Origin of the sequence: Peptoniphilus senegalensis JC140 (assembly GCF_000321025.1) — a bacterium.
Lineage (GTDB): Bacteria > Bacillota > Clostridia > Tissierellales > Peptoniphilaceae > Peptoniphilus_A > Peptoniphilus_A senegalensis.
Genome location: NZ_HE610717.1, coordinates 769,434 through 827,104, shown reverse-complemented (window position 1 = coordinate 827,104; position 57,671 = coordinate 769,434). Strand labels below are relative to the sequence as shown.

The following is a 57,671-nucleotide window of genomic DNA, read 5'->3' as shown; positions in this document are numbered from 1 at the left end:
TCATGACTAAAAGAGTGGGTTGCAATTGAATTTCCATTTTTTAAAATTTTACGAAGTTGACCTGCAGTTTTATCGCCAATGGATTTGCCAACAACAAAGAATGTTGCACGAGCATTTTCTTTTTTTAGAATATCCAAAACTTGCGGAGTTATAGAATTATTAGGACCATCGTCAAAGGTTAAAAACACGATTTTTTTGTCGCCACCATAATTATTTTTAGTGATGTAGTGGCGAATTTCTTTTGTATCATAGGCGTATTTGTCAGCTTTCTTCAAGTGATTTGAACCTTTTACTATAAATTCATCTTCCATGCGAAGTAGTGGATCCAGTGCAACATTTGATATATATTCTGGATCGTAATAATATTTTCTTGGCCTGTCCTTATTTATTTCATTGGCATAGTACCACATAAGGGCAGGGGAAACTTCGTCTTTTGGTTTCTTTATTGCAGAGAAAATCTTTGAAAATATAAAAATGAATATTAGTGCAAAAATTGAAATAGAAATCAATTGTCTTATTCTCTTTCTCCTTCTTGCTTTTTGTCTTCTTAATTTTTTTCTTTTATCATAATTTGCATTATTATTTGTATAATTGTTTGTATCGTAATTTGTTTGGGTCATAAAAAACCTCCCACTGATAATATACATCAGTGAGAGGCAACTTGCAATTACAAAAGAATTACAATTACTTTATTGAGTTATATATAATGTATAAAACTTCTTCAAGACTTGGTTCTTCATCTGGGTTTATTTCCTTATCAATGTAGCCAAAGCCCCTTGCCACTAGATAATAATTTTCATAGTCGCCTAAAGACTTTTGATTTTTAAACAAATCATCTTTAAAAATATTTTTTGCTTTTGTGAATTTTTCCAGCTCATTATTTATAACTAAACTCTTAACTATATCTTTTTCTGTGATATTTTTGTCTTTTAATGCTTTATAGTCAATGTCAAATCTTGATTTATAATAAGAATCTTTTCCATAATCTTCTGCTATTAGAGAATAAAATTCTTTGTAAGTTACTTTGTCAGATAAATTTTTTCCAATTAATCCAATTCCCATTTCCTTTAGAGAATTTAAAGCTTCTTTATTTTTTGCTTGATCAAAGTCTTCGTAATTAATTTGTTCTTTGAAATTAACTATTTCGCCAAAGGAGTCTCTCAAAATTTTATCTTTTCCAATTATAGGTTCAATCCTTTTAATTGTTCCATATAAAAGCCTTGGGCCATTGTCAGTAATTTCATATTTTAAACCAAAATTTTTAGAGTTTAGATAAATTTGGTTTGCTTCTTCCATTGTGAAATCAATATTTTCTGCTTTATCAAAATCATGCTTAGATGAATTCTTATCATAAGTTGTTACGACATTGTTGCCATTTACAAAGATTTTAGCACCTTCATCAATTACAGGTATCTTATTTACATACCTAGGGAAGAAAATATTTGTACCTAGGTCTGATTTTTCAACTGTGATTTTTTCTAGGTTTAATTCACTCTTGTCGCCATATTTTTCAAGGAAACTTTTTGCAGTTTTTATTGCATCTTCTTCTTTAACCTTGTTTTTAGGATCTTTTTTATCAGACCAAATGTCAAAATTAACTAATTTTAAATTTTTGGCATTTAAAACAATGTTTCCATAGTTCTTTTCTTTTTCGAGAGTCATTCTGTAATAATAATTGTCATCGTCAGAGTAAAGAGCAATATTTGCAATCTCAAAATCCTTACCCACAATTTCTGTTGCCATTTTCTTTGCCTCAGATTTTGATTTAATATTTTTAAGCCCATCAATTTTTTTGATTTCAGTTTCTGTTAAAGCACTAGAATCCATTGCCGCTTCAGCTTTTGCATAAGGCATAAAGTTTAAATCTGTCTTTTCTTTAACTACATCGCCAGTCTTTGCGTCAATGTCAACAACTTTTGTGTGATAAACTTTTTCTACACTGTCATCTCTTTCGTTAATTTTATAGGAAAGGATCAGAGGCGATTTTTCTAAGAATATTTTTTTGGCTTCATCTAAATTTATTTTTTTATCATTTTTAAAATCAGAATCCTTTAAAAAAGAATAAGCATAGGAATTTACACCTGTAGAAGAAATATTGCTTATTAAACCATAACGGCTATCAATATTTACATCTATAAAGGCATCAGCTAGTGGAATTCCATTTACAATTCTTTGATAAGTTATGTTTATGTCGCCACTTCCCCTGAAAACTTCATAATTAGAAAGAGTGTATTTTTTGTCAAAATCTTTTATTAAATTTTTCAAGAGATCCTCAGCCATTTTTTGAGCTTCATCTTTAAGAATAACTTTTTTGTCTTGTTCGCCATCATTTGTCCACTTGTTATAGGAAATAAATTCGCCATCGCTGTTATAGATTATGTCTATTCCTCCAAGATTTTCATCGGACCATCTATACCTTTCGATATATTTGCCCTTGACAAGCTTATTCAAATATTTGCTTCCAGTGTCGCTATCTAGTGGCTCCTTTGAAATTGTAAAAGATTTATAATCTCCTGTTATGTTAAATATTTTTTTGATTTTTTCAACTTTTTCCTTTTCCTTTGCAGTAACTTCCACAGAAACTGCTTCATCATTCATGACATTCTTGTTTTTATTTAGTTCACTTGCAAAAGTGGATGAAAGAAGTAATAAAGCTGATGCGGCAACAATAAATTTTTTGTATTTCATAATATCCCCCCACAGTAAAAATATGTAAAAAAAGAAGAGGCATCTGCCTCTTCAAATTAGCTTAAATTAAGCTTCTGCTTCGCTATCTTTGTTAAGTGCAGCTACAAGCATATTAGGATCTATACCATGAACCATGGCAGCTTCTTCAAGAGTTTCCATTTGAGAAGATGGACACATGATACATCCCATTCCGAAGCTCATTAAAGTACCAATTGATTCAGGTTTTTTTGAAAGAATTTCTCCAATTAACATTTCTTTTTTAATTTCCAATGTAAACACCTCCTATTAGATTATACCCAAAATTATTTATATTTAAAAGATGAGTATTTAATAAAATGATCTTCTGTTTTTGCGCCTAAACTTATTTCAAATTCGCCAGTTGAATCAAAGCCCTTTGAAGTTAAAGTTTTTGCAACTTCAAATTTGCCTTCATAAGGAAAGACTTCAGATTTTTCGCCTTGTTCTATCATTATTAAAGGCTTGTAAGTGAATTTTCCATTGAACTTAGTAGAATTTGGTATTACTTCGACAATATTCTCTGACTTAATATAGATGGCATCTGAAGTAATTTGTCCTTCCTTTTCATCAGCAAGGATATTGTTTGTTACATTAGATAAGAAGTTATCAATATCAAGTTTAGGATTTTTAATAATATCTAAAGTTTTTTCATCGTAGCTAGTTTTGTAATCTACTATTTTAAGTTCGATTTGATTGTTTGCAAGAGATAAGCCTTCAATTGCTTTTGAATCTATTACTACGCTGTTATTTTTTTCATCAAATTTTACATCAAAACCAATAGTTTGCCCAAGTTCTCTCAACTTAAAGTAATTGTAGCCATCAATAGTATAGACATTAAAAGAATGTCTTGTCCCATTTACATAAACAATGTGATTAGATTTTTTTATTTCGGACTTGCTATCATTTAGTGGTTTTAAATCTTCTTCAGTTTTTTTGTAGTCAGATTTGCTATTTATCATAACGCTAGATCTGTCTTTGTCATAACTTACGCTAAATTCAGCATCTTTCCCATCAAGTAGTGCGGCAACATCTCTTAGTTTAAAATAATTGTTGTCTTCTATATTGTATCCCTTAACACCAGTGTCCTTTCCATCGAGTACAATATTTTGGCTAGAAACTTTTGCTCCTGCAAAAACATTCATGCTGGAAAAAAGCACAAGTGATGTTGCAAGACTTGCTATAAATTTTTTCATTTTTATTACCTCCCAAGTCTATTGTATTTTAAAATATGGTCCTCGACAAGAGAAATTATTTGCCCTATAATTAAATAGGTGATTAAATGGAAAATTTATTGATGGGAATTAATATTGTATCGCCCGTTTTCTTTGTATTACTCCTTGGGTATTTTGCAAGACAAAGGGGATACATAGACAACAATTTTGTTGACAAGGGTACATGGATAGTCTTTTATCTTGCCCTGCCCTTTAAATTATTTTACGATATAAAAAATGCGAGAATTGCATCTCTTCATCCTAAATATGTGGCATATATACTCTTGGGTGTAATTTTTATAATTGCTATTTCAATAATTATTGCAAAGACACTTAAAATTAAAGACAAGAGAAAGTTATCAGCCTTTGTGCATTGTGCCTATCGTTCAAACTTTGTATATGTTGGCTTTCCAATTTTAGATATTATATATAATGGTGCACCTTCAATGGAACACATGATAGTTATAATTTCCTTTGGACTTACTCTATACAATATCTCTGCAATTATTCTTCTCACATATTATAGTGAATCTCACGATAAAAGGATTTCAATTACTGAAATAATTGTGAAAATATTAAAAAATCCAATGATTGCAGGAGTGGTAATTGGCGCAATTTTTAATTTTTTACACATACCTGTCTATCAAGGAGTGGACAAGGCAATAGAGATGGTGGCAAAAATTTCTACGCCAATGTCTCTTATACTAATTGGAGCAAGCTTAAACTTTGAATCTTCAAAGAATGACTTTAAGCTCATGTTTATTTCAGCCTTTATAAAGACAGTTATTGCACCAGCCTTACTTATTCCTATAGGTGTAAAACTTGGATTTACAAATATGGAACTTGGCATAGCTTATGTATTTTGGGCAACGCCATGTGCAGCCAACTGTTTTATTTTTACTAAGCAAATGAATTCTGACTATGAATTTGCATCTAAAGTAATAACACTTAGTTTTGTAATGAGTATAATAACTTATCCAGTTGGTATTTCTCTTATGAATTATTTTAATCTATTGCATTAAGTAAATGTTGATGTTATAATCACATTACAACTAAAAAAATAATACCTTATTGAGAGTGGTGGAGTGAATGGGCACTTTGAAACCCGGCAACCTAGTTGGTGCTAAATCCCACAGATTTTTATCTGAAAGATGAGGTTTAATGGTCCTCACTTTTTGCGTGGGGATTTTTTTATGGATATATTTTGGTTTTCAAGATAAATTAGACTTTTATATAAAATAAATTCATACATTAAATCAAGGGTATTTAAAATGGAGGAATTAAAAAATGAAAAAATGGCAATTTAGCTCAGAGTCCGTAACTGAAGGACATCCTGACAAAGTTTGCGACCAAATATCTGATGCAATATTGGATAAAATTTTGGCAGAAGATAAAAATGCAAGAGTGGCTTGTGAAACTATGGCATCCACTGGGATGATAGTTATTACTGGAGAAATTTCAACGGAAACTTATGTTGACTTTGAAAAGACAGCTAGAGAAGTTTTGGAAGATATTGGATACAATAGGGCAAAGTATGGCTTTGATGGAAGAACCTGTGCAGTTTTATCTGCAATAAAAGAGCAATCATCAGATATTGCCATGGGAGTTGATAGATTTAAAGAGGCTGGAGTGGATGAACTTGATGCCTTTGGAGCAGGAGACCAAGGTATTATGTTTGGCTTTGCTACAAATGAAACTGAAGAACTTATGCCACTTCCAATTTCCCTTGCACACAAACTTTCAAGAAGACTTACTGAAGTGAGAAAAAATGGAACTCTTGATTATTTAAGACCAGATGGCAAGACTCAAGTTACGGTTGAATATGAAGAAGATAAACCTGTAAGACTTAAAAATGTAGTAGTATCTTCACAACACGCACCTGAAATTCCAATGGAAAAAATTAGAGAAGACATAATAAGAGAAGTTGTGGAAAAAGTTGTTCCAAAAGAATTAATTGATAAGGACACAGAATATTTTATCAATCCAACAGGTAGATTTGTAATTGGGGGACCAATGGCTGATGCAGGTCTTACTGGCAGAAAAATTATTGTTGATACTTACGGTGGTTTTGGAAGACATGGAGGAGGAGCCTTCTCAGGAAAAGACCCAACAAAGGTTGATAGGTCTGGAGCTTATTACGCAAGATATATTGCAAAAAATTTAGTTGCAGCAGGTCTTGCTGATAAGGTTGAAATTGGACTTGCCTATGCAATAGGAATAGCTAGACCAACTTCTGTATATGTAGAAACTTTTGGCACTGGTAAATTATCTCATGAAGAAATCGAAAAAATTATCATGGAAAACTTCGACATGAGACCAGCTGCAATTATTCGCGACCTTGACCTTCTAAGACCAATTTATAGACAAACTGCATCCTATGGTCACTTTGGAAGAAATGATTTAGACCTTCCATGGGAAAAGACTGACAGAGCAGAAGATTTAAAAAAATATTTAAAATAAGTTAATAATGAATTAAAAATAAAAAATCGGGTCAAAATATGTGCTTAGATAAAAACACTAAATTAGTATGGTATAATAATTTTGAAAGTCAAAATTTTAGATTCGAGAAGAGGATGATTATGAAGAAAAGTTTTAAATATTTTAGAGCAAACCCATGTGGAAATATTACTGGATTTGTAGTGGCACCAGTTTATCCTGGATATAGAAAAGCTTACACAAAATGTATAATCGAACAAATAGATAAAGATGTTGAGCAAGTTGGATTTATTTCGCCAGCTTACGAAGGCGCTCCACTAAGAATGGACATGATGGGTGGAGAATTTTGTGCCAATGCAACTAGAGCCTATGGACTTTATTCTGCAGGATTTTATGACACTGATGGACTTGTTGATATTGAGGTTTATGTAAGTGGTCATGAAGGAACTACTGATGTAATTGCTGATGTAAAAAATCAAAAAGCTTATGTAGCAATGGATGCACCAATTGAAACTAAAAATTTTGAAGTAGCTGGAAAAGTTTATAAATTAATAAAACTTCCTGGTATAAGTCATCTTATAGTTGAAGAAAAAGAAGACGAAAAATTTGTCCAAGAAGCACTTGAAATCCTCAAAAAGGATTACAAAGATGATGCCTATGGAATTATTTTCTTGAATAGAGAAAATAATGAAATGGTTCCTTATGTATATGTAGAAGGTTCAGACACCTTAATGAGAGAAAGTTCATGCGGTTCAGGAACAGTTGCTGTTGTAAATTACCTTGCAGGGGATGTTAATTCTCTTGACGAAGATTACAAGATTTCAATAAAAAATCCAGCAGGAGAACTTGAAGTTTTTGTTTATGAGTTTGAAGATGGAAAAAAATTATGTGTTGGCGGAGAAGTTGAACTTTCCGAAGTAGAAAAGAAATCAATTGATATTCCACAAGATGTAGTTGAAAAGGTAATTGCAGAACACGATAAACTTGTTGAGGAACACAAGAAAAAAATGGCTGAAGAAAAAGTTGAGGTTGAAGTTGACGAAAACGACTTGACTGATGAAGAACTTGAAATAATGAGAAAAAAATTCGGGTTTGATTAATTTTTGAGCTTTATTGAAGAAATTTTATAAAAAGATTTAAAGAGAGGGCGACCTCTCTTTTTTTATGATTAAAAGTATGAGATAAATAAAAGATTTTTTCAAGACTAGCTGATATAATGTAAATGGTGATAAAAATGATAAATGTTGTTGGGCTTGGCTCCACTTCTGCCAAAGATTTAACTCTTGAAGCAGTAAAAATTATGAAGAATGGAAATAAAAATTTTCTCAGGACAGAAAGGCATGAGGCGCTTTCTTTTTTTGAAGATAACAATATAAATTTCGAGTCTTTTGACTATCTATACGATGAGATGAAAAGTTTTGATGCAGTTTATTCTAAAATAGTTGATGTTTTAATTGAAAAATCAAAAGAGAAAGATATAAATTATTTTGTGCCAGGAACTCCTCTAGTTGCAGAAAAAACTGTGAAATTATTAATAGAAAAAGGTATTGAAATAAAAATCATTAATGGAATTTCTTTTATTGAACCAGTTCTTGCAGCTGTGGGAAGAGATGCAGTGGATGGACTTTTGTTTTTGGATTCTGATTCTGATAAATTTGATTTTGACACAAGACGTGACACTTTAATCACTCAAGTCTACAACAAGAGAATCGCATCGGATTTGTCTCTTGAACTACAAGAGATTTATGATGAAAAAGATAAAGCTTATGTAATTACAAACGCTGGTATTGATGATGAAATTGTAAGAGAAGTTGAAATTTATGAACTTCCAAGGATTGGAGATTACAATCATCAATCCTGTGTATATGTTCCAAGAACAAAGGGTAAAAACATCAATATTATTTTAAATAAGATTTCAAAACTTATAGAAAATGAAGATTTTTATTTAGATGAAGATCTTTTTAAAAAGATAAAAAATGAAATAAGTAGAAAATCAGAGGAACTTTCCATGGATTATGATGACGAAATTGACTTATTAGCATTGTCATTTTTCTTAATTTTGATAAAAGACAATGATGGTCTAATAGATTTGCGCCAAATTTTCGAAGAAATCTATAAAAAATTGGATAAAATAGCGATTTTTTTAAAATAAATGTAGAAAATAAATCTAACATGAGTTATAATTGTAACAGTCTTAGGTTTGCGTGCCCTTATGAGTGCGCGATGTTTTATGAAACATGGCAATTCTAAGAAAAGATATTAAAATTCTTCAAGGAGGATATAAAATGAACAAATCAGAATTAGTAGCAAATATTGCTGAAAAATCAGGTCTTACTAAAAAAGACGCTGAACAAGCTTTAAACGGATTTATTTCTTCTGTTCAAGAAGCTCTTGCAAAGGAAGAAAAGGTTCAATTAGTTGGCTTTGGTACTTTCGAAGTAAGACAAAGAAAAGCTAGAGAAGGAAGAAACCCTAGAAATCCAGAAGAAGTTATTAAAATTCCTGCATCTAAAGCACCAGTTTTCAGATCAGGTAAAGCTCTTAAAGAAGCTGTTAATAAGTAATAAAAAGAAGGACTTATGTTTCTTTAAACTAGGTAATAAAGTAGCATAAGAACTATTTTTAGCACAGAATAGTGTAAGAAGGTTTTAATTCCTATCTTGCACTATTTTTGTATAATGAAGAATTATAAAGACGATAACTTTTCAGGACTTAAGTATATGTAATTAAAAGTTAATTTATTAAATAGTGGTTGGACATATTTTGGACCAGAAACATTTAGAGTTTCTTGGAAAAAAGGAGCATCCATAGCAGTAATAGCAGGTGCAATAGCGGTAGTGGCAGGCGGACATGTCGGAATGTTTTTTGGAGCAGCTAGAGCGTTAGCAGGTGTATCAATAGGGTGTACAGTTATAAAAAGTGGTAAATATAAAATTGAAGGAACTCATGTTGAAGGATATTATAACTCTGAAATATATGATCCTCAAGGAGGGTATATAACTACAGTACACTGGAGTAGAAAGAAGGTAAATTTTAATGTTTAGATATTTTTTAACAGACAAGTATACAATTTTATACTTTATACTACAAATCATGTATCTTCTAGCTATGTATAAAAGTTTCAAAAAAGGTTATGAAAAGTCAGCGATAGTATTTATGTTAATCTTAATAATATTTAATTATTTTTACTTATCAATAAATTACGTAGTTAAGTGGTAAAATTAAAAGGTTTTAGTAAAGATTAAACACTTACATAGAACTAGATTTTCAAAAGTAATCTAAAAGAAAGGTACTTTTTCGAGCTTTACAATAGCTAATGCTAGAAAAGGTAAATTATGAATATATGGTTTAAAGAGAAATCTTAGACCATATATTTTTATACTCAAATTTCTTCTTAGTATTGAAACTTTCTTGTTTTTTTGATATATTCTTATATGGAGTATAATATGAGATTAGATAAATTTTTAAAAAACTCAAGACTTATTAAAAGAAGAACTATTGCTAAAGAGGCTTGTGAAAAAGGTCTTGTTAAAATTAATGACAAAGTTGCCAAGCCAGCAGACGATGTCAACATAGATGATATTTTGACTTTAAGGCTTGGAGAAAGAGAAATTCGCGTCAAGGTCTTGGATATTTCTGATGTAAATAGTAAGAAGGATGCAGAGACTCTTTACCAAAGAATTGATTGAAAATAGGATTAAATTGGAGAGATTTAATGAAAACTAAGAGAAAAAAATTTCCAGTGGCCCTTGCCGTAATTATTTTATTTTCTGTTTTATATGGGTCTGTGAAGATTGGCAAATCAATTTCCATAAGAAACCAAAAACTTGAAATTATTTCTGGGAATAAAAAAGAAATTTCTAATTTAAAACTTGAAATAGACAACTTAAATTCAGAACTTGAAAATTCTTCTTCAGCTGACTTTGTTGAGAAAGTAGCAAGGGAAGATTTGGGAATGGTTAAGCCTAGAGAGGTTATCTATGTGGATAAGAACAAGGAAAAAGTATCTAAAACCAAATTCTCTGAAGAAGGTAAAGTTTCTAATAATAAAAATTTGAATAAATAAAATTTAGGAGGAAATTATGGAGTTATCGCCAGGCGATATTGTTGAAGGTGTAGTAAGTAAGGTTACTAAATTTGGAGCCTTTGTGGATTTAAAGGAAGGCAAAAGTGGTCTAGTACATATTTCAGAGATTGCAGATACTTTTGTCAAAAACATTGATGATCACATTAAGGAAGGCGACGAAGTTAAGGTAAAGGTTCTTAGTATCGACGAAAAGGGAAAGATTGCTCTTTCAATTAAGGATGCAGTGGAAAAGAAGGAAGAGCCAAAAGATGAGAAAGTGGATTCAAGATTTGAAGATATTTTGAGCAAATTCCTAAAGGAAAGTAATACTAAACTTGATGAAGCAAGAGCAAGATATAATCAAAAGACTAAGAAGAGGAATTCTAGAAATTAGCAAGTGGTTGACTATCTTTTGATAGTTCTACCACTTTTTTTGTTATGGATAAATTATTTTTTGAAAATTTAAAAAAATTAAATATTATAAAAAAAGGCGATAAATTAACTCTTGCAGTATCTGGTGGAGCTGATTCAATGTATCTTTTTTACAATTTTATGGATTTAAGAGATGACTTTGATTTAGACATAATAGTTTGCCATTTAAACCATGGCATTCGTGAGACTGCTAAAAGAGATGAAGACTTTGTAAAAAAAATTTGCAAAGACTACAATATTAATTGTATTACGAAAACTGTAAATATGGATGAATATGCAAGAGAAAATAAATTTTCATCTGAAGAAGCAGGAAGAATTTTGAGGTATAAATTTTTTAGGGAAAATTCTCAGGGCAGGAAAATTTTAACTGCCCACAATGCCAATGACAGGGCGGAGACTATTTTATTTAATATAATTAGGGGAACGGGACTAAAGGGTTTAGTTGGAATTTCTGAAGTCAATGAAGATATTTTTAGGCCTCTAATAGATATAAAGAGAAGTGAGATAGAAGATTATTTACATAAAAATGACTTAAAATATGTAAATGACGAAACAAATTTTAAAGAGATTTACACTAGAAATAAAATCAGATTAAATTTAATTCCAAAGTTAGGGGAATTAAATCCCAATATTGTTGATTCTATCTTGAGACTTTCTGAAAATGCTTCTGATGCAGTTGATTTTATAGAAGGTAATCTTATAGATAATTATAAAAATTGTGTAAAAGATAATTATTTTATTGTTAGTGAGATGAAAAAACTTCACAAATTCCTTGCATATGAAATTATAAAAACTTATTTAGAAAAAAATTTTTACAGTGAAAATATTTTAAATAGAGATAATATTTTAAATATTTATGATTTAATATTGGGCGAGAGCGGAAGACTTATTTATCTTGGCAGTAATATTATTTCAAGAAAGTCTTATGATAAAGTTTTTGTAGAGAAGGACAAAAAAGAGGAAGTTAAAGCTGAGTCTAAATTAAATTTGGGTATTAATAAGACAGATTTTGGCGAAATTTTTATTTCAAAAGATGGCTCGAATTCTAAGGGAGACTTCTTTATAAAAACTATAGACTGTGATAAAATTAAAGGGAAACTTTATATTAGGACTAGAGAGAGGGGCGATAGGTTTAAGCCTCTTGGAATGAAGAATAATAAAAAGTTAAAGGACTATTTTATAGACAGAAAGGTTGATAGATTAAAGAGAGATAAGATAGGTCTTATTTGTGATGAAGAAAAAATCATCTATATTATGGGCATGGATATTTCAGAAGATGTCAAGATAGATGATAATACTTTAAATAAACTCGTTTTGGAGGTTAAAAATGTCAGATATTAAGGAAGTTCTTTTTACAGAAGAAGAAATTCAAAATAAGGTTAGAGAACTTGGGGAGAAAATAACTGAAGATTATAGGAACAAGGATTTATTTTTGCTTGGCATATTAAAGGGTGCAGTTCCTTTTATGGCAGATATTATGAGAAGAATAGATTTAGACCTTGAATATGATTTTATGGATGTTTCTAGCTATCAAGGAACAAGGTCAATGGGAGAAGTTAGAATTTTAAAGGATATTTCTACTTCAATTGTTGGCAAGGATATTTTAATTGTAGAAGATATAATTGATACTGGTGTGACGCTAAGTTATCTCACAAAAGTTTTAAAGTCTAGAGGTGCAAATTCTATAGAAATTGTAACTATGCTGTCTAAACCAAGCAGAAGACAAATTGAATTACCTGTAAAATATAATGGATATGAAATAGAAGATAACTTTGTTATAGGTTATGGAATGGATTATGATGAAAAATATAGGGCTCTTCCTTTTATTGGAATACTTGACGAGTCTGTATATTCAAAATAATGAGGAGTGATATTATTGAATAAAAAATTTGGAGGAGTAGGCTTTTATGTAGCATTAATACTTGTATTAATACTTACAATAAAGTTTTTTAGCCCACCCGCAAATACAGTAGATGAAAAGAGTTTTAGCGAATTTGTGACAGAACTTGAAAAGGGCAATGTTAAAAGTGTAACTTTACAAAATGGCATAGATTCAATTGCTAGCGTAAAGTTAAAAAGTGATGAATCCTTTAAGACAGTTATTCCACAGGAAGCATCTGATACTTTTTATAATGACTACTTAAAAGAAAAATCTGATGCTGGCGAGATAAATGTATTATCAACACCAACTAAGCAAACTTCTTTTCTTGTTGAATGGATTCCAACGCTTTTGATGTTTGGATTACTAATTTTCTTCTGGTATAGAATGATGCAACAAGCTGGCGGTGGCGGAGGAAAAATGAATTCCTTTGGCAAGAGCAAGGCTAAACTCATAAATAAAGAAGATTCAAAAAATCTTGTTAAATTCAAAGATGTTGCAGGACTTGAAGAAGAGAAGGAAGAGCTTGGAGAAATTGTTGATTTCTTAAAAAATCCAAAGAAATTTATAAATATGGGCGCAAGAATACCTAAGGGTGTACTTTTAGTAGGTCCTCCAGGAACTGGTAAAACTTATCTATCAAAGGCAGTTGCAGGGGAAGCAGGAGTACCTTTCTTCATAATGAGTGGTTCTGATTTCGTAGAAATGTTTGTTGGTGTCGGTGCGTCCAGAGTTAGAGATTTATTTGAAAATGCAAAGAAAAATGCCCCTTGTATAATTTTCATTGACGAAATTGACGCTGTTGGAAGAAGAAGAGGGGCAGGTCTTGGTGGCGGCCATGACGAAAGAGAGCAAACTCTTAACCAACTTCTAGTTGAAATGGATGGTTTTGGCACAAATGAAGGCGTAATAGTAATGGCAGCAACTAATAGGGCAGACATACTTGACCCTGCTATATTGAGACCAGGAAGATTTGACAGAACTGTCTATGTAGGCAGACCTGATGTTCGTGCAAGAAAGGCAATACTTGAAATTCATGCAAGAGGCAAAAAGCTTGCTAGTGATGTTGATCTTGAAGTCATTGCAAAGAGAACGCCAGGATTTACACCAGCAGACCTTGAAAACTTGATGAATGAAGCTGCTCTTCTTGCTGCAAGACGTAATGACAGCGAAATTTCTATGGGAGATGTTGATGAAGCATCAATTAAGGTGCAAGCAGGTCCTGCAAAAAAGTCTCGTGTAGTTTCAGAAAAAGAAAGAAAGCTAACTGCAGTTCACGAATCAGGACATGCAATTGTATCAAGACTTTTGCCAGAAGAAGATCCAGTTCACATGATAACAATTATCCCGAGGGGAATGGCTGGCGGATTTACTGCCTATCTTCCAGAAGATGATATTTCTTTTATGACAAAGAAAAAAATGGAAGCATCTATTGTATCTCTACTTGGGGGAAGAGTTGCAGAGTCTCTTGTATTAGATGACATTTCTACTGGAGCATCAAATGATATTGAGAGAGCAACAAAAATTGCTCGTGCCATGGTAACACAATATGGAATGAGCGACAGACTTGGAACGATAAATTACGATTCATCTGAAAATGAAGTATTCATTGGTCGTGATCTTGGAAGGTCAAAGGATTATTCCGAGAGAACGGCTGCTGAAATTGACGAAGAAGTTTCAAGAATAATAAATGAAGGCTACTCAAGATGTAAGGAGCTTCTAAGTGAAAACTTAGACAAATTAATTGCTCTTTCTGATGCACTTTTGGAAAAGGAAACAATTTATTCTAAAGATTTTGAAAAGATATTCAATGGAGAAAAACTTGAAGCAGAATCAATTGATATTGATGACTCAATAAAAGTTACAGACCTTTCAGATGAAGCTCGCGAAATAATTAGCAAAAAGGAAAATGAAAATAAATCATCTGAAGACGAAAGTGATGACAAATAGTCTAAATGAATTTAAAATTTATTATAAAGCCTCTGTAAAATGAGGCTTTATTTTTTTGCTATTTTTTCATTATTTATGATTAAAATTCTAATAAAAGAAGTCCGTGTAAATTTATTAAGTTAAAAAGATTATAAAATTTAAGATGTGTAAACTTGATAAGAAATAAAGAAGAGTATAAAAAAACTGGAGCTTTAACTCCAGTCTAATTTTATTTATTCTTCATCTTCATTGATTAATGATTTTGAAGATTTCTTTTTTATTTTGCCATTGTCATCATTGCTGTTTGATGACTTACTCTTGTTGTTATTATTATTGTTATTATTTTTCTTGCTCTCATTCTTCTTTTCTTCATCTTCAGAATCTCTATACCAATCTAATTTATTTGTATAGTGTGGTTTTGTACCGTCGACTAAGAGCTCGCGCCTTCCATTTACATATTTAGTGTAAATGCCATCAGGTTCTTCAAATTCTTTTTTATCTAAGTCATCATGAACTGACTTCATAATTTGTTTCCAAAGATAAGCAGATTGAGTTGAACCAAAGGCTAGTTTTTGATGTTTGTCATTTCCTATCCAAACTGAGCAAGTGTAATAAGGAGTGTAACCAACAAACCAAACATCTTTTTTGTCAGTAGTTGTACCAGTTTTACCAGCAATATCTTGTCCAGGGAAAGAAGCATTTCTACCAGTACCCCTTCTTACTACATCTCTTAACATATCTGTTAATATATAAGCATTTTGAGGAGATGTAATTTCTTCTTCTTTAGGGTCAACTTGATATATTACTTCTCCAGTGTTTGATTCAATTTTTGTAACTACATAAGGATTTGCATATTTTCCTTCGTTTGCAAGGGCTGTGAATGCGCCAGCCATTTCAAAGGGGCTTATACCATAACTCATACCACCAAGAGTTAGGGGAGCATAATCCATATCATTCCAAGTAGGATTGTCTTCTTTTTCAACAATTGTACTTACTCCAATTGATTTCAAAGTATCAATCATTTTTTTAATTGACTCTTCATCATTATAAGCTTTTGAATAAGTTGAGTTTTTGTTTACTTTTGCATCTTTGTCAGCAGAAATATCTCTTGCAACTTGATAAGCACCAACATTTGATGATTGACGAAGAAGATTTCTTATTGTAGTCCAACCTTGATAATAACTACCAGCGTTTTTAGGAGAGTGTCCAAATAATTTTTCTGGCATCTTTGAATCAAGATATACATCACCAGCAGTAGCTCCATTGTTAAAAGCAGTTAAATAAACTGAAATTGGCTTAATAGAAGAACCAGGTTGCCTTGGAACTAGAGCTCTATTTAAAAGTCTGCCACCACTTACATTTCTACCTCCAACAAGTGCCTTAACTTCGTGAGTGTGTTGGTCAATAATAACTGATGCAACTTGTGGTTGAATTATTCCATTTTTATCAGTGAAATCGCCATAATAATATTTTGGGTTTGATACAACTTGTTCCAGTGTCCTTTGCATATCAATATCCATTGGAGTGTAAATTTTTAACCCACCCTTAAATAATTTGTTTGTAGCTTCTTCTTTAGTATAGCCAGAGTTCATCAAAATTTTAATAGTATTTTTTTGAACTACATCTGTGTAGAAAGATGAAATTCCACTTTCTTTACGAGAACCAATATTTATATCAATTTTTTCATTTAGGGCATTTTCATATTGCTCTTTACTAATAAGATTTTGCTCTGCCATTTTCTTTAGGACTAACTTTTGTCTAACTTGTGAAGTTTCATTGAAAACGGCTTTAACAGGTACTACTAAATCATTTTGTATTTGAATAAGATCAAAATTATCAATTTGTCCAAGTTCGTTTAAGTTTTTTGCAATTTCGATAATTCTATCAGAGTTTGGTTCTGAATTTGAATTTTTGGGAAGTAAAACTACTTCGATATTGCCAAGGTCATCTCCTTCTTCAATCTCTTTGGTGTTGTAAGGAGTGTATTTTTCTGGCAAGTTAGTAACACCGGCTAAAAGTGCACATTCAGCTAAATCAAGTTCGGAAACATTCTTGTTGAAGAAAGTTTTTGCAGCTGCTTGCACGCCAACTGTTCCTTTAGAAAAACCTGCAGAGTTTAAATAAGCTTCAAGTATTTGCTCTTTTGAAAGTTTTTCTTCTATCTGATATGAATAGTAAATATCTGTGATTTTTCTCACTACACTCTTTGAAAAAGATGTGTATAGGTTTTTTGCAAGCTGCATAGTAATAGTTGATGCACCTTGGTCAAAGGACCTAGTCTTAATGTCATGTACTAGAGCACCAACGACTCTTCTATAGTCAACTCCACTGTGTTCAAAAAATCTTTCATCTTCTATTGCCACAATGGCATTTACTAAATCTTTTGGTATGTCCTCGTAGGGAACAAATTCGCTGAACTCATCAGAAACTAATGACTCAATTAGTTTTCCATCATTTGTATAAATTCTAGATGTTTCAGAAAGTTGTGTTCTGTATTCTGATGGTTCAATTACAGGAGCTTTTTTAAAAATACCAAGGACAATAGCTGTAACCATTGAACCTAAAATAATTATTGCAGCAACAACTATTAATATTAGTATTTTTATTAGGCTTGAAAATTTTATCATTCCACGAGCTTTGTTGTTTTTGGAATCTTTCATAATAACCTCCTATCTTGATATTATAACAGAATTTTTATCATATAACTATAAGTAGGTATGAAAAAATCCCGCCCTCAGGCGAGACTTTAACATAAATTATTCTATTAATTATAAACTCTTTAATTTTTAAAAGCTTAATTATTTAAAGCTTTTAAAATTCTTGGTGCGATTATTGCAGCAACAACTGCTTTAACCATGTCAGGTATAATAAAAGGAATCATTCCAATAGAAAACATTTTTGATACATTCATAGAACTCCCCATTACATTATTTAAGATGTAATACATATATGGAAGACCAATTGCATAAAAAATGACTTCTGCTAATATAAGAACAATCATAATCTTTCCAAAGTTTTTTTCTCCATGAGCAAACTTAGATATAAAAGCTGCTCCAATTACAAAGGAAATTAAAAATCCAAAAGTTGGTGAAAAAACAGTTTGGAAACCGCCGCTAAATCCTGCAAAAATTGGAATACCCATTAAGCCAAGTAAAACATATATAAAAACTGTAAGCCCTGCATAAAAAGGTGTAAGTAAAAGTCCAGTCATAAATACAAAAAAGTTCTGTAATGTAAAGGGAACTGGGCCAAGGGGTATGGAAATAAATGCTCCAACGGCAATAAGTGCAACTAAAAGTGCAATTTTTGTTATGTCTTTTGTTTTAATTTTCATTGTTAAGTAACCTCCGATGAATATCATACACAACGTTTACTATAATGTCAATAAGGTTGACAAAAATATTATAAGGAAATAATTTTTCATTGAGTTATTTTAAAATTTGGGTAAATAATTAGTTGAAAGTAAAGTTTTTTAAATATATAATGAAAACAATTTGTAAAACGAGGTGTAATAATGTTATTAGTAATAGATGTAGGAAATACTTCAATAACTTGGGGTGTTTACAAGGGAGGAGAGCTTGTAAATGATTTTAGAACTTCCACTGTTAAGACTAGAACATCAGATGAGTACGGTCTTATTTTTATAAACACATTAACTCATGCCAATATTGACCCACAAGATATTGAAAATGTAATAATTTCATCAGTTGTGCCAAACCTTATGCACACACTTCCTTCTATGGTAAGAAAGTATTTTAATAGAAATCCAATGATAGTAAGTTCAGATTTGGACTTGGGGCTTAATATAAAGTATGACAATCCCAAAGAAGTTGGGGCAGACAGAATTGTAAATGCTGTTGGAGCTTTGGAAATTTATGGTAAAAAATCCATTATAGTTGACATAGGAACAGCAATGACCTTTTGTATAGTTGATGAAGAAAAAAATTATCTTGGTGGTTTAATTATGCCAGGCATTGGAATATCTGCTGAGGCACTTTTTATGATGACTTCAAAACTTCCAAAGATTGAAATTATTGCGCCAGACAAAGTTATTCAATCTAACACAGTTGGAGCAATGCAATCTGGACTCTACTATGGTTACACTGCAATGATTGATGGAATTGTGGAAAAACTTTTAAAAGAGTTAAATTGGAAAGAGGAAGATACAAATATTATTTCCACTGGTGGTTTCTCCACAATGCTTACTAGCGATTCAAAATATAATTTTATAATAAACAAATTCTTAACTCTTGAAGGACTTAAAATTATATTTGAAAAAAATAACAAAATAGATTGAGAGTGATTTTGTGTTAAAAATTTTAGCGCCAATGGCAGGCTACACTGATATAGCCTTTAGAGAAGTTGCAACAGAAAAGGGAGCAGATTTAACTGTAACAGAAATGGTTTCAGCCATGGCACTTGTCTATGAAAATAAAAAAACCTTGGACCTTTTAGAAATTTCTCCTAAGGAGAAAAAAGTTTCTGTGCAAATTTTTGGAAGCGACCCAAAAATTATGGGCGAAGCGGCAAGTATCTTAAATGACTATGACTTTTCCTATGTGGACATAAATATGGGCTGTCCTGCACCAAAAATTGTAAAAAATAATTCTGGATCACACCTTTTAAGCGACCCATCACTTGTCTATGACATTGTAAAAGCTGTTGTAGAAAATTCAAAAAAACCCGTATCTGTAAAAGTGAGAAAGGGAATAAAGGGAATTTCTTCTATGAAAGCCATAAAAAATATTGAGGCTGCAGGAGCAAGCTTTGTAACAGTTCACGGCAGAACGAGAGAAGAATACTACACTGGAAAGGCAGATTGGGATTTTATAAAAGAAGTGAAAGAAAATGTAAAAATTCCCGTAATTGGAAATGGCGACATCGAGAGTCCAGAAGATGCCATAGAAAAAATAAATTATTCAAAGGTTGACGGTTTGGCAATAGGTCGGGGTGCTGTAGGAAACCCCTACATATTTAATCAAATTGAAGAGCTTATAAAAACTGGAGACTATTATAAGCCAAGTGATAGAGAAAAACTTCTACTTATGATAGATGAACTTGAAAGAAAAATATCTTATAGGGGAGAAAAACTTGGCATCTTAGAGATGAGAAAAGTTTACGCAAATTACTTTAAGGGCATGAAGGACTCCAAGGAAGTTAGGAATAAATTAAACACACTAAAGGACAAGGATGAAATAATAAATCTTATTAGATCTTATATTGAAACTTTGGACTAAAATAAATTTTAAAACTCTGTTATGAAAGTTGCAGAGTTTTCTTTTTTGTAAAAATTTATTAAAAAAGCATTGAAATACTTTAAAATCTTGACATTTAGAGAACTATAAACTATAATAGCCTAGATTAAAAGGTTTTTGTTAAAGGGCGGCTGACGCCTTATTTTTTATATATTGAGGAGAGAGAATTTTGGAAAAAGATATATTTTTTACACCGGAAGGTCTAGAAAAAATCGAAAATGAAATCGAATATTTAAAGACAGTTAGAAGAAAGGAAGTTTCTGAAAGAATTAAAGTTGCATTAGGATATGGCGACCTTTCTGAAAACTCTGAATATGACGAAGCTAAAAACGAACAAGCACAAGTTGAAGAGAGAATTGCAAAACTTGAAATGATGGTTCGTAATGCAAGAATTATTGATGAAAAAGATTTGAATACAGATGTAGTTAATATTGGTTCTTCTGTAAAAGTTAGAGAACTTGACACTATGGAAGAAGATGAATATACAATTGTTGGTTCAGCAGAGGCAGATCCTCTTGAGGGAAAAATCTCTAATGAATCACCAGTTGGATCTAAACTTCTTGGCAATCGCGTGGGCGATGTTATAGAAGTTGAAGTACCAGACGGAATTATCAAGTACGAAATTTGTGGAATAACTATTTAGGAGGCAATTTGTGAAAAAGACAGAAGATGCAAATCTAAATGAAATGCTTTTGTTAAAGAGACAAAAGCTTGAAGAGTTGAGAAATGAAGGAAAGGACCCTTTTGTAAATGAATCTTACGATGTAACTGCTCATTCAAAAGACATTAAAGAAGAATTTAAAGAAGATGAAGAAAGAGAAGTTTCAATTGCTGGACGTGTAATGAGCAAGAGACGCCATGGTAAAATTTGTTTCCTAGATATTAGAGACTCTGTAGGAACTATCCAAGTTTTTGCAAGAAAGGATGTCCTTGAAGACAAATACGAAGAAGTAAAGGGACTCGACATTGGAGATATACTTGGAGTAAAAGGTATTGTATTTAAAACAGAAGCTGGCGAAATCACAGTTCGTGCAACTGACTTGACACTACTTTCAAAATCACTTCAAATTCTTCCAGAAAAATTCCACGGACTAAAGGACCCAGACCTTAGATATAGACAAAGATATGTTGATTTAATCGTAAACCCAGAAGTAAAAGATGTATTTATAAAGAGAAATAAAATCATCAAGAAGATTAGAGAATTTTTAGATAACTTAGGATTTTTGGAAGTTGAAACACCAATCCTTGGTACAGTAGCGGGTGGAGCAAATGCAAGACCTTTCTACACTCATCACAACACTCTTGACATTGACATGCAACTTAGAATTGCCAACGAACTTTTCTTAAAGAGATTAATCGTAGGTGGATTTGAAAAAGTTTACGAAATGGGCAAGATGTTTAGAAACGAAGGAATGGACCCAAAACACAATCCTGAATTTACAAATATTGAACTTTACCAAGCTTATGTAGACTACGAAGAAATGATGAGAATAACTGAAAACTTATTTGAATACGTAGCACTTGAAGTTCTTGGAACAGATAAAATAAATTATCAAGGCACAGAAATTTCTTTAAAGGCACCTTGGAAGAGAATCACAATGATTGATGCAGTTAAAAAATACGCTGATGTAGACTTTAACGAAATCGACACAGATGAAAAGGCGAGAGAAATCGCAAGAGAAAAGGGACTTGAAATTTCAGATAAAGACACTTGGGGCAAAATTCTTTCAGAAATGTTTGAAGAATTCTGTGAAGAACATCTTGTTGAACCAACTTTTGTAATTGGTCATCCAGTTGATGTTTCCCCACTTGCAAAGAGAAATCCAAAGGATCCAAGACTTACACAAAGATTTGAAGCCTTCATAAATACTTGGGAATTTGCCAATGCCTTCTCTGAACTTAATGACCCAATCGACCAAAGAGAAAGATTTGAAGCACAAGTTGCTGAAAAGGAAGCAGGAGACGACGAAGCTCACCCAATGGATTCAGACTTCATAAACGCAATTGAAGTAGGTCTTCCACCAACAGGAGGACTTGGAATTGGTGTAGACAGAATGATTGTACTTTTGACAGACCAACCATCCATTAGAGATGTATTATTGTTCCCAACAATGAAGCCAATAGGAAAAGAAGTTGCAGAAATAAATGCAAATAAAGCAGCAGATGAAAAATCAGCTGTAAAACTTGATTTATCAAAGATAAAAGTTGAACCACTATTTGAAGAATTTGTAGACTTTGACACTTTCTCAAAATCTGATTTTAGAGTAGTAAAAGTTAAAAATTGTGAAGAAGTTCCAAAATCTAATAAACTTTTGAGATTCACACTTGACGATGGAACAGATAAGGAAAGAACAATCCTATCTGGAATTAAAAACTTCTACTCATCAGAAGAATTAGTTGGAAAAACTCTTGTGGCAATAACAAATCTTCCACCAAGAAAGATGATGGGAATAGAATCCTGCGGCATGCTCCTATCAGCAGTTTGCGATTATGACGGCGAAGAATTACTAAATCTTTTAATGGTAGATGACAAAATCCCAGCAGGAGCAAAATTATATTAAAAGAACACGCTAATTATGAAACTGGGGTTTGTTATGAATCCCAGTTTAATTTTTATAATTGGATTAGCTAGCATATTTCAAGGAGATAAGTAAATTGTAATTGAAGCACTCATCATAGCATTTTTATTTAGTCCATTTGGATTACCCAAATTAGACGTATATATTATTGGATTATTAGAATTATTAAACTATACAATAAAATCAATTTAAAGAAAAATAAATATTAGACAATCGTAGATGATAGAAATTAAAAATTCTATCGTCTTTTTTATTTCAAAGAAAGGAGGCAGGAATGAATTTTGATTATTTTTATAATAGGCAATCTGAGATGTATAACTTCATTAGCTTACCTATGGTATTAATGGAAGATGAAGTTTTTGAGAGCATTTCTATTGAAGCTAAAGTTTTGTATTAATATATGCTTAATCGAATGGATCTTTCGTATAAAAATAACTGGATAGATGAAGATGAGTAAACTATCACGATATGATCAGAGACGATTATAAATTTTAATGCAGGGGAAGAAGTGGAGCAGTCTATACTCGTGATTCTGCTGTTATGAGAAGACTTGATGCGTTAGTTATCGAGTTCCAAGAGGTCTTTAGGTACATAGACTATAGAGATATTGACAAGACCTATGAAATGCCAAAATCAGCCGTTAGTTATCGTAAGCCAAGAAAGTTATAATAGGAGCAGAGATAGCAAGCTACAAAAGGAATGAAAAAATAAATAGTTCTCAATAAATGCTTTATTGTTACTTATAGTCCGTTGACTCATAAGTAACGAAAAATACATAATAATATGATGGAGGTAATGCTAATGATTACAGAAAAAGTTGGTCAAAGAATTAAAGATTTGCGAACTGAAATAGGTATAAGTCAAGAAAAATTGGCACTTAAAGCTGAAATTGATAGAACCTATTTGGCAGGTGTTGAAAATGGCAAGAGAAACCTCTCGATAAAAAGTCTTGAAAAAATCATAAATGCACTAAATGTTTCATTTCACGACTTTTTTGAAGGTATATAATCGTTGACTATGAGTAACATAAAATGTATTATAAGGGGTAGATGTACATGGCAAATACAAAAAAACGTAGAGATTACGAAATATATGAAGATTATTGGAAGTTCACAGCAGCTTTAACAGATATATATGGTAGTAAATTTAAGAATGCATTAAGTGTTATTGTTAATTTCATTGATAAGAACAAGATTGTGTTGCAAGAGAATGCAGAAGAAGATAATAATTTTAATGCATTGCCATTATATAAAAACTTGCAAGAAATGCTTGCAGAAATGATGAATTTTAAAGGTTCTGATGCGACATTATCAGCAAGAAAACTAATCAATCTTTATGTAAAAATTGGTTTTGTTTATCCGTTTTTAGTAGGATATCATCCATTAGTAAAACAGTTTTTAAGGGCTGATAGTAAAGAAAAGAAGAAGACTATTTTTTCAAAGATTTTTTATGAAAATGCATCGTTGGCATCTGGAACAACTGAGGATAATTCACACTTAAAGCATGTGAGTTTCTTTTTGCAAACATTAGATTATAACAAGACATTATCAAATGATGATTTGACAGCTTTAATGGTCACAGATATTACGCAATACAGAGCAGGATATCTGACAAGAGAGCAATTGGATGAGCAGTTTAGATTTGCCAAAATCAATAGTTTTGAGAATAGGAAGTATAATCAGATTGCCCATTTGATAGCATATTTGAGAAACTTTATTGACTTAAAGTATGATAAAGATAACGGTAAATTTTGGTTTGCAGATGATCCTGATATTGTAGATAAAGAATTTGATGCAACATACCCAAGAAACAATATTAAACATCGTATCTATAAACAAGAGCTTAAAGATGAAGCAAAAATTCGTTATGGTGAAATTGTTTGCTTCTTTGATAAAAAACCCCACAAGGTATTAATAGCATCCCATATTAAGCCTTATAAGCATTGTATGAAAGAGGGTAGGGAAGACCAAGCGTATGACCCAGAAAATGGATTACTTTTAAACCAAGAAGTTGATTCATATTTCGATAAATTTGAGATTTCTTTCTCTGATGATGGAAAAATGATCATTGGTAAAAAAGTGCCAGAAAGTATAAGGGTTGAGTTAAAAAAACATAGCCTTGACCAAGATGTTCTTACATCTGCAAGAAAAAGATATCTTGCATATCACAGAAAGATTTTTAATGAGAGGAATGAATAACAGTAGATGAAGTACTCATATATAGATTTGTTTTGTGGAGCAGGAGGGTTGTCTTTTGGATTTGATAAAGCAGGTTTTGAAAATATTTTTTCTGTTGAAATTAATCCAGAGTTTGCTAAAACATATAAAAAGAATTTTCCTTCACACAAATTGCTTGTAGAAGATATAAGAGACATATCTAATGATACAGTAAAGGAATTGGTTGGAGGTAGAGAAATTGATATCATTATTGGTGGACCTCCATGTCAGGGTTTTTCCATAGCAGGAAATATAGGTAGGACATTCATTGATGATGAGAGAAATAGACTATTTAAAGAGTTTGTAAGATTTGTAAGTGAAGTAAATCCTAAAATGTTTATAATGGAGAATGTGGCTGCCATGGCGACCCATCTGAAAGGTAAAACAATAAAGGCTATTGTTGATGCATTTGAACATGCAGGTATGGGATATAAAGTAAAATGGGAAGTCCTAAATACTGTTAATTATGAAATAGCCCAAGAAAGAAGAAGAATAGTTGTTGTGGGTGTTAGGTCTGATTTGGATACAGAGTTTAGTTACCCAACTCACAGCACCATTATTAAAACTATAAAAGAGGTTATTGGAGACCTTCCACCATTAGCAAGTGGAGAGAAAAGCAATATTCCTAATCATATTGCAATGTCTCATAGTGAGCAGATGCTTGAAAAAATGAGCTATATAAAAGATGGTGGAGATCGTTATGATATCCCTGAAGAGCTTAGACCAAAGTCTGGAGATGTTAGGAAATATATAAGGTATGATAGCACAAGACCTTCTGTTTGCGTAACTGGTGATATGAGAAAGATATTTCACTATGAACAAAACAGAGCATTAACATGTAGAGAGTTGGCAAGAATTCAATCTTTCCCAGATAGTTTCGTGTTTGAAGGTAAATCAATTCAAATACAACAACAAATAGGAAATGCTGTACCACCAAAGTTGGCAAACTTTCTTGCAGAGCAGGCAAAGGAGACACTTGATAATGCATAAATATCCTAAAGTTAATTACATTGGAAACAAAGAAAAGCTTGTTCAATGGATTATATCTGAAATGCCAGTAAAAAAAGGCAAAGTACTTGATATTTTTGCAGGTGGTTGTTCTGTATCATATGCATTGAAAGATGCTGGATATGAAGTGATTGCAAATGATATTTTATATGCAGATTATATAATAGCAATGGCACTGATATCCAATGACACAGTAGCGATTAGCGATGATGTGTTTGAGACTAAAATAGACTCAAGAGAGGTGTCCTCTATTCGAAACAAAATATCTTTTTTAGAGGATAGATTATATTATCCAGATGAAGTAGATGAATTGGCAAGGTTAATTGCCATCTCTGAAAAGCTTGATGATAGTCAAAAGTATTTGTTCTTAGCATTGGTTCGTAGAGCGATGATTCGAAAGCTACCATACTCGAGAATGAATGTTCCTTGGAATCAAATTCAGCAATTGCGTGATGAGGAATATAGCTATCGAAAATATAAGAGAAAAAGAGCATATCATAATCAGACATTTGAAAGTCATATGAGAGAGAATATGAATGAGTACAATAGTGCTATATTTCAAGGAAGATCATGTGAAATATATAATGTTGATGTAATGAGGTTGGCAGAAAATATCTCGAAAGTTGATGTAGTTTATATGGATCCACCATATCCTTCAACTATGAATAATTACGATGCGTTTTATGGATTGTTTGATGAGATGTTTTCTAAAAGAGCAACGCATATGGACTTTACAAATAAGAGTAATTTTTTGAATAATCTTGAAGAACTAATTAAAGTTTTGAAGAATAAAACAAAGTATATTGTATTGAGTCAAAATACAAGAGTTCAGCCAGGAATGGAAGAGATAATGGAAATGTTATCAAAATATGGCAAGGTAGAGCTTAAAGCGAAAAAACATAATTATCAAGTTACTGGAAAAGATAATAAAAATTCAAGTAAAGAATTATTATTCATTTTGAAATTGTAAAACAAGATATTGTGTGCCAAGAGGTAGCAAGTAATCTTAACAGAAAACTTGCTACCTTTTTTTGTGCAACAAAAAAATTATGGCGAGATAAACTTAAAAGTTAAGATTAATTTAAAAGATAATGAATAAAGTTTATATAAAAAAAGTGCATCAACTTAGTTTTAAAAACTAAGCTAATGCACAAAATAATCTTATAAGAAAAATTTCCCTTACATAAGATAAATTATTTTACCTTGTCAATATAGTCGCCGTAGCCTTCTTCTTCCATTTTATCAAGTGGAATAAATCTCAGTGATGCACCATTTATGCAATATCTTGCACCACCTTTATCTATAGGGCCATCGTTAAAGACATGGCCAAGATGGGAATTTCCATTTTTACTTCTAACTTCAACTCTACTCATGTGAAGTGATTCATCACTTTTATAATTTATATTTGAGTCAATTGGTTTTGTAAAGGAAGGCCATCCACAACCTGCATCATATTTATCCTTTGATGAAAATAGGGGCTCACCACTTACTACATCCACATATATTCCATCTTCATAAAAGTTGTCATATTTAGATGAAAATGCTCTTTCAGTTTTATTTTCTTGAGTTACATTATACTGCTCTTCTGTAAGTTCTTTCTTTAATTTGTTTTTATCTCTTTCCATCAATTCACTTTTTGATTCAAGTGGCTTTGATGCCAATGCCAAATTTATATGGCAATATCCTCCTGGATTTTTGTCTAAATAATCTTGATGATAATCTTCTCCAAGGATAAAATTATTCAAAGGTGCAACCTCAACGGCAATTTTTTCATCATAATTTTCTTGTTTTTGTCTTATTATTTCATTGATTACAAGTTTGTCATTTTTATTTGTATAGTATATGCCAGTTCTATATTGTCTCCCTTTGTCATTGCCTTGTTTATTTATAGAAGTTGGATCAATTATTCTAAAGTAATGCTCCAAAATTTCTTGCAAAGAAATAATATCTTTATCATAAATTAATTTTAGAGTCTCTGCATGATCTGTCTTTTTTAAATTACTGTAGTTAGTTGAATTTGTTTTGCCATTTGCATATCCAACAGAAGTATCAATGACTCCAGGGATTTTTTTGAAATAACCTTCAACTCCCCAAAAGCAACCGCCAGCTAAATAGATTTCATTTTTGTTTTTTACATGGCTTATTTCTGCCTTTACTTCTTCTTTCTCAAGCTCATTTGAACTTATTATTGGATCTTTTTTTAAGAACTTAAAACTTATAGTAATTAAAAGAATAAGTAAAAGACCTATAAAAAATACATTTTTATTCATTTTATCACCTCATAATATTTTTTTAAGAAATACCCGACTCAAAATTAATTTAAACTAATTTAAAATTGAAATTATTTAAGAAATGGTTAAAAAAAGATTAAGAATTATACGATTTAATAAAAATCAATTTGGTTTTAGTAATTGAAGCTGAAAAAATACAAAACTGCAATATCATTTTAATATAAAGAAAAGAGCTGAGATGGATTTATCTCAGCTCTATTGCTATATCAGAAATATTTTATTTTTTAAATTGTTTTAGAAGATTTAATATTTTAAGAAGTAAAACAATTTTAATCACATGTAAAAGAGTGTAGGGAATAAGACCTGTTAAGATTGTCATAGTCGCTTCATATTTTTCCATAAAATCACATCTCCTTAAATAGCTCTTTTAATTTATTTAATATTAAAAATAAAAGGATAATCTCAATTATGTTAAAAAGATAATGAGGTTGAATCAGAGTAAGGAATTTTATTATTTGCATTTTCATAATTATGCTCCTCCATTAAAAATCTTAGTAAAAATATTTCCACAAAAATTTTTCGTCTCCATTTTTATATCTATATAAGTTAAAGTACATTTTTACACCTTCTTATGAGCTTTATATTGTAGAAAATTATAGGATTTATTATTTTATTGATTTACCACATTATACCACAAAAAAAGAAAGTAAAGCTTTATAAAAAATTAATGGATAATTTTATTAAATTAAGCAAGAATAAATATTTATAAAGACCTTCTAGTAACTTCAACTCTTTTCTTTTTATGGTATAATTTAAGTGTTAAATTTTAAGTACAAATCGAAAATAAGAGGTGTAATGTGAAAAAAACTATTAGAGATTTTGATTTTAATGATAAAACTGCTCTTGTTAGAGTTGACTTTAATGTCCCTATAAAGGATGGCAAGGTTACTGGCGACGATAGAATTGTAAAGGCTATTCCAACTATTGAATATTTAATTGAAAATGGGGCTAAGGTAGTTCTTATGAGTCATCTTGGTAGACCTAAGGGAGAATACAAGGAAGAGTTTTCTCTTGCTCCTGTTGCTAATAGGGCTGCTGAACTTTTAAAGAAGGATGTAAAATTTATCCCTTCAAAGGAAGTTGTTGACGAAAAAGTTATAGAAGAAGTTAAAAATCTTAAAAAAGGAGAAATTGCTCTTCTTGAAAATTTAAGATTTGTTAAGGGCGAAGAAAAAAATGACCTTGATTTTGCAAAAAAACTTGCTTCACTTGGAGATATTTTTGTAAATGATGCCTTTGGAACTGCACACAGAGCTCACGCTTCAAATGTTGGTGTGACAGAATTTTTGCCTTCTTGTGCAGGACTTTTAGTTGAAAAGGAAATTAAATATTTTGAAGAAGCCCTTAAAAATCCAGAAAAACCTTTTGCTGCAATTCTTGGTGGTTCAAAAGTTTCTGATAAAATTGGCGTAATCGAAAATCTATTAGAAAAAGTTGACACACTTGTAATTGTAGGTGCAATGGCAAATACTTTCTTAAAGTCCAAGGGTCTTGAAGTTGGTAAATCTCTTGTGGAAGATGACAAATTAGACCTTGCCAGAGAAATTATGGCTAAGGCAATTGAAAATCATGTGGAATTAATTCTACCAAAAGATGTAATTGTAGCTCCAGAACTTTCTGAAGATGCAAAGGGAACTTTAAAAGATGTAGAAGATGTAAGTGAAGATGACATGATCCTAGACATTGGTAGTGTTAGTTTAAAAGATATTGAAGGATCTCTTGAAAAAGCAAATACTCTTGTCTTAAATGGACCTTGCGGAGTTTTTGAAATTGAAGAATTTTCTCATGGAACTATTGAACTTGCAAAAATTTTAGCAAATCTTGATGCTACAGTAATTGTCGGCGGTGGAGATTCTGTTGCTGCAGTTGAAAAGGCTGGTGTTGCAGATAAACTTACTCACATTTCCACTGGTGGCGGTGCAAGTCTTGAAATGCTTGAGGGTAAAAAACTTCCTGGCATTGAGGCAGTTGAAGAAGCATGAGAAGAAAATATATTTGTGGAAATTGGAAGATGAACAAGACTTCTTCTGAAGCAAGAAATTTTGCAAAAAAAATCAATGAATTTGATTTTAAAAATGTAGATGTCCTTCTTGCTCCAAGTTTTATTTCTCTTGAAAGTTTTAAAAATAATATAAGCGAAAAGATTGAAGTAGCGGCACAAAATATTTCTCAGTTTGACGATGGTGCTTATACTGGCGAAGTTTCAACTTCTATGTTAAAGGATATTGGCGTTAAAAATGTCATCATTGGTCACTCTGAAAGGCGAGAAAAGTTTTTTGAATCTAATGAAATTGTTAATGCAAAGGTAAAAAGGGCTCTTGTAGATGATTTTCATGTGATTCTTTGCCTTGGCGAATCTCTTGAAGTCAAAGCTCAAAATAAAGAATTTGATTTCGTAAAAGATGAACTTCTAAAATCCCTTGATGGAATAGAAAACATTGAAAATATAACCATTGCTTATGAGCCAATCTGGGCAATTGGCACTGGAAAAACTTGCTCATCAGAAGATGCTGAAAATATGTGCAGAGAAATAAGGGGCATAATAAATAAAAATTACGGAGAAGTTTCTGAAAAAATTAGAATTTTATACGGTGGATCGGTAAAACCATCTAATGCAAGAGAAATTTTATCTGAGGATAATATTGACGGAGTTTTAGTTGGTGGAGCAAGCCTTGATGTAGATAGTTTTGTTGAGATTATTAAAGCTGGTGAAAGCCTATGAAACCAACAATGTTAATAATTTTAGATGGACTTGGCATAAGAGACAGCCAAGTAGGTAACGCAGTTAAGCTTGCTAAGACTCCAACTATTGATGAATTATATAAAAGTTGTCCTCACACAGAAATTTTTGCTAGCGAAGAGTATGTAGGACTTCCCCATGGACAAATGGGGAACTCTGAAGTTGGACACTTAAATATTGGTGCAGGTAGAGTTATCTATCAAAATCTTACAAAGATTACTGAAGCCATAAAATCTGGAGAATTTTTCAAAAATCCTGAATTTAAAAGAGCAATTGACAATGCAAAAAAGAACAATTCAAAAATTCATCTAATAGGGCTTGTCTCAAAGGGTGGAGTGCATTCACACTTTGATCACCTTTTGGCTCTTATCAAGTTAATGGCAGATGAGGGAATAGAAAAAACTTACATCCATGCAATTACAGACGGCCGTGATGTTTCGCCTCACGCTGCTATAGATGACATAAAAGAACTTCAAGATGAAATCAGAAAAATTGGCAATGGAAAAATTGCCACAATTTCTGGAAGATACTATGCTATGGACAGAGACAACAGATGGGAAAGAACTAAAAAATATTATGACAATTTAACAAGCCATGCTGAATTTGTTGATGAAGATATTTTAACTTATATAAAGTCTTCCTATGACAAAGACATCACTGATGAATTTTTACTGCCAGCAAAGTTTGTAAAAAATTCTGAAATAGAAGACGGAGACTCAATTATAATTTTCAACTTTAGACCTGATAGAGTTAGACAAATTACAAGGGCCTTAGTTGATGATGATTTTAAGGGATTTGAGAGAGAAAAAATTAAGACGACTCTTGTTACAATGACAGACTATGATAAAGATATAAAAAATAAATTTGTTGCCTTTAAGGACGAAATTCCAAGGGATACTTTGGGAGAAATCTTAGAAAAAAATAAAATTAAGCAACTAAGAATTGCCGAGACAGAAAAGTATGCCCATGTCACATTCTTTTTTAATGGAGGAAGAGAAAATCCCTTTGAAGGAGAGGACAGAGTTCTTATTCCTTCGCCAAAGGTTGCAACTTATGACTTAAAGCCAGAGATGTCTGCCAATGAAGTGACAGATGCCGTAATTGAAAAATTAAAGGAAGACAAGTATGGCACAATCATTTTAAATTTTGCAAATACAGATATGGTTGGTCACACTGGAGACTTAAAGGCAGCCATAAAAGCTGTGGAAACAGTTGATGGTAATTTAGCAAGAATTTTAAAAGTCTTAAAAGAAAAAGATGGCGTGGCAATAATTACTGCTGACCATGGAAATTGTGAATGCATGATTGATGAGGAAGGGAATCCTGTTACAAGTCACACTACAAACCCTGTGCCAGTTTTTCTTTTTAATAAAGATGCAAAACTTAGAAGTGGCGGTGCACTTTGCGACTTATCGCCAACAATTTTAAAGATTATGGGAATTGAAAAGCCGGAGCTTATGACTGGTAAAAGTCTATTTTAAGTTATAAATTATTTTAATTAGGAGGAATTATGAGTTTAATTGATTACGTTTATGCGAGAGAAGTTCTTGATTCAAGGGGAAATCCAACAGTTGAAGTAGAAGTTGGCACAGTTAATGGTGGCTTTGGTTCTGCTATTGTGCCAAGTGGGGCATCAACTGGTGTGCACGAAGCTGTTGAACTTCGCGACGGAGAAGAAAGATATAATGGCAAGGGCGTTGAAAAGGCAGTTAATAATGTAAATGAAAAAATTGCAGAAGAATTAATTTGCTTTGATGTCTTTGACCAACTTGGCATTGACAAAATGCTAATAGGACTTGATGGCACAGAAAACAAGGGAGAACTTGGTGCTAACGCAATCCTTGGAGTTTCTCTTGCAGTTGCAAGAGCTGCAGCCAATGAAGCAGGACTTCCACTTTACCAATACCTTGGTGGAGTAAATGGAAAGACTTTGCCAATTCCAATGATGAATATAATAAATGGTGGCGAACACGCTGACAACAATGTGGATATCCAAGAATTTATGATTATGCCAATTGGAGCAGAAACTTTTAAAGAGGCACTAAGAATGGGCGCAGAAGTTTATCACGCCCTTAAAAAAGTTTTAAAGGACAAGGGGCTTTCAACTGGAGTTGGCGACGAAGGTGGCTTTGCACCAAATCTTGAATCTAATAAAAAAGCCTTCGACTGCATACTTGAAGCTGTAAAGGTAGCAGGTTATGAACCAGGTAAGGACATTGTCCTTGCAATTGATGCAGCAGCTTCAGAATTTTATGATGGGGATAAGAAAAAATATGTCCTTGCAGGAGAAGGTCGTGAATTTACATCAGAAGAACTTTCAAAATTCTATCAAGAACTTGTAAATGAATATCCAATTTATTCAATAGAAGATGGACTTGCAGAAGACGATTGGGAAGGTTGGAAGCACTTGACAGAACTTATTGGCGACAAGGTTCAATTAGTTGGTGACGACTTTTTCGTTACAAACACTAAGAGACTTCAAGAAGGAATTGAAAAGAAATCTGCAAATTCAATTTTAATAAAATTAAATCAAATTGGAACAATTACAGAAACCCTTGATGCAATTGAACTTGCAAAGAGACATAATTATACAGCAATTATTTCTCACAGGTCAGGAGAAAGTGAAGACTCAACAATTGCTGATTTAGCTGTTGCAACTAATGCAGGCTTTATTAAAACTGGAGCACCAGCAAGATCTGAAAGAGTTGCAAAATATAATGAACTTCTTCGCATAGAAGATGAACTAGGCGACCTTGCAATTTATCCTGGATTTGATGCTTTCTTCAATTTAAAATGAAAATTTATTTTATAAGACACGGCGAGGCAGAAATTTATGCAGATGATGACTTCAAGAGAAAGCTAACAACTCTTGGCAAAAGAAAATTAGAAGTTTCTTTTACAGCTTTTGCAAATAATTTAAAGGACAAAAGAAGTTTTAAAATCTATTCATCGCCTCTTGAGAGGGCAAAGGAAACTGCAGAGATTTTGGCAAAACATCTGGACTCAAAATATGAGATTAAAGACTATCTTGCCGGAGCTAGGATAAAAGACATATTAAAAACTTTAGATGAAAATGAAAATTATATTTTTGTATCTCATGAACCTTTTATATCAAATTGGATTTATCAACTAACAGGCGAGATGAAAATTATTTCAAGGGGAAGCATAAATTTAGTTGAAATTGCTCCAAAGGATTTTTTGAGTTAAGATTAAAGAATATTTGAAAATATAGTTATTATTTGATAAATATTTAATATAAGAATAATTATTAGGAGGAAAATTATGAATAAGAAAATTACTATGGCATCAGTTGCACTTCTATCACTAACACTTGTTGGATGTGGCGGAGCAAAAAACAAGGCAGAAGAAAATGCTCCAAAGGAAAACAACAAACAAGTAGAAGCAACTAACAATGCTAAAACAAATGAAGAAGCAGTAGCTCTTAAAGACGGAACTTACACAGGAAAATCATCTGATGACGATTACGGCGGACATATTGAAGTAACAATTACAGTTGCTGACGGAAAAATTTCTGACACTGTAGTTAAAAACCTTCAAAAAGATGGTACTGAAAAGGGCGAAGAATATGGTAAAGAAGCTGGAGAAGAAGGACACAAGACTGCACAAATGACACTTGAAGCTTCACAAGGATATGGAAAAGAACTTACAGAAAAGGGTTCAGTTGAAGAAGTAGAAGCAGTAACTGGCGCAACTCAATCATACAACCAATTCGTAGAAGCAGCAAAGGATGCAATCAATCAAGCAAAATAAATAAAATAATTTTGAAACAAAGCACTGACAGATGTCGGTGCTTTTTATTTCATAGCATATCATAGCATGAACAATCAAGAAATGTAATTTTATTTTTGTTAAACTCTATTTCAGAAAGGGAGTGAGAGAATGAATTGGATACAAGGAATACAAGCTGCCATTGATTATGTTGAAGAAAATATAAGAGATAATATTGATTTTGAAAAAGTTGCAAAAAGAGCGTATTCTTCATCTTTCCATTTTCAAAGAGTGTTTAGTATTCTATGTGGCTTTTCTCTTGGAGATTATATTCGAATGAGGAGACTTTCTCTTGCAGGCGAAGAACTTTCAAAGGGAAATGCAAAAATTATAGATATTGCCTTAAAATATGGATATGAATCGCCAGAAAGTTTTTCTCGTGCATTTACAAAATTTCATGGAATTTCTCCAAAGGAAGCCAAGAAAAGTGGAAATGTAAAAATTTTTACTCCCTTATCTGTAAAGTTAATTCTAACAGGAGGTAGCAAGATGAATTACAGAATTGAAAAAAGAGATTCTTTTCAAATTGTTTGTAAAAGAAAAAAAGTTGAAAAGCCTATGTCGGGAAGTGGAAGTGAAGAAATTAATGAAATGTGGAAGGAGTGTTCACAAGATGGAAGTCTAAATAAGTTAGTTTCATATATCCCACAAAATTCTGCTATGAATGGTTTACTTGGCATTTGTTTTACATCTGAGCTAGTATCGGATAATTTTTCTTATGGAATAGGTGTTGAATATGATGGTAGAAAAGTTGATGAAAATTTTGAAATTGTCACTATACCAAAAAATACTTATGCAGTTTTTACAAGTAAGGGTAAGATGCCCGATGCTTTTATAGAAACTTACAAAAGGATTGTCACAGAATTTTTTCCACAGAGCACACAATATGAATATGCGTCTAATGTAGAGTTTGAAGTTTATTATTCAGATGATATTTTAAATCCAAATTATGAGTGTGAGATTTGGATTGCAGTAAATGAAAAATAATTTAATAGTTTTTTTTCTTTGTCCTTATAATGAAACATTACTTATAAGGGCATTTTTGTTGACTAAAATTTAAAAATCTATTAAAGTAATTAGAAATTTTTTAAAATTTATAAATTATGATAAAATTTGTTTATAAGATTGTGTTAGGTGATTAAATGAAAAAAATAATTTTAATAGAAGACGATGAAATTTTATCAAATCAAATTTATAAATATTTGTCTGCAAATAATTTTGATGTGGAAATTTGTAAATCTTATAAAGAGGCAATAAATAAAATAAATAATTATTTTGACTTGGCGATTCTTGATATAAATTTGCCTGATATTGATGGAATTAACTTATTAAAAATTTTGAGAAACAATAATATCCGTGTCATAATCACAACAGTGAAAAATGATGAGAAATTTATCGTGAGAGCTTTAGATAATGGAGCTGATGATTATATTACAAAACCCTTTAAGCTTTCGATCCTAAGAGCGAGAATCGATAAAACCCTTAGAACTGCTCTCGTTAAAGATGATTTTATTAGCTTTAAGGACCTAACTTTAAATAATAAGGAAGGAAACTTTTATTATAAAAATAAAAGATTAGATTTGACTTCACAGGAATTTCAAGTAATGAAATTATTTATAAATAATCCCAATAGAATTTTTACTAGAGAATTTTTACTAGAGAGATTTTGGGATAGGCGAGAGAAGTTTGTCAACGATAATACACTTACTGCTACTGTTAAAAGAATAAGAGATAAAAGTGACAGAGACATTATTAAGACAATTCGTGGAATAGGTTATAGGATGGACTGATGATTTATTTATTTTACTTTGTGAGTTTATTTGCTCTATATTATTTTTTAAAGAAAAGACAAAAGAAAAGAATTGAAGAATTGGAAGAACTTATAGATAGGCTGGGAGAAAAAAATTATTCGATTCCCATGGTGCAAGATGACTTTTCAATCCTTGAAGATAAAATTTATAAAATTTTTATAGAACTTGTTGAGGCGAGAGAAAGCCTTGAGATAAATTCAAAAAAACAAATTCAAAACTTAGAAGATATTGCCCATCAAATAAAGACTCCAATTACTTCAATGTTTTTTGATTTGGAGATGATCGATAAGGATGAGGACAATAAAAAAGAAATTGAAAGACTTGAGCTTCAACTTGAAAGGCTTAACTCTCTTGCTGATATTTTATTAAAGCTATCTAGTCTTGATGCAAATATAGATAAGATGGAGAAGAGAAAAGTTTTGATTTCAGAGATACTTGACTATGTTTTGGATATTTTAAGGAAATCTATTGATGAGAAAAAGGTAAAAGTTATTTGTGACTACGAGGATTATGAGATAAAAGTCGATTACTATTGGACCTCTGAAGCCCTAATAAATATTATTAAGAATGCCTTAAGCCTTGATAGACTTACAAAAATTAAAATTTCTACAAATAAAAATCCGATTTACACAGAGATAATAATTGAAGATGACGGTGGAGGTATTAAAGAAGAGAACTTCAAAAAAATATTTGAAAGATTTTATAAGAGTCCTGACTCTAAGGGATTTGGCATTGGACTAGCTATGGCAAAATCAATTGTTGAGGCGAACAATGGAGATATATCTGTAAAAAATGGCAAAGATGGTGCGATTTTTAAAATTAAATTTTACAATGTCACTTAAAAGTCATTTTAACCTTTTATTATTGAGACAAATAGAGGGAGGTACATATGGAAATTGTTAGAACTGAAAATTTATCAAAAACTTATGGAAGTGGAGAAAATCTTGTAAGAGCAATTGATGATGTTAATTTAAAAATAGAAAAAGGAGAATTTATTGCAATTGTTGGACCAAGTGGATCAGGCAAGTCAACGCTTCTTCACTTGTTAGGTGGTGTGGACAATCCAAGTTCTGGAAAAATATTTATAGACGGCAATGACATCTCAAAATATTCATCAAAAGAATTAGCTTTCTTTAGGAGAAGAAAAGTAGGATTAATTTATCAATTTTATAATTTAATCCCAAACTTAACAGTTAGGCATAACATTGAGCTGCCCCTAAAGCTTGATAAGAGAAAAATCAATGATGAAGTCCTATTAGATATTGTTAGAAAACTTGGCATAGAAAATAAGTTAGATTCTTTTCCAAGTGAACTATCAGGTGGTCAGCAACAAAGGGTTGCCATAGCAAGGAGTCTTATCTATTCTCCGTCCCTTGTACTTGCTGATGAGCCAACAGGAAACTTAGACAGAGAAAATTCAAGAGAAATAATTGAAATTTTAAAATATTTTAATAGGACTTTAAAACAGACAATTATTGTAATCACCCATGATGAGTCTATAGCTCTAGAAGCAGAAAGAGTAATAACAATAGTGGATGGAAAAGTAGTGGGAGATGATAAGAATGAATAGGAAGAATCTCTCAATCTCACTTTCACTTTTTATAACTGCAATTTTCTTTACATTTTGCCTTTACATTGGATATGTAAATAATAAGTTTAATTATGAATATTTTAGGAACAGATCAATTTATGATGCCAAAGTCAAGGTCGATACAGTCTCTGGTGACTCAAGCAAATTAAAAGAAATAAAAAACATTAAAGAAGTAGGAGAAGTTGCTGTAGAAAATAATTCAGCCAAGATATCTCAGAATGTCTTAGTGGTAAATTACATAGACCAGGGTTTTAACAAGATGTTAGAAGATAGTATATTAAAAGAGGGAAGCTTTGCTGCAAAAGATAATGAAATTACCATACCAAAAAGTCTTGCAAAAAAAGAAAATTTAAAAATTGGGGATAAGATTGAAGTAGAATTTGGAAATAGATTGGTTGATGGAAAACAAATAAAAGCAGTTTCAAGTGTTACTAAAGATGAGGAATTTATAAGAAAAGATAGCAAAGAATATGTAATAAGTGGTCTCACAAGAAATCTTTACAATGAAAATATGAAGATTTTTTATGCTTCTACTGTCATAGGAAAGGGTCAAAAAACCAATAGCTTTGTAAGATTTGATAATTTTAGAAAAGCCTACAATAATAAAGATAATTTAGAAAAAGATCTTGCATCTGCCTTGAATAAAGATAAAGTAGAACTTGCATTTAGCGAGATAATGAAAGATTACTATAATGTTGATGGAAGTCTTTTACAACAAAATAGGCAGATAATTGTAGACTCTATTTTAATATTTGCTACAATCCTCATTTTTATATTTTTTGTAAAAAATATTTTTACAGTTTGGGGTCTAAGAAAGATAAGAGAAATTTCAATGTACAAGTCCATTGGTTCAACAGATTATCAAATTTATAAATTGCTTTTAAAAGATGGATTAAAAATTTCGCTTCTACCAATAGTTTTAGGACATGTTTTCGGATATGGGGGAATCAACCTCCTCAATCTTGGTATTCAAAGGATTGTAGAGGAAGAGGAAAAGTACAAGTATATAGAATTTTCGCCAAGCCTTTCACTTGTAGTTTTATTAATTTGCTTTTTTATAATTTTCATATCAATATTTGCTCCAGCTAAAAAAATCGCAAAGATAAATATAATTGATGGTATAAAGGGCAACTTTAGTGACAAAAATATAAAACTAAAAAGGAATAAAGATATTTGGAAGGAATTAAAGATAAATAATTTAAAAACTATTTCTTCTCAGAGATATATTTCTGCAATTGGAATGATAATTGTATCAATTTTTTTGATAGTTTTTTCTATGGCAAAGTACAATAGGGTGAAGAATACTTACACTTACAATACGAATATTAATATACTAATTCATTCAAATGAAGCTGAAGTTCCAAATGTCTTAAAGGATATAATGAAGACTACAGAAAATCACAGAGCCTTCCTTTCAACTGAAAAATATATTTCCCTTAGTAAGGATAAAAATTATTCAGATGAGTTTAGGTCTCTTAATTTAGACGAAAAAATGCGAAAATATTACGATAATGGCGAAGATTTTTATCTCGATGGAATTATAACGGCTTTAGATGACCAAACATTTGAAAAAATCGGTGGTAAAAAGGGAGAGGCTTTGCTATTAAATAGGGTCCAAGTCAATCCAAATGCACCTATTGATGGATCAGAAACAACAAAATATTTTAAAAACATAAATAGTTTAAATTACTCTATAACAGAGAAAAAAGATTACAATTATTCAATCAAAGTAGATAAATTAATCGATGACACAAAGGACTTTAGGCAAAGAAGACTACCCTTCAACGTGTATTTATATGTCGACTTTGACACATATTTTAAACTCCTAGATGAATGGAATAAGTACTATTTAAAAAACAATAATGAATTGAAAAGAAACACCTATGAACTTTCAATGCAAGTTGATGAAAGTAAGTTGGAAGATATAAAGAATGAAATTAAAGAAAAATTAGATACATCCATTGCCTATAATGAAACCTATAATTTAACTACAAGCAAAGATGTAGAAGCAAATCGCATGAAAGATGTAAAAACTTTTGGGATTATGATAATTTCTATTGCAAGTATAATTTTTATTTTAAATGTAACTAATGGATATTCTTCTATTAATTTAAGTTTAATGGCAAGAAAAAAAGAAATTGGTTCTTTAATGTCTTGTGGAATAGATGAGGAAGAACTAAAATATAAGTACACAAGAGATTTTATCTTAGAAGAAATAAAATCTCTGGCAATAGTTTTAATAGTAAGTTTAGCTGCTTTATTTATAATTGCAAAAATTTCGCCAACTATGGATATGAAAATTTTATTATCCTATTTTGAATATAAGTATTTTATTGCTTTTTCCATTTTGATTTATGGTATAAATATACTAATCTACAATTTATCTTTAAAAAATATTTTAAAGATTGATCCAATTGATTTGATAAGAGGATTTGACTAGGAGGTAGTCATGAAAAAAAGCCTTAGCAAGTATTTATTTATCGCAGGAGTTTTGGTTTTTTATAATTTTATATTTACTACCGGTAGATTTTTTTGCTGAGTTTACAAATTTAAGACCAATAGGTCTTACCAGTTTATCAATCTTAAGGGTTATTGGCATTATTGGTCTTGTATTTGCAGTAAAAGAAAAGTCAGTTTTCTTTGGAGTATTAAATTTTTTATTAATTATAATATTTCCACTCTTCATGTTTATTAACAGTTTAATATAATTTATTTTAAGTGATGTTAGGGATAATTAATTTTATTCTTAGCATCACTTTTTTATTTAATAAATTTTTACGGCTTCGACTATATTATAAATAAATAAAAAATAATAAAATTATTTCGAGTATAGTCGAATGTAAGTTGAAAAATATTTTTATTTCGAGTATAATCGAAACTAAAGGAGGGGTTTGAATGAAATATATTTTTAGAGCCAAGTACATAAAAAAATAAAAAAATTTATTGATAAGCCAATAGTAAAAATTTTAACTGGAATGAGGCGTGTTGGAAAATCTACAATTTTAAATATTATTAGAGATGATGTTTTAAAGGATGTGCCTGTCGAAAATAAAATTTATATGAATTTTGAATCCCTTGAATTTTTTGATATTAATAATGCAGATTTATTAAAAGATTATTTAGATAAAAAATTGAAGAACAAAAAGGGAAAAGTTTATTTTTTATTTGATGAAATTCAACTTGTTAAGGATTGGGAGAGGGTAATAAATGGACTTAGAGTTAGTCTTAATTCTGATATTTACATCACTGGCTCTAATTCAAAACTAATCTCTGGCGACTTATCCACACTTCTTGCTGGTAGATATGTAGAATTTGAAATTCAACCCTTTACTTTTGATGAATTTTCAGAAATTTATAAAAACTCAAATTTAAGCGAAGAGGAATTATTTCAAAAATTTATAAAAATTGGCGGAATGCCTGGTTTAAAATATTTTAATCTCAACGAAGAAGTTTCACAAAAATATTTGAATGACATTTATAACACCGTGCTTGTAAAAGATGTTTTAAATTACAATAATATAAGAGATGTGGATATTTTTAATAGAATTTTAAGCTTTGCCATGCAAAATATTGGTGCGACTTTTTCTGCTAGTGCCATAAGAAATTACTTGAAGAGTGAAAATAGAAATATTTCTGTTGATACTGTATTAAATTATTTGGAATATTGCAACAAAGCCTTTGTATTGAAGAAAGTTCCAAGATACGATTTAGGAGGCAAAAAGATTTTAAAAGTTGATGAAAAATATTATTTGACGGATCATGGTTTTAGACAGTCTATGGGATTTTCTAATGTTAAAGATATTGAAAAAACTTTGGAAAATATTGTTTACATTGAACTTTTGTCACGAGGATACAGCGTAAAAATTGGAAAAGTCAAAGATAGAGAAATAGATTTTGTTGCAAAAAAAGGCGAAGATATTTCTTATTTTCAAATTGCCTATTTAATGGAAAATGAAGAAACTAGAGATAGAGAATTTGGAGTTTATGATTTGATTAAAGATAATTATCCGAAATATGTTCTTTCAATGGATAAACTTGATTTTTCACAAAGGGGAATTGTTCACAAAAATATCATTGATTTTTTGCTCGAAAGTGAGAAATGATTTTTTTAATAGACTTGAGAAACTTGTAAATAAAATTAGAAAAATATATAATTACTTGGGGTTAGACCCAAGTTTTTTATTTAAAGGAGAAATGATGAAGACTTCATATATATTAATGCTTATTACAATTGTCTCAAAAATCTTTGGACTTTTGAGAGAGAAGGCACTTGCTTACTTTTTTGGAGTTGGCATGGTTGCAGATATTTTTCTAATTGCCTTTCAACTTCCTATGACTTTTACCAATGTCATTAGTGGTGCTGTTGCCAATGGTTACATACCAATGTACGATAAAATTGAAGAAAGGGAAGACAAGAAAAAAGCTGATTTATTTACGGCTAATCTTTCTAATGTTATTTTACTTGTATTTGTTCTTGTTACTATTATTTCTATTATTTTCGCAAGACCTCTTGTAAAATTAATGGCTGAAGGTTTTGAAGGAGAAAAGCTTGAAACTGCTGTATTTGTATCAAGAGTTGCCATGCTCTCCATTGCAGTTACTGCTGTTAGCTCAATTTATAAGGCATACCTTCAAATTCACGAGAGATTTATTATTTCTGTGCTTCACTCAATTCTAATGAATGTAATTTTAATTGGAGCCATGGCAATATCAAGAAATCTTGGCATAAATTATCTTGCCATAGGAATTTTAGTTGCCTTTGTTTTGCAATATGCTATTTTTATAATGCCAATTAAAAAACTTGGCTACAAGCACAGTTTAAAAATTGATTTTAATGAAGATATGAAAGCGATGTTTATTTCTATTCTTCCAATTTTAATTTCCACTTCTGCAATTGAAATTAACTTTATGATTTCTAGATCCATTGCATCGGGAGCTTATGCGGGAGGAATTTCAATTTTAAATTATGCCTACAAACTCCAAAGTTTTGTAACAGGAATAGTTGTCACATCAATAATAACAGCTACTTATCCTAAGCTCGCAAATTTTGGCTCAAAGAAAGATTATGTAAATTTAAAAACTGCACTTTCAGAAGGTCTTTCAAATATGCTACTTCTAGTTGTGCCGGCTGCCTTTGGACTTTATATTTATTCCTTTCCAATTGTAAATCTACTTTTTGTTGGCGGAGAATTTTCTGTTGATGATGCAAAGATTACTGCTACAGTATTATCTTTCTTTGCCTTTGGTGTAATTGGAATTGGAGTTCGTGAAGTTATATCCAGAGTTTTTTATTCTCTTGGAGATAACAAAACTCCAGTTATAAATTCTGTTTTAATAGTAGCAATTAATATCATTCTTGCCCTTTTACTTTCAAAAGTAATGGGAATAAGGGGAATTGCCCTTGCGACTTCTATATCCTTTATAGTTGGGGCTATAGCACTTTACCTTCCATCTATTAAATTAATTGGCAATGTATTTAACAAAAAACTTTTTACAAATGTCATAAAAATTACTATTTCATCAGTTGTCATGGCTTTTTGTTCAAAAATTTTCTACAATATATTAACTAAAAGCTTTGGAATAAATTTATCTCTATTAATTTCTATAATTATTGCAGGTGCTATATACTTGATTTTACTTATTGTATTTAGAGTTGACGAGATAAGTGAGATTAAAAAGTTCATATTTAAGAAATAGCAAAATAGGGAAAATTACCTTTTATTTTACTCTTTAATAGTGTAAAATATTACTTAATAAAGGAGTGATGAATATGAAGGTAATTTTTCACGTAGTTGAAGAAGATAAATGGTCTGCTGTAATTTCAAATGTTAGAGATTTATTAGACACTTTCGATGATATACAAGTTGAAATAATTGCTATGGCTAAGGCTGCTGCACTTTTTAACAGGTACTCTGGAGTTGATTTCGAAGGAGTTATTGGAAATCCAAAAGTAAATATTACAATTGGAAAGAAAGCTTTGGTAGAAAATAGACTTTCAAAGGAATTGCTACCTCATAGCATCAAAGTGGAAGACTTAGTTATAACAAAAATAGTAAAACTCCAAAACGAAGGTTACGCTTATATTAGACTTTAAAAAAGATTCTGCCAAAAGGCAGGATTTTTTTTGCTTTAAGGCTTGAAAGTTGCCATATAAAATGATAAAATACATATTTGCATAATAATAATTAGAGTGGTGATTTGTACTCTAATTGGAGACACTCATTTGAAAGGCTAGGGTGAGAAAATTAATGGTACATCCTGTTAAATATGGGAAACGTGAGAGAATGAGTTTTTCTCGTGTAGACGAAGTTATGTCACTACCAAATCTCCTTGACGTGCAGACTTCTTCATACAAATGGTTAATTGAAGAAGGGTTAAAGGAAGTATTTGATGATGTATCTCCTATCGAGGATTACTCTGGAAATTTAATTTTGGAATTTGTCGATTATTATTTATCTGACGAGATTAAATATGATATTGACGAATCAAAACAGAGGGATACTAATTACTCTGCGCCATTAAAGGCAAAGGTAAGGCTTATCAACAGTGAAACTGGGGAAGTAAAGGAACAAGAAGTCTTTATGGGCGACCTTCCTCTTATGACACCAACTGGTACTTTTGTAATTAACGGAGCAGAACGTGTAGTTGTTTCACAACTTGTAAGAAGTCCAGGAGCATATTACAAAGAAGAGAGAGATAAGACAGGTAAGAAAATCTATTCGGCGACTCTTATTCCAAATAGAGGAGCTTGGCTTGAATTTGAAACTGATGCTCAGGGCGTAATCAATGTAAGAATTGATAGAACTAGAAAACTTCCTATCACTGTTCTTTTAAGAGCATTGGGAGTTGAATCCAACCAAGAAATAATTGATGTTCTTGGCGAAAGTGAAGCACTTTTAAAGACATTAGAAAAAGATATTACTACTAATAAAAATGAAGCTTTACTAGAAATTTATAAAAAGTTAAGACCAGGGGAACCACCAACAATTGATTCAGCACAATCACTTTTTGAAAATATGTTTTTCGATGACAGAAGATATGACCTTGCAAAAGTTGGAAGATATAAATTCAATAAAAAGTTAGGAATCAGTGCAAGAATAGAAAATAATATTCCTGCAGAAGATATAATTGACCCTATGACTGGCGAAATTTTAGCTGAAGAAGGAGAACTTCTAACTAGAGCAAAGGCTGAAAAAATTGAAGCAGCTGGAGTTAATCAAGTTCTTATAAAGACTGATGAAAATTATGAACACGCAACAGATAAGACAATAGTAATAGGAAACAACTTTACTTTTGTTGATGCTTACGAACTTGACTTTGATATGGAAGAGCTTGGCTTTAAAGAAAAAGTTTATAGACCACTTTTCGATGAACTTTACGAAGAATTTTCTGAAGATACAGAAAAATTCAAGGAAGAACTTGTAAAGGCTCATAGAGAACTTTCTCCAAAACATATTTTAATTGACGATATTATCGCCGGTATTAATTATGAATTTGGACTTATGAATAATGTTGGTTCAGTTGACGATATCGACCACTTGGGAAACAGAAGAATTAGATCCGTTGGAGAACTTCTTCAAAATCAATTTAGAATTGGTATTTCAAGAATGGAAAGAGTTATTCGTGAAAGAATGACAGTCCAAGATGCCGATGCAACTACACCACAATCACTTATAAATATTAGACCTGTGACAGCTGCTATAAAAGAATTTTTTGGTTCTTCACAACTTTCACAATTTATGGACCAAAACAATCCTCTATCAGAATTAACACACAAGAGAAGGTTATCTGCACTTGGACCTGGTGGGTTAAGCAGAGATAGAGCTGGATTTGAAGTGCGTGACGTCCATAACTCACACTATGGAAGAATGTGTCCTATTGAGACACCAGAAGGTCCAAACATTGGACTTATAACATCACTTACAACTTACGCAAGAATTAATGATTATGGATTTATCGAGACTCCATATAGAAAAGTTGTTGACGGAGTTGTAACTGATCAAATAGATTATCTAACAGCCGATGTTGAGTACGAACAAATCATTGCACAAGCTGACGAAAGGCTTGATGAAAATAATAAATTTGTTGAAGACAGGATTGCAGCCAGAGGTCATGGCGGTAATGCCGATATATTTGATATTAAAGATGTAAACTACATGGACGTATCACCTCAACAAATTGTTGCAGTTGGTACTTCTATGATACCTTTCTTGGAAAATGACGATGCCAACAGAGCCCTAATGGGTGCAAACATGCAGCGTCAAGCAGTGCCTCTATTAAAAACTGAAGCTCCAGTTGTTGGAACTGGTATTGAATATAGAGCTGCTAAGGACTCAGGTGTTGTAATAGTTTCTAAGAACAAGGGAACTGTTAAAAAAGTTGATGCCGTTCACATTGAAATCGAAAGAGAATTTAATAAGGGCATTGACACTTATAAATTGCACAAATTCATGGGCGGCAACCAAGGCACTACAATTAACCAAAGACCTATTGTAAATGCAGGCGACTCCGTAGAAGCAGGAGAAATTATTGCCGATGGACCAAGTACAGACCAAGGCGAAATGGCTCTTGGCAAAAATATCCTAATAGCCTTTATGAACTGGGAAGGATACAACTATGAAGATGCCATGCTTGTAAGCCAAGAACTTGTAATTGACGATGTATTAACTTCACTTCACATCGAAGAATATGAATCTGAAGCTAGAGATACAAAACTTGGACCTGAAGAAATAACTAGAGATATTCCAAATGTTGGCGAAGACATGTTAAAAGACCTTGACAGCAGAGGAATTATTAGAATTGGTGCAGAAGTTAAGCCAGGAGATATTCTTGTTGGAAAGGTAACTCCAAAGGGAGAAACTGAGCTTTCTGCAGAAGAAAGACTACTTCGCTCAATCTTTGGCGAGAAAGCCAGAGAGGTAAGAGACACATCCCTAAGACTTCCTCATGGGGAACATGGTATTGTTGTCGATGTAAAGACTTTTAATAGATCAGATGGCGACGAACTTCAACCAGGTGTAAATGAAATGGTAAGAGTTTTTGTTGCTACAAAGAGAAAGATTCAAGTTGGAGACAAGATGTGTGGACGTCACGGTAACAAAGGGGTTATTTCTAGGGTAATGCCTAAGGAAGATATGCCTTACATGCCAGATGGTACACCTATCCAAATTGTTCTTAACCCACTAGGGGTTCCTTCTCGTATGAATCTTGGACAAGTTCTTGAAGTTCACTTGGGACTTGCTGCAAAAAAACTTGGATGGCATGTTGCCACTCCAGTATTTGATGGTGCTAACGAAGGCGACATCTTTGATACACTTGAAGAAGCTGGATACTCAAGAGATGGAAAGATTCAACTAAGAGATGGTAGAACTGGAGAAGAATTTGACCACCCTGTAACTGTTGGTTATATGTATATGTTGAAACTTCACCATTTAGTTGATGAAAAAATCCACGCTCGTTCTACTGGACCTTACTCACTTGTTACACAACAACCTCTTGGAGGTAAGGCACAATTTGGTGGACAAAGATTTGGGGAAATGGAAGTTTGGGCACTTGAAGCTTATGGTGCCAGCCATACTTTACAAGAAATGCTTACTGTTAAATCTGACGATATAGTTGGTCGTGTTAAGACTTATGAAGCAATAGTTAAGGGAGAAAATATTCCGCAACCAGGAGTTCCTGAATCCTTTAAAGTTTTAATAAAGGAATTACAATCACTTGCTCTTGAAATTCAAGTGCTAGATGAAAATGGAAATGAAGTTGATCTTGAAGTTGACGAGGATGAACTAACTAAGATTGACAACATTGACGATAAAAACACTGAATCAGAAGATGATATAAAGGAACTTATTGAACACACAGGAACTGCAAATATTGGCATCAGAACAATTTCAAATGATGAAGTTGAGTCTTTTGAAAACAGTCACTTCTATGAAGATGAAGATGAAGATGAAGAAGACGATTTTGATGAATCCGATGAATCTGAAGATTAATTAGTTATTTTTAATTAATAGGAAAGGAGAAGTGCTCCTTGAGCGAACATGAATTATTCCATTCAATAAAAATTGGACTTGCTTCACCAGAAAAGATTAGATCTTGGTCTTATGGCGAAGTAAAAAAACCGGAAACTATAAATTACAGGACATTAAAACCTGAAAAGGAAGGTCTATTTTGTGAAAAAATATTTGGACCAACTAAGGATTGGGAATGTTCCTGTGGAAAATATAAAAGAGTAAGATACAAGGGAGTAGTATGCGAAAAATGTGGCGTTGAAGTCACAAAGGCTAAGGTTCGTCGTGAAAGAATGGGTCATATTGAACTTGCTGCTCCAGTATCACATATTTGGTATTTTAAGGGCATACCTTCAAGAATGGGTCTTGTGCTAGACATGAGCCCTAGAGCTCTTGAAAAAGTTTTATACTTTGCATCTTATGTTGTAACTTATGTTGAACCAGGCGAAACAACTCTTTATGAAAAACAACTTCTTTCAGAAATTGAATATAGAGAGTTCAAAAAAGAATATGGCGACAAGTTTACTGCAAAGATGGGTGCAGAAGCTATTAGAGATCTTCTTCAAAAAGTTGACCTACAAAAGGAAAATGACGAGCTTCAAGAAGAACTTCAAGATGCAACTGGACAAAAGAAAATTAGAATTACAAGAAGACTTGAAGTAATAGATGCCTTCATCCAATCAGATAACAAACCTGAATGGATGATACTTGATGCAATCCCAGTAATTCCACCAGATTTAAGACCTATGGTACAACTTGATGGTGGAAGATTTGCAACAAGTGACTTAAATGATTTATATAGAAGAATTGTAAATAGAAACAACAGACTTAAAAAGTTAATGGACATCAATGCTCCAGACATCATAGTTAGAAATGAAAAGAGAATGTTACAAGAATCTGTTGATGCTCTTATTGACAACGGAAGACGTGGAAGACCTGTAACTGGACCGGGAAACAGACCACTTAAATCTCTATCAGAAATGTTAAAGGGTAAACAAGGTCGTTTCCGTCAAAACCTACTTGGTAAGAGAGTTGATTACTCTGGTCGTTCTGTAATAGTAGTTGGACCAGAGCTTAAATTCTACCAATGTGGACTTCCAAAAAATATGGCTCTTGAACTTTTCAAGCCTTTCGTAATGAGAGAACTTGTAAAAAGAGATTTAACTTATAACATTAAGTCTGCAAAGAGAATGGTGGAAAGAGGAAAAGACGAAGTTTGGGACGTACTTGAAGATGTTATTAAGGATCATCCAGTTCTTCTTAACCGTGCACCGACACTTCACAGACTTGGTATTCAAGCCTTTGAACCAGTCCTAGTAGAAGGCAAAGCTATTAAGCTTCATCCGCTTTCTTGTACAGCATATAATGCCGACTTTGACGGAGACCAAATGGCTGTCCATTTGCCACTATCAACAGAAGCACAAGCTGAAGCAAGACTACTAATGCTTTCAACAAATAATATCTTGGCACTAAAGGATGGTAAACCAATTACTACTCCTACTCAAGATATGGTTCTTGGTTCATATTATTTAACTTTAGATAGAAAAGATAAATTAAAGGGCGATGGTTCAATTTATAGAAACTTTGATGAAATGTTCCATGCTTATCAATCAGGATTTTTGCACCTACAATCTCATGTAGCTGTTAGAAGATATGCTGATGAAAATGACAAGAGAGGTAAAATTGTCCCATCAACTGTTGGTAGATTTATTGTAAATGAATTTATCCCACAAGACTTAGGCTTTGTAAATAGAGATGAAGACAAATATTCTCTTGAAATAGACCAGGTTGTAGACAAAAAACTTCTTGGAAAAATAATTGAAAAGACTTACAAAAAACATGGAAATATAAAAACTGCAGAGCTACTTGACAACATCAAGGCTACAGGATATCACTACTCAACTATTGGAGCTGTATCTATTTCAATGGGTGACGTTGAGATTCCTGACACTAAGCCAGAAATTTTAGCTAATGCAGAAAAAGAAGTTGCTAAATATGAAAAAGCCTTTAGAAGAGGTCTTATATCTGACGAAGAAAGATATGAAAAAGTAATTGAAATTTGGAATAAGGCAACTGATGACTTAACTGACGATGTAATGGACGGCTTTGATGCCCTAAACAACATCTACATCATGGCAGATTCAGGAGCCAGAGGTTCAAAGAACCAAATCAGACAACTTGCAGGTATGCGTGGACTTATGGCATCGCCTTCAGGTAGAACAATCGAAGTTCCAATCACTTCAAACTTTAGAGAAGGCCTTTCTGTACTTGAATTTTATATGTCAGCCCATGGTTCTAGAAAGGGACTTGCCGATACAGCACTAAGAACTGCCGACTCTGGATATTTGACAAGAAGACTTGTAGACGTTTCACAACAAGTAATTGTTTCTGAAGAAGACTGTGGAACTGATGAATATTTAGTAGCAAGAGCCTTTAAAGATGGTAAAGAATTAATTGAATCTCTTGCTGACAGAATTGAAGGAAGATATTCTTTCGAAGATATAGTTAATCCAGAAAGTGGAGAAATTATTGTAAAGGCAAATGAATTTATTTCTGATGATGATGCAGTCCTAATTGAATCACTTGGTATAAAAGAAGTAAAAGTAAGATCAGTCCTTGGATGTAAAACTAAAAATGGAGTTTGTGCACACTGCTATGGTAGAAACCTTGCAACAGGCTCACAAATTGGAATTGGAGAAGCAGTTGGTGTAATTGCAGCTCAATCAATTGGGGAACCGGGTACACAACTTACAATGAGAACTTTCCACACTGGTGGTGTAGCTGCAGCAGCAGATATTACACAAGGTCTTCCAAGAGTTGAAGAACTTTTCGAAGCAAGAAAGCCAAAGGGACTTGCAGTAATTGCAGAACGAGGCGGTATTGTCGACATAAAAGAAACAAATAAGAAGAGAGAAGTTCTTATTACAGCAGAAGATGGAACAGTTGACTCTTACAACATCGTCTATGGCTCAAGACTAAAAGTTAAACAAGGCGATGAAGTTGAGGCTGGAGATGAACTTACACAAGGTTCTGTATATCCACAAGATTTACTTCGTGTAAAAGGCGAAAAAGGTGTACAAGAATACATTGTTAAGGAAGTTCAAAGAGTTTACAGACTTCAAGGGGTAGACATCAACGACAAGCACATTGAAATAATAGTTAGACAAATGCTATCAAAGTGTAAAATCGAAGATGCAGGAGACACAGATTTACTTCCGGGTGCACTTGTAAATGTAGTTGACTATAAAGAAGCAAATAAGATTGCAATAGAAGAAGGCAAAGAACCTGCTACTGCAAAGGTAAATCTTCTTGGAATTACAAAAGCATCACTTGCAACAGACTCCTTCTTATCAGCAGCATCTTTCCAAGAAACTACAAGAGTTCTTACAGATGCAGCTATAAAGGGAAAAGAAGATATGCTTGAAGGCTTAAAGGAAAATATTATAATCGGACAACTTATACCAGCAGGTACAGGCGCTCGTATAAATTCCAAGGTACAAATTGGAATCGACGAAAGCCTAAAAGAAGATTACAATATCCTTGAAGACTCAGAAGTAATAACACAAGATGATGTAAAAGTTGAACTTGAAACTTTAGCAGAAGAAGAGTAAATTAAAAAAATATATTCATAAAAAATAAATTTTAAGTAGGTTGATTAGTCAGCCTACTTTTTTTTGCCAAAAATTTTTAAAAAGAATAGAAAGCAAAATAAAAAAATTTATCTGATATAATTTATTTACAAGGAGTGATAATTTGAAAATTTTTACTGATAGCAAAAAGGGACCTTTAAATAAAATAACAGATGTTAAGGGCGTGAGAGTTGGTCACTCTACAATTAAAAATGGCAAAATAAAAACTGGTGTCACATGTATCATGCCTCATGATGGCGATATTTTTAATGAAAAACTAATTGGAGCATCTTACATAATTAATGGCTATGGAAAAAGCCTGGGTTTAATCCAGCTTGATGAACTTGGCACTCTTGAGTCTCCAATTTTTATGACTAACACCATGAGCCTAGGGGAAGTTTTAAATTCATCTATGAAGTGGATGATTGATAAGTATCCTGATGTGGGCGACAAGTCTGGTGCTCCAAATATAATTGTTACTGAATGTAACGATGGAGTTATTAATGATATGAGAGGACTTCATATCAAAGAAAAAAATGTACTTGAAGCAATTAATAATGTTTCAAGAGATTTCAAATCAGGTTCTGTAGGAGCTGGAACTGGTATGATTTCCTTTAACTTAAAGGGTGGAATTGGATCATCATCAAGAATTATTGAAATTAATGGTAAGAATTATACACTTGGAAGCCTAGTCCTTTCAAATTTTGGAAAGATAAAAGATTTAAAGATAGAAAATAGGGAGATTGGTCGCCAAATGTATTTAAAGTCCAAAGAGAAAAAGGAAGAAAAAGATAAGGGTTCAATCATTATAATAATTGCAACGGACATACCCCTAAGTGCAAGGCAGTTAAAGAGAATTGCCAAGAGATCTACTATAGGTCTTGGAAATGTTGGGTCTTTCTTGGGACATGGGTCTGGAGATATTGCCCTTGCCTTTTCCACTGCAAATAAAATAAAAAATAATTCCTTTGAAGATATAAGGCTTTTAAAAGAAGATTTATTAGATGATGTTTTTAGAGCTGCAGCAGAATCAGTGGAAGAATCCATTATTAATTCTCTAATTTATTTAAAGTCAGAAATAAGTAAAGATGGTAAAAAAATTTTTTCTCTTGAAGATAATTTAAAAAATCTGGGCATTGATTTTTAATTTTTTTAACTTCTTTAAACTTTTATGAGGTGCTATAATGAATTAAGAAGCAAAAGTTTTGATTTATTAAGGAAAGATTGTGGGAGAGGATTTAATGAGTGATTCAACAATATATTTGTTAGTAGCAATTTTTACGTCAGCCTTAGCCACTTTTAGTTACATAAGAAGAGATAAGAAAGAAGAAAAAGATTCTAAGAATGACATAATATATTCTTTCTTAATGGGCAACTTTTTAATCTTACAATATTATTTTAAAGTTTATCAAAATATTGGGATGATAATTATTGTCAGCATCTTGGTTTATTTTGTAGTTTGGGCTATTTATACATTTTACACAGATAGCAAAAGGGGAAAGAAGTTATTGGAAAATAAAAATGAGCCTAAGTGGAAGATTTTATTTATTTCAATATCTTCTATAGTATTTGCAAGCTTTAGTTTTTTAGAATTGAAAGATTGGGATACTATTTTTGGATATAGCAAAATTGAGTTTCAAAAAATTTTAATAATTTCAACTCTTTTTTTATCCTACCTTAAAATTATTTTAGATATGAGAGTTTTAAAAAATATTTTATTTGAAAAGGATATTTGGAGAAGAGCTTTTATTATTTCAGAAATTATTTTGCTTTTAGTACTCGCCTTAGGAAGTGCCTATAACATAAAAAATACAAGTCGCTTTGATTTTTATGTAAAAAGAGAAAATCATAAAGAAATATCAGTGGAGGAATTATGGAATCATTAATTTTATTATTTTTTATACCAGCCATACTTATTTCGTCAATAATTCCATTAACTTATAGATATAAAGAAAATAGGGGAATAGAAACTGAAAGTAGCGCTATAGTGGAAAACTACATATATGTTTTTACAATGATGTCTTTTTGGATTGGCATTGTTTTTAGTCAAAATAAGCCATATATATATTTAGCAGTTTTTGGTCTTGTGGTATATTTTGTTTACAGAACTTACACAGAAGATATTTTGAAAAATAAGTACAAAGACGACCTAAGACTTTATAAGATAACAACAATTATTGTTCAAGGCATTCTTATAATTTATCAACTAATATTTTTTATGACCCTTGAAGATGGTCATAAAGTGAGTTACTTCGCAAAAAATGAATTTTTAATAGTTTTGTCATGCTTTGTGCTAGTTATCTTATGGCTTAGCTACTATTTGTCAAAAAAACTACTTTCAAAAATTTTTGTAGAAAAGGACTCTTACAGAAAAACTTTTGTAATTTTACAAATTTTATATGTATTATTTTTTACAGGATTTACAATCTATGACTTCATAAATATCAATAGATTTGATTTTTACCTTGGTAGATTATTGTAAATTTTAGTAAAAATTTCAAAAAACTAAAGATTATTTTAAAAAATATGAGGAATTCGCTAATTTCTCATATTTTTTGTTGACTTAATGGCTTTGTAATGATAAAATTGATGAGTATTTGAGACGGAAAGACTACCTAAGACTGGGTAGTCTTTGAAATGTCTGATACTATTATTAAAACAGGAGGTGCAATTAATGCCTACAATTAACCAATTAGTAAGAAATGGTAGAAAGAAAATTCACAGTAAATCTAAATCACCAGCTCTTGATGTAAACTATGACACACTTAAAAAAGTTGAAACTGAAGTTAATTCTCCACAAAAAAGAGGAGTATGTGTTGCAGTAAGAACAGTAACACCTAAAAAACCGAATTCAGCTCTTAGAAAAGTTGCCAGAGTTCGTTTGACAAATGGCTACGAAGTTATGGCTTACATTCCAGGAATCGGACACAACCTACAAGAACACAGTGTTGTTTTAATCCGTGGTGGAAGAGTTAAGGATTTACCAGGTGTTAGATACCATATTGTAAGAGGTACTCTTGATACAGCTGGAGTTACAGACAGAAAGCAAGCTAGATCTAAATATGGTACTAAGAAACCTAAAAATTGATAGAATTTTTTATGAGAATTTATAGATTTTTGGCTTACGGGCTCAACCTGAGTACCAATGAATCGACTGAAAAATAGTTAAGGAGGGAAGTTATGCCAAGAAAAGGACATATCCAAAAACGTGAAGTTATGGCTGATCCAATGTATGCTGATGTAGTTATCACTAAGCTTATAAACAATGTTATGCTTGACGGTAAAAAAGGTACTGCTCAAAGAATTGTTTATGGAGCACTTGAAACAATTGCAGAACAAACTGGAGAAGACGCACTTGAAGTATTTTACAAGGCACTTAACAATGTAATGCCTGTACTTGAAGTAAAGGGAAGAAGAATAGGCGGTGCTACTTACCAAGTTCCAATGGAAGTTAGACCGGAAAGACGCCAAACACTAGGACTTAGATGGTTAGTTAAATATGCAAGAGCTAGAGGCGAAAAGACAATGGACGAAAGACTTGCAAAAGAAATCCTTGATGCATCTAACGGACTAGGCGGAAGCGTTAAGAGAAAAGATGAAATGCATAGAACAGCAGAAGCTAACAAAGCCTTTGCTCACTATAGATGGTAATAAGGGGAGGAATTTATGGCTCGCGAAATACCATTAGAGAAATATAGAAATATTGGTATTATGGCCCATATTGATGCTGGAAAGACTACTACTACTGAACGTATTCTTTTCTACGCTGGTAAGATTCACAAAATCGGTGAAACTCACGAAGGGGCAGCACAAATGGACTGGATGGAACAAGAACAAGAAAGAGGTATCACAATTACTTCTGCAGCTACTACTGCACACTGGAAGGGCTACAGACTTAATATTATCGATACTCCGGGACACGTTGACTTTACAGTTGAAGTTGAAAGATCTCTAAGAGTACTTGATGGTGCTGTTGCACTTTTTGATGCAAAAAGTGGTGTAGAACCTCAATCTGAAACTGTTTGGAGACAAGCAGATAAATATCACGTTCCAAGAATTGCACATATTAACAAGATGGACGTTACTGGTGCTGATTTCTTTAGATCAGTTGACACTATTGACAAGAAATTACATGGTAACCCAATTCCAATTCAAATCCCAATGGGAGCAGAAGATACTTTCATTGGAATGATTGACCTTGTTGAAATGAAAGCAGAAATTTATAAAGATGAACTTGGTAAGGAAATCGAAATTATTGATGTTCCTGAAGAATATTTAGACAAGGCAAATGAATATAGAGATAAATTAATTGAAAAAGCTTCAGAATTTGATGAAGATTTAATGATGGCTTATCTTGAAGGCGAAGAAATCGACAAAGAACTTCTTAAAAAAGCTATAAGAAAGGGTACTCTTGCAGTACAAATCACTCCAGTATCTTGTGGTTCTTCTTATAAGAATAAGGGAGTTCAACTTCTTCTTGATGCAATAATTGATTATCTTCCATCTCCAACTGATGTACCAGCTATTGAAGGTACAGATATGGATGGAAATGAAATTAATAGACGCTCATCAGATGATGAACCTTTCTCAGCACTTGCATTTAAAATCGTTACTGACCCTTATGTTGGTAAACTTGCATACTTTAGAGTTTATTCTGGAGTTTTAAAGGCAGGTTCTTATGTAATGAATTCAACTAAGGGCAAGAGAGAAAGAATCGGAAGAATTCTTCAAATGCACGCTAACAAGAGAGAAGAAATTGAAGAAATCCGTGCAGGCGAAATTGCAGCAGCTGTAGGTCTTAAAGACACTACAACTGGAGATACTCTTTGTGATGAAAAGAATCTTGTTATTCTTGAAAACATGGAATTCCCAGATCCAGTTATCTCTGTAGCAATTGAACCAAAGACTAAAGCTTCTCAAGATAAAATGGCTCTTGCTTTAGCAAAACTTGCTGAAGAAGATCCAACTTTCAGAACACACACTGATGATGAAACTGGTCAAACAATTATCTCAGGAATGGGTGAACTTCACCTTGATATCATTGTTGATAGACTTTTAAGAGAATTTAAAGTTGAAGCCAACATTGGTAACCCACAAGTTTCATATAGAGAAGGTATTAAGAAGAATGCTGAAGGCGAAGCTAAATACGCTCGTCAATCAGGTGGTCGTGGACAATATGGTCACGCTAAGATTAGAATCGAACCAAACGAACCAGGTGCAGGCTTTGTATTTGAAAATGCCATCGTTGGTGGTGCAATTCCTAAGGAATTTATTGGACCAACACAACAAGGTATTGAAGAAGCACTTCAATCAGGTATTATTGGTGGATACGAAGTGCTTGATGTTAAGGTAACTCTTTACGATGGATCTTACCACGAAGTCGACTCTTCTGAAATGGCATTTAAGATTGCTGGTTCTATGGCAGTCAGAGATGCTCTTGCAAAAGCAGACCCAGTACTTCTTGAACCTATGATGAAAGTTGAAGTTACAACTCCTGAAGAATACATGGGAGATGTAATTGGAGACATTAACTCAAGAAGAGGAAGAATGGAAGGTATGGAACTTGTAGCTGGAGCTCAAATCGTTACAGCTTATGTACCACTAGCAGAAATGTTTGGTTACGCAACTAGCCTTCGTTCAAATACACAAGGAAGAGCAACCCACTCAATGATATTTGATCACTACGAAGAAGTACCTGCATCAATAGCAGAAGAAGTAGTTGGAAATAAGAAGAAAAACTAATAATTAGGAGGATTAATAATGGCTAAAGCAAAATTTGAAAGAAATAAACCACACGTAAACATTGGAACAATCGGTCACGTAGACCACGGTAAGACAACACTTACAGCAGCAATCACACTTGTAATGAACAAGAGATACGGCAGCGGAGAATTCGTAGACTACGCAAACATTGACAAAGCACCAGAAGAAAGAGAAAGAGGAATCACAATCTCAACATCTCACGTAGAATACGAAACACCAAACAGACACTACGCACACGTAGACTGCCCAGGACACGCTGACTATGTAAAGAACATGATCACAGGAGCAGCACAAATGGATGGAGCAATCCTAGTATGTTCAGCAGCAGAC

At 32.1% G+C, this 57,671-nt stretch carries 52 protein-coding genes, 1 pseudogene and 1 riboswitch (1 of these 54 only partly in view); of the genes and pseudogenes, 45 read left to right on the top strand and 8 right to left on the bottom strand.

All coding sequences use genetic code 11. The features are described from left to right. The 4 genes from PTSHG_RS03905 to PTSHG_RS03890 form a co-directional block, all read right to left on the bottom strand. Positions 1 to 620: the 5' portion of a polysaccharide deacetylase family protein gene (locus tag PTSHG_RS03905; RefSeq protein ID WP_019107589.1), read on the bottom strand. The gene continues 424 nt to the left of window position 1, outside the view; only the first 620 of its 1,044 coding nucleotides appear in the window; the start codon lies at positions 618 to 620; its stop codon lies off the left edge, out of view. A gap of 64 nt (positions 621 to 684) precedes the next feature. Further along, positions 685 to 2,688 carry a YcdB/YcdC domain-containing protein gene (locus tag PTSHG_RS03900; protein ID WP_019107588.1) on the bottom strand — a complete coding sequence of 668 codons (2,004 nt, stop codon included), beginning with the start codon at positions 2,686 to 2,688 and terminating at the stop codon, positions 685 to 687. A 66-nt stretch (positions 2,689 to 2,754) separates the two neighbouring features. Beyond that, the gene (locus PTSHG_RS03895; RefSeq protein ID WP_019107587.1) at positions 2,755 to 2,958 is read right to left on the bottom strand and encodes a DUF1858 domain-containing protein; all 204 of its coding nucleotides are present in this window, start codon (positions 2,956 to 2,958) and stop codon (positions 2,755 to 2,757) included. Between the two features lie 32 nt (positions 2,959 to 2,990). Continuing rightward, positions 2,991 to 3,899 carry a stalk domain-containing protein gene (locus PTSHG_RS03890; RefSeq protein WP_019107586.1) on the bottom strand — a complete coding sequence of 303 codons (909 nt, stop codon included), beginning with the start codon at positions 3,897 to 3,899 and terminating at the stop codon, positions 2,991 to 2,993. Between the two features lie 86 nt (positions 3,900 to 3,985). Here PTSHG_RS03890 and PTSHG_RS03885 point away from each other — a divergent pair, with 86 nt between their 5' ends. The 12 genes from PTSHG_RS03885 (at position 3,986) to ftsH (ending at position 14,680) form a co-directional block, all read left to right on the top strand. Then, entirely contained in the window at positions 3,986 to 4,939 is a 954-nt protein-coding gene (locus PTSHG_RS03885; RefSeq protein ID WP_019107585.1) for an AEC family transporter, read from the top strand. A gap of 43 nt (positions 4,940 to 4,982) precedes the next feature. Then, positions 4,983 to 5,075, top strand: a riboswitch (SAM riboswitch). 129 nt (positions 5,076 to 5,204) lie between these two features. Then, on the top strand, positions 5,205 to 6,377 hold the full coding sequence (gene metK, locus PTSHG_RS03880; RefSeq protein ID WP_019107584.1) for a methionine adenosyltransferase: 1,173 nt from the start codon (positions 5,205 to 5,207) through the stop codon (positions 6,375 to 6,377). Positions 6,378 to 6,496: 119 nt separating this feature from the next. Continuing rightward, positions 6,497 to 7,453: a histidine racemase CntK family protein gene (locus PTSHG_RS03875; protein ID WP_019107583.1), complete on the top strand. Its 957-nt coding sequence runs from the start codon at positions 6,497 to 6,499 to the stop codon at positions 7,451 to 7,453. Between the two features lie 134 nt (positions 7,454 to 7,587). Then, positions 7,588 to 8,505 carry an SAM-dependent methyltransferase gene (locus PTSHG_RS03870; RefSeq protein ID WP_019107582.1) on the top strand — a complete coding sequence of 306 codons (918 nt, stop codon included), beginning with the start codon at positions 7,588 to 7,590 and terminating at the stop codon, positions 8,503 to 8,505. A 133-nt stretch (positions 8,506 to 8,638) separates the two neighbouring features. Further along, the gene (locus tag PTSHG_RS03865) at positions 8,639 to 8,917 is read left to right on the top strand and encodes a non-specific DNA-binding protein Hbs (protein WP_019107581.1); all 279 of its coding nucleotides are present in this window, start codon (positions 8,639 to 8,641) and stop codon (positions 8,915 to 8,917) included. 273 nt (positions 8,918 to 9,190) lie between these two features. Beyond that, positions 9,191 to 9,397 carry a hypothetical protein gene (locus PTSHG_RS03860; protein ID WP_026088834.1) on the top strand — a complete coding sequence of 69 codons (207 nt, stop codon included), beginning with the start codon at positions 9,191 to 9,193 and terminating at the stop codon, positions 9,395 to 9,397. A 402-nt stretch (positions 9,398 to 9,799) separates the two neighbouring features. After that, positions 9,800 to 10,042 carry an RNA-binding S4 domain-containing protein gene (locus PTSHG_RS03855; protein WP_019107579.1) on the top strand — a complete coding sequence of 81 codons (243 nt, stop codon included), beginning with the start codon at positions 9,800 to 9,802 and terminating at the stop codon, positions 10,040 to 10,042. 26 nt (positions 10,043 to 10,068) lie between these two features. Then, complete coding sequence (locus PTSHG_RS03850; RefSeq protein WP_019107578.1) at positions 10,069 to 10,419, top strand: FtsB family cell division protein; 351 nt, start codon at positions 10,069 to 10,071, stop codon at positions 10,417 to 10,419. 16 nt (positions 10,420 to 10,435) lie between these two features. Then, positions 10,436 to 10,813 carry a S1 RNA-binding domain-containing protein gene (locus PTSHG_RS03845; protein WP_019107577.1) on the top strand — a complete coding sequence of 126 codons (378 nt, stop codon included), beginning with the start codon at positions 10,436 to 10,438 and terminating at the stop codon, positions 10,811 to 10,813. 44 nt (positions 10,814 to 10,857) lie between these two features. Next, complete coding sequence (gene tilS / locus PTSHG_RS03840) at positions 10,858 to 12,192, top strand: tRNA lysidine(34) synthetase TilS (RefSeq protein WP_019107576.1); 1,335 nt, start codon at positions 10,858 to 10,860, stop codon at positions 12,190 to 12,192. Continuing rightward, entirely contained in the window at positions 12,179 to 12,712 is a 534-nt protein-coding gene (hpt, locus tag PTSHG_RS03835; protein ID WP_019107575.1) for a hypoxanthine phosphoribosyltransferase, read from the top strand. The genes tilS and hpt overlap by 14 nt, the downstream gene beginning before the upstream one ends. A 15-nt stretch (positions 12,713 to 12,727) precedes the next feature. Further along, positions 12,728 to 14,680 (top strand): ATP-dependent zinc metalloprotease FtsH, encoded by a 1,953-nt coding sequence (gene ftsH / locus PTSHG_RS03830; protein ID WP_019107574.1) that lies wholly within the window; start codon positions 12,728 to 12,730, stop codon positions 14,678 to 14,680. 212 nt (positions 14,681 to 14,892) lie between these two features. On the opposite strand, the gene PTSHG_RS03825 is transcribed toward ftsH, so the two are convergent. Both PTSHG_RS03825 and PTSHG_RS03820 read right to left on the bottom strand, forming a co-directional pair. Beyond that, the gene (locus PTSHG_RS03825; protein WP_019107573.1) at positions 14,893 to 17,319 is read right to left on the bottom strand and encodes a transglycosylase domain-containing protein; all 2,427 of its coding nucleotides are present in this window, start codon (positions 17,317 to 17,319) and stop codon (positions 14,893 to 14,895) included. A 134-nt stretch (positions 17,320 to 17,453) separates the two neighbouring features. Then, positions 17,454 to 17,993: a biotin transporter BioY gene (locus PTSHG_RS03820; protein ID WP_019107572.1), complete on the bottom strand. Its 540-nt coding sequence runs from the start codon at positions 17,991 to 17,993 to the stop codon at positions 17,454 to 17,456. A 180-nt stretch (positions 17,994 to 18,173) separates the two neighbouring features. On the opposite strand from PTSHG_RS03820, the gene PTSHG_RS03815 reads away from it, so the two are divergent. The 10 genes and pseudogenes from PTSHG_RS03815 (at position 18,174) to PTSHG_RS03775 (ending at position 26,687) form a co-directional block, all read left to right on the top strand. Further along, positions 18,174 to 18,956 carry a type III pantothenate kinase gene (locus PTSHG_RS03815; RefSeq protein WP_019107571.1) on the top strand — a complete coding sequence of 261 codons (783 nt, stop codon included), beginning with the start codon at positions 18,174 to 18,176 and terminating at the stop codon, positions 18,954 to 18,956. Between the two features lie 10 nt (positions 18,957 to 18,966). Beyond that, positions 18,967 to 19,896 (top strand): tRNA dihydrouridine synthase DusB, encoded by a 930-nt coding sequence (gene dusB / locus PTSHG_RS03810; RefSeq protein ID WP_019107570.1) that lies wholly within the window; start codon positions 18,967 to 18,969, stop codon positions 19,894 to 19,896. A 187-nt stretch (positions 19,897 to 20,083) separates the two neighbouring features. Then, positions 20,084 to 20,557 carry a transcription elongation factor GreA gene (gene greA, locus PTSHG_RS03805; RefSeq protein WP_019107569.1) on the top strand — a complete coding sequence of 158 codons (474 nt, stop codon included), beginning with the start codon at positions 20,084 to 20,086 and terminating at the stop codon, positions 20,555 to 20,557. Positions 20,558 to 20,600: 43 nt separating this feature from the next. Further along, positions 20,601 to 22,475 (top strand): lysine--tRNA ligase, encoded by a 1,875-nt coding sequence (gene lysS / locus PTSHG_RS03800; protein ID WP_042230944.1) that lies wholly within the window; start codon positions 20,601 to 20,603, stop codon positions 22,473 to 22,475. Between the two features lie 93 nt (positions 22,476 to 22,568). Then, positions 22,569 to 22,685: a CD1845 family protein gene (locus tag PTSHG_RS10070; protein WP_316245545.1), complete on the top strand. Its 117-nt coding sequence runs from the start codon at positions 22,569 to 22,571 to the stop codon at positions 22,683 to 22,685. Between the two features lie 82 nt (positions 22,686 to 22,767). After that, a pseudogene (locus PTSHG_RS03795) lies at positions 22,768 to 22,887 on the top strand (replication initiator protein A); the annotation flags it as partial. Between the two features lie 407 nt (positions 22,888 to 23,294). Continuing rightward, on the top strand, positions 23,295 to 23,501 hold the full coding sequence (locus PTSHG_RS03790) for a helix-turn-helix domain-containing protein (RefSeq protein ID WP_019107566.1): 207 nt from the start codon (positions 23,295 to 23,297) through the stop codon (positions 23,499 to 23,501). A gap of 47 nt (positions 23,502 to 23,548) precedes the next feature. Further along, a complete protein-coding gene (locus PTSHG_RS03785) occupies positions 23,549 to 24,691 on the top strand; it encodes an HNH endonuclease signature motif containing protein (RefSeq protein WP_019107565.1) in 1,143 nt (380 codons plus the stop codon). Positions 24,692 to 24,697: 6 nt separating this feature from the next. Next, on the top strand, positions 24,698 to 25,699 hold the full coding sequence (locus PTSHG_RS03780; protein WP_026088832.1) for a DNA cytosine methyltransferase: 1,002 nt from the start codon (positions 24,698 to 24,700) through the stop codon (positions 25,697 to 25,699). Then, a complete protein-coding gene (locus tag PTSHG_RS03775) occupies positions 25,692 to 26,687 on the top strand; it encodes a DNA adenine methylase (RefSeq protein ID WP_019107563.1) in 996 nt (331 codons plus the stop codon). The genes PTSHG_RS03780 and PTSHG_RS03775 overlap by 8 nt, the downstream gene beginning before the upstream one ends. A gap of 223 nt (positions 26,688 to 26,910) precedes the next feature. Here the strand turns inward: PTSHG_RS03775 and msrB are convergent, their stop codons facing one another. Further along, positions 26,911 to 27,987 (bottom strand): peptide-methionine (R)-S-oxide reductase MsrB, encoded by a 1,077-nt coding sequence (msrB, locus tag PTSHG_RS03770; protein WP_019107562.1) that lies wholly within the window; start codon positions 27,985 to 27,987, stop codon positions 26,911 to 26,913. A 238-nt stretch (positions 27,988 to 28,225) separates the two neighbouring features. Continuing rightward, a complete protein-coding gene (locus tag PTSHG_RS10215) occupies positions 28,226 to 28,348 on the bottom strand; it encodes a hypothetical protein (protein ID WP_019107561.1) in 123 nt (40 codons plus the stop codon). 457 nt (positions 28,349 to 28,805) lie between these two features. On the opposite strand from PTSHG_RS10215, the gene PTSHG_RS03755 reads away from it, so the two are divergent. The 23 genes from PTSHG_RS03755 to PTSHG_RS09180 all read left to right on the top strand — a co-directional run. Beyond that, positions 28,806 to 29,990, top strand: a complete 1,185-nt coding sequence (locus PTSHG_RS03755) for a phosphoglycerate kinase (RefSeq protein ID WP_019107559.1) — start codon at positions 28,806 to 28,808, stop codon at positions 29,988 to 29,990. Then, positions 29,987 to 30,730: a triose-phosphate isomerase gene (tpiA, locus tag PTSHG_RS03750; RefSeq protein WP_019107558.1), complete on the top strand. Its 744-nt coding sequence runs from the start codon at positions 29,987 to 29,989 to the stop codon at positions 30,728 to 30,730. Before PTSHG_RS03755 ends, tpiA begins: the two co-directional genes overlap by 4 nt. Beyond that, positions 30,727 to 32,229 carry a 2,3-bisphosphoglycerate-independent phosphoglycerate mutase gene (gene gpmI, locus PTSHG_RS03745; protein ID WP_019107557.1) on the top strand — a complete coding sequence of 501 codons (1,503 nt, stop codon included), beginning with the start codon at positions 30,727 to 30,729 and terminating at the stop codon, positions 32,227 to 32,229. The genes tpiA and gpmI overlap by 4 nt, the downstream gene beginning before the upstream one ends. Positions 32,230 to 32,258: 29 nt before the next feature. After that, positions 32,259 to 33,545: a phosphopyruvate hydratase gene (gene eno, locus PTSHG_RS03740; RefSeq protein WP_019107556.1), complete on the top strand. Its 1,287-nt coding sequence runs from the start codon at positions 32,259 to 32,261 to the stop codon at positions 33,543 to 33,545. Beyond that, on the top strand, positions 33,542 to 33,955 hold the full coding sequence (locus PTSHG_RS03735) for a SixA phosphatase family protein (RefSeq protein ID WP_019107555.1): 414 nt from the start codon (positions 33,542 to 33,544) through the stop codon (positions 33,953 to 33,955). The genes eno and PTSHG_RS03735 overlap by 4 nt, the downstream gene beginning before the upstream one ends. 75 nt (positions 33,956 to 34,030) lie before the next feature. Then, entirely contained in the window at positions 34,031 to 34,519 is a 489-nt protein-coding gene (locus PTSHG_RS09190) for an FMN-binding protein (protein ID WP_019107554.1), read from the top strand. 129 nt (positions 34,520 to 34,648) lie between these two features. Further along, positions 34,649 to 35,524, top strand: a complete 876-nt coding sequence (locus PTSHG_RS03725) for an AraC family transcriptional regulator (protein WP_019107553.1) — start codon at positions 34,649 to 34,651, stop codon at positions 35,522 to 35,524. Positions 35,525 to 35,679: 155 nt separating this feature from the next. Continuing rightward, entirely contained in the window at positions 35,680 to 36,327 is a 648-nt protein-coding gene (locus tag PTSHG_RS03720) for a response regulator transcription factor (protein ID WP_019107552.1), read from the top strand. Beyond that, positions 36,327 to 37,190: a sensor histidine kinase gene (locus PTSHG_RS03715; RefSeq protein WP_019107551.1), complete on the top strand. Its 864-nt coding sequence runs from the start codon at positions 36,327 to 36,329 to the stop codon at positions 37,188 to 37,190. The genes PTSHG_RS03720 and PTSHG_RS03715 overlap by 1 nt, the downstream gene beginning before the upstream one ends. A gap of 47 nt (positions 37,191 to 37,237) precedes the next feature. Next, positions 37,238 to 37,918, top strand: coding sequence for an ABC transporter ATP-binding protein (locus tag PTSHG_RS03710; protein WP_019107550.1), 681 nt, complete (start codon positions 37,238 to 37,240; stop codon positions 37,916 to 37,918). Continuing rightward, positions 37,911 to 40,379 (top strand): ABC transporter permease, encoded by a 2,469-nt coding sequence (locus tag PTSHG_RS03705; RefSeq protein ID WP_019107549.1) that lies wholly within the window; start codon positions 37,911 to 37,913, stop codon positions 40,377 to 40,379. The genes PTSHG_RS03710 and PTSHG_RS03705 overlap by 8 nt, the downstream gene beginning before the upstream one ends. A gap of 535 nt (positions 40,380 to 40,914) precedes the next feature. Beyond that, positions 40,915 to 42,042, top strand: a complete 1,128-nt coding sequence (locus PTSHG_RS09185) for an ATP-binding protein (protein ID WP_019107547.1) — start codon at positions 40,915 to 40,917, stop codon at positions 42,040 to 42,042. A gap of 94 nt (positions 42,043 to 42,136) precedes the next feature. Next, positions 42,137 to 43,636, top strand: a complete 1,500-nt coding sequence (gene murJ / locus PTSHG_RS03690; RefSeq protein ID WP_026088831.1) for a murein biosynthesis integral membrane protein MurJ — start codon at positions 42,137 to 42,139, stop codon at positions 43,634 to 43,636. Positions 43,637 to 43,709: 73 nt separating this feature from the next. Beyond that, entirely contained in the window at positions 43,710 to 44,033 is a 324-nt protein-coding gene (locus PTSHG_RS03685) for a DsrE family protein (RefSeq protein ID WP_019107545.1), read from the top strand. Between the two features lie 154 nt (positions 44,034 to 44,187). Continuing rightward, the gene (gene rpoB, locus PTSHG_RS03680) at positions 44,188 to 47,931 is read left to right on the top strand and encodes a DNA-directed RNA polymerase subunit beta (RefSeq protein WP_019107544.1); all 3,744 of its coding nucleotides are present in this window, start codon (positions 44,188 to 44,190) and stop codon (positions 47,929 to 47,931) included. 38 nt (positions 47,932 to 47,969) lie between these two features. Continuing rightward, the gene (rpoC, locus tag PTSHG_RS03675; RefSeq protein ID WP_019107543.1) at positions 47,970 to 51,560 is read left to right on the top strand and encodes a DNA-directed RNA polymerase subunit beta'; all 3,591 of its coding nucleotides are present in this window, start codon (positions 47,970 to 47,972) and stop codon (positions 51,558 to 51,560) included. A 142-nt stretch (positions 51,561 to 51,702) separates the two neighbouring features. After that, entirely contained in the window at positions 51,703 to 52,725 is a 1,023-nt protein-coding gene (locus PTSHG_RS03670) for a P1 family peptidase (protein ID WP_019107542.1), read from the top strand. 94 nt (positions 52,726 to 52,819) lie between these two features. Beyond that, positions 52,820 to 53,464: a FeoB-associated Cys-rich membrane protein gene (locus PTSHG_RS03665; RefSeq protein WP_019107541.1), complete on the top strand. Its 645-nt coding sequence runs from the start codon at positions 52,820 to 52,822 to the stop codon at positions 53,462 to 53,464. Continuing rightward, positions 53,452 to 54,060, top strand: a complete 609-nt coding sequence (locus PTSHG_RS03660) for a hypothetical protein (protein ID WP_019107540.1) — start codon at positions 53,452 to 53,454, stop codon at positions 54,058 to 54,060. Before PTSHG_RS03665 ends, PTSHG_RS03660 begins: the two co-directional genes overlap by 13 nt. A 192-nt stretch (positions 54,061 to 54,252) precedes the next feature. After that, positions 54,253 to 54,666: a 30S ribosomal protein S12 gene (gene rpsL / locus PTSHG_RS03655; protein ID WP_019107539.1), complete on the top strand. Its 414-nt coding sequence runs from the start codon at positions 54,253 to 54,255 to the stop codon at positions 54,664 to 54,666. A gap of 92 nt (positions 54,667 to 54,758) precedes the next feature. Next, positions 54,759 to 55,229 carry a 30S ribosomal protein S7 gene (rpsG, locus tag PTSHG_RS03650; protein WP_019107538.1) on the top strand — a complete coding sequence of 157 codons (471 nt, stop codon included), beginning with the start codon at positions 54,759 to 54,761 and terminating at the stop codon, positions 55,227 to 55,229. 15 nt (positions 55,230 to 55,244) lie between these two features. Further along, positions 55,245 to 57,320 carry an elongation factor G gene (fusA, locus tag PTSHG_RS03645; RefSeq protein WP_019107537.1) on the top strand — a complete coding sequence of 692 codons (2,076 nt, stop codon included), beginning with the start codon at positions 55,245 to 55,247 and terminating at the stop codon, positions 57,318 to 57,320. A gap of 18 nt (positions 57,321 to 57,338) precedes the next feature. Then, positions 57,339 to 57,671 (top strand): GTP-binding protein (locus PTSHG_RS09180; RefSeq protein ID WP_026088877.1); only part of this gene is annotated, 333 nt, incomplete at its 3' end.

Coding starts and splice junctions, on each gene's coding strand:
- PTSHG_RS03780 (WP_026088832.1), top strand. CDS start 24,698: ATGAAGTACTCATATATAGATTTGTTTTGTGGAGCAGGAGGGTTGTCT.
- PTSHG_RS03885 (WP_019107585.1), top strand. CDS start 3,986: ATGGAAAATTTATTGATGGGAATTAATATTGTATCGCCCGTTTTCTTT.
- PTSHG_RS03790 (WP_019107566.1), top strand. CDS start 23,295: ATGATTACAGAAAAAGTTGGTCAAAGAATTAAAGATTTGCGAACTGAA.
- rpsG (WP_019107538.1), top strand. CDS start 54,759: ATGCCAAGAAAAGGACATATCCAAAAACGTGAAGTTATGGCTGATCCA.
- fusA (WP_019107537.1), top strand. CDS start 55,245: ATGGCTCGCGAAATACCATTAGAGAAATATAGAAATATTGGTATTATG.
- PTSHG_RS03715 (WP_019107551.1), top strand. CDS start 36,327: ATGATTTATTTATTTTACTTTGTGAGTTTATTTGCTCTATATTATTTT.
- PTSHG_RS03815 (WP_019107571.1), top strand. CDS start 18,174: ATGTTATTAGTAATAGATGTAGGAAATACTTCAATAACTTGGGGTGTT.
- PTSHG_RS03665 (WP_019107541.1), top strand. CDS start 52,820: ATGAGTGATTCAACAATATATTTGTTAGTAGCAATTTTTACGTCAGCC.
- msrB (WP_019107562.1), bottom strand. CDS start 27,987: ATGAATAAAAATGTATTTTTTATAGGTCTTTTACTTATTCTTTTAATT.
- lysS (WP_042230944.1), top strand. CDS start 20,601: ATGCTTTTGTTAAAGAGACAAAAGCTTGAAGAGTTGAGAAATGAAGGA.
- gpmI (WP_019107557.1), top strand. CDS start 30,727: ATGAAACCAACAATGTTAATAATTTTAGATGGACTTGGCATAAGAGAC.
- PTSHG_RS09185 (WP_019107547.1), top strand. CDS start 40,915: ATGAGGCGTGTTGGAAAATCTACAATTTTAAATATTATTAGAGATGAT.
- PTSHG_RS03900 (WP_019107588.1), bottom strand. CDS start 2,688: ATGAAATACAAAAAATTTATTGTTGCCGCATCAGCTTTATTACTTCTT.
- rpsL (WP_019107539.1), top strand. CDS start 54,253: ATGCCTACAATTAACCAATTAGTAAGAAATGGTAGAAAGAAAATTCAC.
- hpt (WP_019107575.1), top strand. CDS start 12,179: ATGTCAGATATTAAGGAAGTTCTTTTTACAGAAGAAGAAATTCAAAAT.
- rpoB (WP_019107544.1), top strand. CDS start 44,188: ATGGTACATCCTGTTAAATATGGGAAACGTGAGAGAATGAGTTTTTCT.
- PTSHG_RS03825 (WP_019107573.1), bottom strand. CDS start 17,319: ATGAAAGATTCCAAAAACAACAAAGCTCGTGGAATGATAAAATTTTCA.
- PTSHG_RS03735 (WP_019107555.1), top strand. CDS start 33,542: ATGAAAATTTATTTTATAAGACACGGCGAGGCAGAAATTTATGCAGAT.
- eno (WP_019107556.1), top strand. CDS start 32,259: ATGAGTTTAATTGATTACGTTTATGCGAGAGAAGTTCTTGATTCAAGG.
- PTSHG_RS03710 (WP_019107550.1), top strand. CDS start 37,238: ATGGAAATTGTTAGAACTGAAAATTTATCAAAAACTTATGGAAGTGGA.
- murJ (WP_026088831.1), top strand. CDS start 42,137: ATGAAGACTTCATATATATTAATGCTTATTACAATTGTCTCAAAAATC.
- PTSHG_RS03890 (WP_019107586.1), bottom strand. CDS start 3,899: ATGAAAAAATTTATAGCAAGTCTTGCAACATCACTTGTGCTTTTTTCC.
- PTSHG_RS09190 (WP_019107554.1), top strand. CDS start 34,031: ATGAATAAGAAAATTACTATGGCATCAGTTGCACTTCTATCACTAACA.
- PTSHG_RS03855 (WP_019107579.1), top strand. CDS start 9,800: ATGAGATTAGATAAATTTTTAAAAAACTCAAGACTTATTAAAAGAAGA.
- PTSHG_RS03820 (WP_019107572.1), bottom strand. CDS start 17,993: ATGAAAATTAAAACAAAAGACATAACAAAAATTGCACTTTTAGTTGCA.
- PTSHG_RS03660 (WP_019107540.1), top strand. CDS start 53,452: ATGGAATCATTAATTTTATTATTTTTTATACCAGCCATACTTATTTCG.
- PTSHG_RS03720 (WP_019107552.1), top strand. CDS start 35,680: ATGAAAAAAATAATTTTAATAGAAGACGATGAAATTTTATCAAATCAA.
- PTSHG_RS03785 (WP_019107565.1), top strand. CDS start 23,549: ATGGCAAATACAAAAAAACGTAGAGATTACGAAATATATGAAGATTAT.
- PTSHG_RS03845 (WP_019107577.1), top strand. CDS start 10,436: ATGGAGTTATCGCCAGGCGATATTGTTGAAGGTGTAGTAAGTAAGGTT.
- PTSHG_RS03850 (WP_019107578.1), top strand. CDS start 10,069: ATGAAAACTAAGAGAAAAAAATTTCCAGTGGCCCTTGCCGTAATTATT.
- metK (WP_019107584.1), top strand. CDS start 5,205: ATGAAAAAATGGCAATTTAGCTCAGAGTCCGTAACTGAAGGACATCCT.
- PTSHG_RS03705 (WP_019107549.1), top strand. CDS start 37,911: ATGAATAGGAAGAATCTCTCAATCTCACTTTCACTTTTTATAACTGCA.
- tpiA (WP_019107558.1), top strand. CDS start 29,987: ATGAGAAGAAAATATATTTGTGGAAATTGGAAGATGAACAAGACTTCT.
- PTSHG_RS10215 (WP_019107561.1), bottom strand. CDS start 28,348: ATGGAAAAATATGAAGCGACTATGACAATCTTAACAGGTCTTATTCCC.
- PTSHG_RS03870 (WP_019107582.1), top strand. CDS start 7,588: ATGATAAATGTTGTTGGGCTTGGCTCCACTTCTGCCAAAGATTTAACT.
- PTSHG_RS03875 (WP_019107583.1), top strand. CDS start 6,497: ATGAAGAAAAGTTTTAAATATTTTAGAGCAAACCCATGTGGAAATATT.
- PTSHG_RS03685 (WP_019107545.1), top strand. CDS start 43,710: ATGAAGGTAATTTTTCACGTAGTTGAAGAAGATAAATGGTCTGCTGTA.
- tilS (WP_019107576.1), top strand. CDS start 10,858: ATGGATAAATTATTTTTTGAAAATTTAAAAAAATTAAATATTATAAAA.
- PTSHG_RS03865 (WP_019107581.1), top strand. CDS start 8,639: ATGAACAAATCAGAATTAGTAGCAAATATTGCTGAAAAATCAGGTCTT.
- PTSHG_RS03725 (WP_019107553.1), top strand. CDS start 34,649: ATGAATTGGATACAAGGAATACAAGCTGCCATTGATTATGTTGAAGAA.
- PTSHG_RS03775 (WP_019107563.1), top strand. CDS start 25,692: ATGCATAAATATCCTAAAGTTAATTACATTGGAAACAAAGAAAAGCTT.